Source organism: Geobacillus sp. GHH01 (assembly GCF_000336445.1).
Lineage (GTDB): Bacteria > Bacillota > Bacilli > Bacillales > Anoxybacillaceae > Geobacillus > Geobacillus zalihae.
In genome coordinates this window covers 621550-679220 of record NC_020210.1, presented here as the reverse complement: position 1 = coordinate 679220, position 57671 = coordinate 621550, and the positions used below count along the sequence as shown (strand labels likewise).

At 50.7% G+C, this 57671-nt stretch carries 56 protein-coding genes, 3 pseudogenes and 1 riboswitch (2 of these 60 only partly in view); of the genes and pseudogenes, 23 read left to right on the top strand and 36 right to left on the bottom strand.

What is annotated here, in order from left to right; all coding sequences use genetic code 11:
• A protein-coding gene (locus GHH_RS03460) for a DegV family protein (protein WP_015374101.1) crosses the window boundary here: on the top strand, nt 1-274 show its end. The gene continues 599 nt to the left of window position 1, outside the view; only the last 274 of its 873 coding nucleotides appear in the window; the start codon falls outside the window, past its left edge; the stop codon is at nt 272-274.
• Between the two features lie 75 nt (nt 275-349).
• Here the strand turns inward: GHH_RS03460 and GHH_RS03455 are convergent.
• Together GHH_RS03455 and GHH_RS03450 are read right to left on the bottom strand one after the other, a co-directional pair.
• Nucleotides 350-2018 (bottom strand): annotated as a pseudogene (locus GHH_RS03455) (IS1634 family transposase).
• Nucleotides 2019-2258: 240 nt separating this feature from the next.
• Nucleotides 2259-2666 (bottom strand): annotated as a pseudogene (locus GHH_RS03450) (Fic family protein); the annotation flags it as partial.
• Between the two features lie 304 nt (nt 2667-2970).
• Between GHH_RS03450 and GHH_RS17875 the strand changes: the two are divergent.
• Nucleotides 2971-3102: a DUF3941 domain-containing protein gene (locus tag GHH_RS17875; protein WP_008879040.1), complete on the top strand. Its 132-nt coding sequence runs from the start codon at nt 2971-2973 to the stop codon at nt 3100-3102.
• A 52-nt stretch (nt 3103-3154) separates the two neighbouring features.
• On the opposite strand, the gene GHH_RS03445 is transcribed toward GHH_RS17875, so the two are convergent.
• The 7 genes from GHH_RS03445 to GHH_RS03415 form a co-directional block, all read right to left on the bottom strand.
• Nucleotides 3155-4432 (bottom strand): TRAP transporter large permease, encoded by a 1278-nt coding sequence (locus GHH_RS03445; protein ID WP_015374099.1) that lies wholly within the window; start codon nt 4430-4432, stop codon nt 3155-3157.
• The gene (locus GHH_RS03440; protein ID WP_015374098.1) at nt 4429-4926 is read right to left on the bottom strand and encodes a TRAP transporter small permease; all 498 of its coding nucleotides are present in this window, start codon (nt 4924-4926) and stop codon (nt 4429-4431) included. Before GHH_RS03440 ends, GHH_RS03445 begins: the two co-directional genes overlap by 4 nt.
• A 274-nt stretch (nt 4927-5200) precedes the next feature.
• A complete protein-coding gene (locus GHH_RS03435) occupies nt 5201-6868 on the bottom strand; it encodes an IS1634 family transposase (protein ID WP_015374097.1) in 1668 nt (555 codons plus the stop codon).
• Nucleotides 6869-6997: 129 nt separating this feature from the next.
• Nucleotides 6998-7954 carry a DctP family TRAP transporter solute-binding subunit gene (locus tag GHH_RS03430; protein ID WP_015374096.1) on the bottom strand — a complete coding sequence of 319 codons (957 nt, stop codon included), beginning with the start codon at nt 7952-7954 and terminating at the stop codon, nt 6998-7000.
• Nucleotides 7951-8850, bottom strand: coding sequence for a hydroxymethylglutaryl-CoA lyase (locus GHH_RS03425; protein ID WP_015374095.1), 900 nt, complete (start codon nt 8848-8850; stop codon nt 7951-7953). The genes GHH_RS03430 and GHH_RS03425 overlap by 4 nt, the downstream gene beginning before the upstream one ends.
• A gap of 2 nt (nt 8851-8852) precedes the next feature.
• Nucleotides 8853-10055, bottom strand: coding sequence for a CaiB/BaiF CoA-transferase family protein (locus GHH_RS03420; RefSeq protein WP_015374094.1), 1203 nt, complete (start codon nt 10053-10055; stop codon nt 8853-8855).
• Nucleotides 10056-10062: 7 nt separating this feature from the next.
• Nucleotides 10063-10722 carry a GntR family transcriptional regulator gene (locus tag GHH_RS03415; protein ID WP_015374093.1) on the bottom strand — a complete coding sequence of 220 codons (660 nt, stop codon included), beginning with the start codon at nt 10720-10722 and terminating at the stop codon, nt 10063-10065.
• 288 nt (nt 10723-11010) lie between these two features.
• Here GHH_RS03415 and GHH_RS03410 point away from each other — a divergent pair, with 288 nt between their 5' ends.
• Nucleotides 11011-11502, top strand: coding sequence for a YajQ family cyclic di-GMP-binding protein (locus tag GHH_RS03410; RefSeq protein WP_015374092.1), 492 nt, complete (start codon nt 11011-11013; stop codon nt 11500-11502).
• Between the two features lie 311 nt (nt 11503-11813).
• Nucleotides 11814-12227: a hypothetical protein gene (locus GHH_RS19365; RefSeq protein ID WP_041470411.1), complete on the top strand. Its 414-nt coding sequence runs from the start codon at nt 11814-11816 to the stop codon at nt 12225-12227.
• Between the two features lie 576 nt (nt 12228-12803).
• On the opposite strand, the gene GHH_RS03390 is transcribed toward GHH_RS19365, so the two are convergent.
• The 3 genes from GHH_RS03390 to GHH_RS03380 are packed head-to-tail and all read right to left on the bottom strand — an operon-like array spanning nt 12804 to nt 14810.
• Nucleotides 12804-13514, bottom strand: a complete 711-nt coding sequence (locus GHH_RS03390; RefSeq protein WP_015374089.1) for a B3/4 domain-containing protein — start codon at nt 13512-13514, stop codon at nt 12804-12806.
• A 19-nt stretch (nt 13515-13533) separates the two neighbouring features.
• Complete coding sequence (locus GHH_RS03385) at nt 13534-14175, bottom strand: LysE family translocator (protein WP_015374088.1); 642 nt, start codon at nt 14173-14175, stop codon at nt 13534-13536.
• A 26-nt stretch (nt 14176-14201) separates the two neighbouring features.
• Entirely contained in the window at nt 14202-14810 is a 609-nt protein-coding gene (locus tag GHH_RS03380) for an FMN-binding negative transcriptional regulator (RefSeq protein ID WP_015374087.1), read from the bottom strand.
• A 120-nt stretch (nt 14811-14930) separates the two neighbouring features.
• Here GHH_RS03380 and GHH_RS03375 point away from each other — a divergent pair, with 120 nt between their 5' ends.
• The 4 genes from GHH_RS03375 to GHH_RS03360 all read left to right on the top strand — a co-directional run bounded on the left by GHH_RS03375 (nt 14931) and on the right by GHH_RS03360 (nt 18844).
• The gene (locus GHH_RS03375; protein WP_015374086.1) at nt 14931-16310 is read left to right on the top strand and encodes a PLP-dependent aminotransferase family protein; all 1380 of its coding nucleotides are present in this window, start codon (nt 14931-14933) and stop codon (nt 16308-16310) included.
• A 165-nt stretch (nt 16311-16475) separates the two neighbouring features.
• The gene (locus tag GHH_RS03370) at nt 16476-17201 is read left to right on the top strand and encodes an ABC transporter ATP-binding protein (RefSeq protein ID WP_015374085.1); all 726 of its coding nucleotides are present in this window, start codon (nt 16476-16478) and stop codon (nt 17199-17201) included.
• A gap of 4 nt (nt 17202-17205) precedes the next feature.
• A complete protein-coding gene (locus GHH_RS03365) occupies nt 17206-17985 on the top strand; it encodes an ABC transporter permease (RefSeq protein ID WP_236612584.1) in 780 nt (259 codons plus the stop codon).
• A gap of 355 nt (nt 17986-18340) precedes the next feature.
• Nucleotides 18341-18844 carry a DUF1572 domain-containing protein gene (locus GHH_RS03360; RefSeq protein WP_015374083.1) on the top strand — a complete coding sequence of 168 codons (504 nt, stop codon included), beginning with the start codon at nt 18341-18343 and terminating at the stop codon, nt 18842-18844.
• A gap of 127 nt (nt 18845-18971) precedes the next feature.
• Here GHH_RS03360 and GHH_RS03355 read toward each other — a convergent pair whose 3' ends face one another.
• The 7 genes from GHH_RS03355 to GHH_RS19080 form a co-directional block, all read right to left on the bottom strand.
• Entirely contained in the window at nt 18972-19289 is a 318-nt protein-coding gene (locus GHH_RS03355) for a hypothetical protein (protein ID WP_015374082.1), read from the bottom strand.
• 425 nt (nt 19290-19714) lie between these two features.
• The gene (locus tag GHH_RS03350) at nt 19715-20788 is read right to left on the bottom strand and encodes an ABC transporter substrate-binding protein (RefSeq protein ID WP_015374081.1); all 1074 of its coding nucleotides are present in this window, start codon (nt 20786-20788) and stop codon (nt 19715-19717) included.
• Nucleotides 20789-21592, bottom strand: a complete 804-nt coding sequence (locus GHH_RS03345) for an ABC transporter permease (protein WP_015374080.1) — start codon at nt 21590-21592, stop codon at nt 20789-20791. It abuts the gene before it with no gap.
• Entirely contained in the window at nt 21589-22398 is an 810-nt protein-coding gene (locus tag GHH_RS03340) for an ABC transporter permease (RefSeq protein ID WP_011230227.1), read from the bottom strand. The genes GHH_RS03345 and GHH_RS03340 overlap by 4 nt, the downstream gene beginning before the upstream one ends.
• Nucleotides 22395-23456 (bottom strand): ABC transporter ATP-binding protein, encoded by a 1062-nt coding sequence (locus tag GHH_RS03335; protein ID WP_041470407.1) that lies wholly within the window; start codon nt 23454-23456, stop codon nt 22395-22397. The genes GHH_RS03340 and GHH_RS03335 overlap by 4 nt, the downstream gene beginning before the upstream one ends.
• A gap of 122 nt (nt 23457-23578) precedes the next feature.
• Nucleotides 23579-24229 (bottom strand): ABC transporter ATP-binding protein, encoded by a 651-nt coding sequence (locus GHH_RS03330; protein WP_011230225.1) that lies wholly within the window; start codon nt 24227-24229, stop codon nt 23579-23581.
• A 191-nt stretch (nt 24230-24420) separates the two neighbouring features.
• Complete coding sequence (locus GHH_RS19080) at nt 24421-24591, bottom strand: hypothetical protein (RefSeq protein ID WP_015374078.1); 171 nt, start codon at nt 24589-24591, stop codon at nt 24421-24423.
• 308 nt (nt 24592-24899) lie between these two features.
• Nucleotides 24900-25002, top strand: a riboswitch (SAM riboswitch).
• 71 nt (nt 25003-25073) lie between these two features.
• Between GHH_RS19080 and GHH_RS03325 the strand changes: the two genes are divergently transcribed.
• Complete coding sequence (locus tag GHH_RS03325) at nt 25074-26921, top strand: bifunctional homocysteine S-methyltransferase/methylenetetrahydrofolate reductase (RefSeq protein ID WP_015374077.1); 1848 nt, start codon at nt 25074-25076, stop codon at nt 26919-26921.
• The gene (metH, locus tag GHH_RS03320) at nt 26914-30324 is read left to right on the top strand and encodes a methionine synthase (protein WP_015374076.1); all 3411 of its coding nucleotides are present in this window, start codon (nt 26914-26916) and stop codon (nt 30322-30324) included. The genes GHH_RS03325 and metH overlap by 8 nt, the downstream gene beginning before the upstream one ends.
• A gap of 162 nt (nt 30325-30486) precedes the next feature.
• Here metH and GHH_RS03315 read toward each other — a convergent pair whose 3' ends face one another.
• Both GHH_RS03315 and GHH_RS03310 read right to left on the bottom strand, forming a co-directional pair.
• A complete protein-coding gene (locus GHH_RS03315) occupies nt 30487-30906 on the bottom strand; it encodes a PIN domain-containing protein (RefSeq protein WP_015374075.1) in 420 nt (139 codons plus the stop codon).
• A gap of 24 nt (nt 30907-30930) precedes the next feature.
• Nucleotides 30931-31224, bottom strand: a complete 294-nt coding sequence (locus tag GHH_RS03310; RefSeq protein ID WP_013523104.1) for an AbrB/MazE/SpoVT family DNA-binding domain-containing protein — start codon at nt 31222-31224, stop codon at nt 30931-30933.
• A 230-nt stretch (nt 31225-31454) separates the two neighbouring features.
• Between GHH_RS03310 and GHH_RS03305 the strand changes: the two genes are divergently transcribed.
• Nucleotides 31455-32318 (top strand): SDR family oxidoreductase, encoded by an 864-nt coding sequence (locus GHH_RS03305; protein WP_015374074.1) that lies wholly within the window; start codon nt 31455-31457, stop codon nt 32316-32318.
• Between the two features lie 372 nt (nt 32319-32690).
• Here the strand turns inward: GHH_RS03305 and GHH_RS03300 are convergent.
• Nucleotides 32691-32972: pseudogene (locus tag GHH_RS03300) on the bottom strand (RNA-guided endonuclease TnpB family protein); the annotation flags it as partial.
• Between the two features lie 33 nt (nt 32973-33005).
• On the opposite strand from GHH_RS03300, the gene GHH_RS03295 reads away from it, so the two are divergent.
• Nucleotides 33006-33284, top strand: coding sequence for an ATP-binding protein (locus GHH_RS03295; protein ID WP_033011693.1), 279 nt, complete (start codon nt 33006-33008; stop codon nt 33282-33284).
• 155 nt (nt 33285-33439) lie between these two features.
• Here the strand turns inward: GHH_RS03295 and GHH_RS03290 are convergent, their stop codons facing one another.
• The 5 genes from GHH_RS03290 to GHH_RS03270 all read right to left on the bottom strand — a co-directional run bounded on the left by GHH_RS03290 (nt 33440) and on the right by GHH_RS03270 (nt 39552).
• Nucleotides 33440-34459 (bottom strand): LacI family DNA-binding transcriptional regulator, encoded by a 1020-nt coding sequence (locus tag GHH_RS03290; protein WP_015374072.1) that lies wholly within the window; start codon nt 34457-34459, stop codon nt 33440-33442.
• 18 nt (nt 34460-34477) lie between these two features.
• Complete coding sequence (locus tag GHH_RS03285) at nt 34478-36013, bottom strand: alpha-amylase family glycosyl hydrolase (protein ID WP_015374071.1); 1536 nt, start codon at nt 36011-36013, stop codon at nt 34478-34480.
• A gap of 72 nt (nt 36014-36085) precedes the next feature.
• Nucleotides 36086-36928: a sugar ABC transporter permease gene (locus GHH_RS03280; protein ID WP_015374070.1), complete on the bottom strand. Its 843-nt coding sequence runs from the start codon at nt 36926-36928 to the stop codon at nt 36086-36088.
• Nucleotides 36928-38208, bottom strand: coding sequence for a sugar ABC transporter permease (locus GHH_RS03275; RefSeq protein WP_015374069.1), 1281 nt, complete (start codon nt 38206-38208; stop codon nt 36928-36930). The genes GHH_RS03280 and GHH_RS03275 overlap by 1 nt, the downstream gene beginning before the upstream one ends.
• A 69-nt stretch (nt 38209-38277) precedes the next feature.
• Entirely contained in the window at nt 38278-39552 is a 1275-nt protein-coding gene (locus GHH_RS03270) for an extracellular solute-binding protein (protein ID WP_015374068.1), read from the bottom strand.
• Between the two features lie 245 nt (nt 39553-39797).
• Here GHH_RS03270 and GHH_RS03265 point away from each other — a divergent pair, with 245 nt between their 5' ends.
• A complete protein-coding gene (locus tag GHH_RS03265) occupies nt 39798-41564 on the top strand; it encodes an alpha-glycosidase (RefSeq protein WP_015374067.1) in 1767 nt (588 codons plus the stop codon).
• 115 nt (nt 41565-41679) lie between these two features.
• Here GHH_RS03265 and GHH_RS03260 read toward each other — a convergent pair whose 3' ends face one another.
• The gene (locus tag GHH_RS03260; RefSeq protein ID WP_015374066.1) at nt 41680-42540 is read right to left on the bottom strand and encodes an AraC family transcriptional regulator; all 861 of its coding nucleotides are present in this window, start codon (nt 42538-42540) and stop codon (nt 41680-41682) included.
• Nucleotides 42541-42666: 126 nt separating this feature from the next.
• Here GHH_RS03260 and GHH_RS03255 point away from each other — a divergent pair, with 126 nt between their 5' ends.
• Nucleotides 42667-44019, top strand: coding sequence for an MATE family efflux transporter (locus GHH_RS03255; RefSeq protein WP_015374065.1), 1353 nt, complete (start codon nt 42667-42669; stop codon nt 44017-44019).
• A gap of 40 nt (nt 44020-44059) precedes the next feature.
• Here GHH_RS03255 and asnB read toward each other — a convergent pair whose 3' ends face one another.
• Entirely contained in the window at nt 44060-45907 is a 1848-nt protein-coding gene (asnB, locus tag GHH_RS03250) for an asparagine synthase (glutamine-hydrolyzing) (RefSeq protein WP_015374064.1), read from the bottom strand.
• Between the two features lie 242 nt (nt 45908-46149).
• Between asnB and GHH_RS03245 the strand changes: the two genes are divergently transcribed.
• Nucleotides 46150-46698: a DUF2777 domain-containing protein gene (locus GHH_RS03245; protein WP_015374063.1), complete on the top strand. Its 549-nt coding sequence runs from the start codon at nt 46150-46152 to the stop codon at nt 46696-46698.
• Between the two features lie 153 nt (nt 46699-46851).
• On the opposite strand, the gene GHH_RS03240 is transcribed toward GHH_RS03245, so the two are convergent.
• From GHH_RS03240 to GHH_RS03230, 3 genes are all read right to left on the bottom strand, one after another.
• Nucleotides 46852-49695, bottom strand: a complete 2844-nt coding sequence (locus GHH_RS03240) for an EAL domain-containing protein (RefSeq protein ID WP_015374062.1) — start codon at nt 49693-49695, stop codon at nt 46852-46854.
• A gap of 124 nt (nt 49696-49819) precedes the next feature.
• Nucleotides 49820-50173 carry a YisL family protein gene (locus tag GHH_RS03235; RefSeq protein WP_041470644.1) on the bottom strand — a complete coding sequence of 118 codons (354 nt, stop codon included), beginning with the start codon at nt 50171-50173 and terminating at the stop codon, nt 49820-49822.
• Between the two features lie 144 nt (nt 50174-50317).
• A complete protein-coding gene (locus tag GHH_RS03230; protein WP_015374060.1) occupies nt 50318-51220 on the bottom strand; it encodes a fumarylacetoacetate hydrolase family protein in 903 nt (300 codons plus the stop codon).
• Nucleotides 51221-51533: 313 nt separating this feature from the next.
• Between GHH_RS03230 and GHH_RS03225 the strand changes: the two genes are divergently transcribed.
• Nucleotides 51534-51704, top strand: coding sequence for an aspartyl-phosphate phosphatase Spo0E family protein (locus tag GHH_RS03225; RefSeq protein ID WP_011230198.1), 171 nt, complete (start codon nt 51534-51536; stop codon nt 51702-51704).
• A 10-nt stretch (nt 51705-51714) separates the two neighbouring features.
• On the opposite strand, the gene GHH_RS03220 is transcribed toward GHH_RS03225, so the two are convergent.
• The 3 genes from GHH_RS03220 to GHH_RS03210 form a co-directional block, all read right to left on the bottom strand.
• Entirely contained in the window at nt 51715-52881 is a 1167-nt protein-coding gene (locus GHH_RS03220) for a DUF418 domain-containing protein (protein ID WP_015374059.1), read from the bottom strand.
• A gap of 137 nt (nt 52882-53018) precedes the next feature.
• On the bottom strand, nt 53019-54614 hold the full coding sequence (locus GHH_RS03215; RefSeq protein WP_015374058.1) for a fatty acid--CoA ligase: 1596 nt from the start codon (nt 54612-54614) through the stop codon (nt 53019-53021).
• Between the two features lie 212 nt (nt 54615-54826).
• The gene (locus tag GHH_RS03210) at nt 54827-55051 is read right to left on the bottom strand and encodes a spore germination protein (protein ID WP_011230195.1); all 225 of its coding nucleotides are present in this window, start codon (nt 55049-55051) and stop codon (nt 54827-54829) included.
• A 150-nt stretch (nt 55052-55201) separates the two neighbouring features.
• Here GHH_RS03210 and GHH_RS03205 point away from each other — a divergent pair, with 150 nt between their 5' ends.
• The 7 genes from GHH_RS03205 (at nt 55202) to GHH_RS03180 (ending at nt 57436) form a co-directional block, all read left to right on the top strand.
• The gene (locus tag GHH_RS03205) at nt 55202-55426 is read left to right on the top strand and encodes a spore germination protein (RefSeq protein ID WP_011230194.1); all 225 of its coding nucleotides are present in this window, start codon (nt 55202-55204) and stop codon (nt 55424-55426) included.
• Nucleotides 55427-55496: 70 nt separating this feature from the next.
• The gene (locus GHH_RS03200) at nt 55497-55718 is read left to right on the top strand and encodes a spore germination protein (RefSeq protein ID WP_011230193.1); all 222 of its coding nucleotides are present in this window, start codon (nt 55497-55499) and stop codon (nt 55716-55718) included.
• A gap of 15 nt (nt 55719-55733) precedes the next feature.
• Nucleotides 55734-55946, top strand: coding sequence for a spore germination protein GerPB (locus tag GHH_RS17855; RefSeq protein ID WP_011230192.1), 213 nt, complete (start codon nt 55734-55736; stop codon nt 55944-55946).
• 83 nt (nt 55947-56029) lie between these two features.
• Complete coding sequence (locus tag GHH_RS03195) at nt 56030-56626, top strand: spore germination protein GerPC (protein ID WP_015374057.1); 597 nt, start codon at nt 56030-56032, stop codon at nt 56624-56626.
• Nucleotides 56627-56628: 2 nt separating this feature from the next.
• Nucleotides 56629-56820, top strand: a complete 192-nt coding sequence (locus GHH_RS03190; protein ID WP_013146202.1) for a hypothetical protein — start codon at nt 56629-56631, stop codon at nt 56818-56820.
• Nucleotides 56817-57215: a spore germination protein GerPE gene (locus tag GHH_RS03185; RefSeq protein ID WP_015374056.1), complete on the top strand. Its 399-nt coding sequence runs from the start codon at nt 56817-56819 to the stop codon at nt 57213-57215. The genes GHH_RS03190 and GHH_RS03185 overlap by 4 nt, the downstream gene beginning before the upstream one ends.
• Nucleotides 57215-57436 (top strand): spore germination protein, encoded by a 222-nt coding sequence (locus tag GHH_RS03180; RefSeq protein WP_011230188.1) that lies wholly within the window; start codon nt 57215-57217, stop codon nt 57434-57436. The genes GHH_RS03185 and GHH_RS03180 overlap by 1 nt, the downstream gene beginning before the upstream one ends.
• A gap of 232 nt (nt 57437-57668) precedes the next feature.
• On the opposite strand, the gene GHH_RS03175 is transcribed toward GHH_RS03180, so the two are convergent.
• On the bottom strand, nt 57669-57671 hold the 3' end of the coding sequence (locus GHH_RS03175) for an AAA family ATPase (protein ID WP_015374055.1). It continues 3342 nt past the right edge of the window; only the last 3 of its 3345 coding nucleotides appear in the window; the start codon falls outside the window, past its right edge; its stop codon occupies nt 57669-57671.

Sequence of the window (57671 nt, the reverse complement as noted above, 5' to 3'; positions counted from 1 at the left end):
CCCGCTTGAGAAGCTGCGCGGGCGGAAAAAAGTGTTGAAACGAATGGTCGAGTTGATGGGCGAGCGCGGCGATGACCTGCAAAAGCAAACGATCGGCATCAGCCACGCGGATGATGAAGAAACGGCGCTTGAGCTGAAGCGGATGATCGAAGAAACACACGGCTGCACGCGCTTTTTCCTCTCCGACATCGGCAGCGCCATCGGCGCCCACGCCGGACCGGGGACGATTGCCCTCTTTTTTCTGAACAAATATATTGCCCGAGTTCGACAGTGACTAGGCAAACAAAATGCCTCTCGCCCCTTGATACAAAAGGGACGAGAGACATTTGGGCACACTTCGGGCGTGTATCTAGGCGCGAGGATGGATGCCTAGGATCTTCGGAGGAGGCTCCAGCCCTAGAGCCGTAAAGAGTTGCGCTTGTTTGGCCGTCAGCTCGGTTCGTTGATAAAGGTCGCCGTTTTTGGAAGAAAAATGTCCAAGCATAAGACGCTCACATTCATCCCTTACTTTCGGCCACGATTCATGAGTCCGGATCTCTACGATCCGAACTAACAAGAGAGCCAGCCAACTGAGCAGCACATGCGCCCGGATGCGGTCTTCCAAGCGATGATACATGGGACGCAGCTCAAGTGTCGATTTCAACGTCCGAAAGGCCTGCTCGATATCCACCAGCTGCTTATACCCGATGGCGACATCTTCCGCAGACAAGGTATCGTCGGATGTTCGGATGAGATATTTGCCGTCATACTTTTCCGCTTCACGAACCGCCTGCTTGTCGATGCGAAGCGTTCCATCCTTCAACTGGCGCAAGTATTTTCCGTAGGGACGGATGGGAACGCAACCGGCAGGTGGCCTTATGATGAGCTTCATTGGGGAGTTGGCGAAGCCCCTCCAACTCCTCTTTCAGCGATTCGAGCAGCGTTTCCCGTTCCTTGCGTTGGCGTTCGGCTTCGCTGGGATTGTACACGAGAACATAGCGCTGACGCGCTTCTCCGTCGCCCACGATGATTTCTTTGATATGCAAGTTCTCGCGAACTTGTTGGTAGCGCCCGCGACGGCTTAGGGCCTCTTCGACGGCGGCTTTGCCGGATCGCATTTTTTCGCCGACAATGTAGTGTCCCCCGGCCTGTTGCAAGATTCGCAAATTCTCTTCAGAGGAAAAGCCGCGGTCCATGACGCTGATCACACGTCCAAGCTTCCAGCCAATCAAGTCTTGTTTCACCTGTTTGATGACCGTCATGTCCATGGTATTGCCAGGCCATACCCAAGCGCGAATCGGGATTCCTTCCCGGGTGACAGCCAGCCCAATGACGATTTGAACCAAATCAGGACGCTTATCTTTGGAAAACCCCTGCTTTCGAAGCGATTCTCCTTCCGGTGTTTCAGAGGGATCCACTTCGAAGTACGACGAAGTCGTATCAAAGTAAATCAAATCGACTTCCAGGTTCAATAAATCGGCCACGGCATGGAACACTTGGCGTTCCAATTCCGGCTGCACAGCCAGCAGCTCATCCATCGCCCGGTATAACTGGTGGCTGGCGACTTGGGGAAGATGAGGGATATGCACGTCCTTCTCCACCCACTCCTCCATCGCCAACTTGCTTGACGGATGAAGGGCACGATTCGCCACCATGGCAAAAATGAGCCGTTCCAACGGAATCTGATGATGTCGGGAGGCAAACAAGGAGTGGAGAATCTCTCCCAATCCCAGTTGTCTCCAGAGCTGATCCAAAAGCCAAGCGCCACCAAGGCGTTTGCTTGATTGAAACTGAAAGTCATCCGATACTTCTCCTGTCAACGTCTCGATTTCCCAAGCCTGCTCAGGAGAAAGGAATCGCGAAATGCTTTTGGCCAGACGCTCCAAGACAGCGCGATCCACCTCGTCTTCGCGCCCAAACGAATAAATCACCTTCGCTTTCGCATATTTGGCCTTCGGATCCCATTCGTTGTGAGCAAGCTGAAGATACGCAACAGTCGTTCCATCTTTGTTTTTGCGTGTGACTCTCCGTATGTACATGCCTATATTATAAACGATATTCGGCTATTTTAAAAGGTTAAATTATCAAATGCGTGTGCCAGTATGAAATTCAGCGTTTTTTTCTAGGATCCGCATCGTGAAATCCTTGATATTACAGCATTTTGACCATTTTCATTTGCCTAAAATGGCCTCAAAACTGTCGAACTCGGGTATTGAGATCTGACGCCTTTTCCGCCGGACAAAACAAAGGCGCCTGCCCAACACAGGCGCCTGCCCTCATCACCGAAGTTGATCAAGAAGGTTGTAGTAGTAGTACGTTTTGGACCGCATCCGTCCATCCGAGAAAATGAGTTGCTGCTCCTCAAACCGATTCAAATAGCGCCGAACCGTTGCTTCCGGCAAACCGGTCAACGCCGCCATCATGTTCGCAGTGAAAATTGGATGCTGGAACATGACATGGACAACGGTTCGAATATGATGGCTGTTCACAAGCGCACTTGCCCTTTCCAAATCTTCTTCATACAAATCGTTTACTTTTTGGACCAAGCGAACATTTTGTTTCGCCTGCAAATGGACACATTGCAGGAAAAATTGAATCCATTGCGTCCAGTCTCCTGTGTAGCGGGTATCATTCAAGTAGCGGTAATACTTGTGCTTATCCCGTTCCAGCACATCGCTGACAAAAAAGAAAACGCATTTGATTCACGACATCTTCGCTAAGCGGAAGCTTGAAGGGGACAAACGGGTTTCGTTTCATTTTCTATTGCCCTTTATGAACATTTTTATTAAAAAATGATCGTTAAATATCTATATTTACCCAATTACGTACATTTATCTCTATTTTTGCACTTAATTATACTCTGTGGCGAACCATTTGTGAAGAAAAATTCTCCATTTTCTTTCCACAAACTACCTTCCCCTATTTCCATATAGTTCATTTCCATTTGCCGCATACTAATGATGGACGATCAAAGCAAAGGGAGGACGACCGATGCCAAACACAAGCGACAATGACAAAAAAGCGCGCGACAACCAAGCGAAGCGCCATGAGAAAAACATGATGCGCGAAAAAAACCGCGAAGCCGGGAAGTTCGCGTATTCGAAGAAGACGGATCATTTATAAATCACAACAAAAGCTGCCTATCTTTAAATGTAGGCAGCTTCAGCTATTTTGCCTATTTCACACGGTCTATCAGGATCGTTGTCAATTCCGGAAAAATGGCCAGCACAACGATAAACAGCATCATAATGAGAGCGTAAGGCACTACGCCTTTTACGATCTCGGCAATCGTATTCGTTTTGTCCAGTCCTTTCAAAACAAACAAGTTCAGCCCTACCGGCGGTGTAATAAGGGCTAATTCCATATTGACGACCATAACGACCGCAAACCAAATGGGGTCAAACCCTAAAGCTGTGATGATAGGATACAAAATAGGCAGTGTAATCACAAGGATTGATATAGTTTCAAGAAAACAGCCTAAAATAAGCAGCACAATATTCACTAAAACGAAAATGGCCCAAGGAGATACTTGTTGTGAAGTGGCAAATTGCGTAATGGTCTGCGGAATTTGCAATATAGTCATGATGTACCCAAGAAGCATAGCTCCGACAATAATCATTAAAATCATTGCATTCGTTTTGACAGTTGATAAGACAATTGTTTTAATATTAGAAGTCGTGAAGTTTTTATATACGAAAATGGAAATCAAAATACTGGCCATAGCCCCAATGGCAGCAGCTTCCGTAGGGGTAAAGATTCCTGTATAGATTCCTCCTATGACAATGATGGGCAGTATAAGTCCCCATATGGCCTTTTTCGACGCTTCGAATCTCTCTACCCATGTCGCTGGCTTTTCCTTTATGTGGCACGTCTTCCATGAAGCATAGATCATGAATATTATCGTTAATAATATTCCTGGGATAATTCCGGCAACAAACAGTTTCCCAATCGATTCTCCTGTCACGGAACCGTATATAATCATCGGCACGCTTGGAGGAATGAGAATGCCTAATGTTCCCCCGGCAGCCAACAGGCCAAGAACTGTTCTTTTATCATATCCCCGCTTCGTCATTTCCGGAAGCGCGACCGCCCCAACAGTCACAGCAGTGGCAACACTCGAACCGGAAATCGCCGCAAAAATAGCACAGCAGAACAATGTGGCAATTGCTAGTCCTCCAGGAAGATGCCGAAACCATTTACTTGCCATTTCATATAAATCGCGCCCAACGCCGCTCACTACTAAAACTTGGCTCATCAAAACGTACATGGGCAAGGCGGTCAATGTAAAATCATCCAATGATTTGTAAGAAATGATCGGAATTTGTGAAAAAGAAAACGTCCCGCCATTGAACAGATACATGCCGCCAACTGCCAATAAGCCGAGCGCAAACGCGACAGGCAGTCCGATCAATAGCAGTACAGCCATTCCACCAAGGAAAAACGCCGCATTCATAAATGCCCATCCCCCTTTTGCGCTTCTCCGTCTACGATTTGCAATATAAAAGCAATACAAAGAAGTAAACCGCCAATCGGGAGAAACATTTCTGGAAGATACATAGGAATCCTCAATAATGATGATGAAGTTGTCCCTAGTTGATATGTGTTGACAACATGTTCGACACTGTAAATCGTAAAAATAAGACTGAAAATGAATCCACATACATTCGAGGCATACGCCAATATTTTTTGCACCTTGCTCGGCACAAGATTGATTAGTAAATCAACTGTAATATGGGAATATGTTCTCAACGTATAGGCAGAACCGAGAAAACAGCTCCCAATAATGGCGTATATGCATAATTCCGTAGCCCAAGTAGTCGGACGGTTAAACACCGACCTAGCGATAACGTCAAACGTTGTCATGCCTGTGGTTAATATGATCAATATTCCCGCTATCGCCCCGCCTGCTTGGATCAAACGATCTAAGAAATGATATAACCTCCTCATCCTTGACCTCCTTAACCAATAAGGGAGGGAGCCTTCCCTCCCCGTCTTCCCTACTCACTGGATGTTTTCCACTATATCGAGCAACTCTTTGCCTAAATCCCCAGCTCGCTCGATATACACTTCCCTTGCTGGTTGGGCGGCCTTTTTCCATTTTGGAAGATCCGATTCGGGAACAACGTACACCCGAGTTCGACAGTGACTAGGCAAACAAAATGCCTCTCGCCCCTTGATACAAAAGGGACGAGAGACATTTGGGCACACTTCGGGCGTGTATCTAGGCGCGAGGATGGATGCCTAGGATCTTCGGAGGAGGCTCCAGCCCTAGAGCCGTAAAGAGTTGCGCTTGTTTGGCCGTCAGCTCGGTTCGTTGATAAAGGTCGCCGTTTTTGGAAGAAAAATGTCCAAGCATAAGACGCTCACATTCATCCCTTACTTTCGGCCACGATTCATGAGTCCGGATCTCTACGATCCGAACTAACAAGAGAGCCAGCCAACTGAGCAGCACATGCGCCCGGATGCGGTCTTCCAAGCGATGATACATGGGACGCAGCTCAAGTGTCGATTTCAACGTCCGAAAGGCCTGCTCGATATCCACCAGCTGCTTATACCCGATGGCGACATCTTCCGCAGACAAGGTATCGTCGGATGTTCGGATGAGATATTTGCCGTCATACTTTTCCGCTTCACGAACCGCCTGCTTGTCGATGCGAAGCGTTCCATCCTTCAACTGGCGCAAGTATTTTCCGTAGGACGGATGGGAACGCAACCGGCAGGTGGCCTTATGATGAGCTTCATTGGGGAGTTGGCGAAGCCCCTCCAACTCCTCTTTCAGCGATTCGAGCAGCGTTTCCCGTTCCTTGCGTTGGCGTTCGGCTTCGCTGGGATTGTACACGAGAACATAGCGCTGACGCGCTTCTCCGTCGCCCACGATGATTTCTTTGATATGCAAGTTCTCGCGAACTTGTTGGTAGCGCCCGCGACGGCTTAGGGCCTCTTCGACGGCGGCTTTGCCGGATCGCATTTTTTCGCCGACAATGTAGTGTCCCCCGGCCTGTTGCAAGATTCGCAAATTCTCTTCAGAGGAAAAGCCGCGGTCCATGACGCTGATCACACGTCCAAGCTTCCAGCCAATCAAGTCTTGTTTCACCTGTTTGATGACCGTCATGTCCATGGTATTGCCAGGCCATACCCAAGCGCGAATCGGGATTCCTTCCCGGGTGACAGCCAGCCCAATGACGATTTGAACCAAATCAGGACGCTTATCTTTGGAAAACCCCTGCTTTCGAAGCGATTCTCCTTCCGGTGTTTCAGAGGGATCCACTTCGAAGTACGACGAAGTCGTATCAAAGTAAATCAAATCGACTTCCAGGTTCAATAAATCGGCCACGGCATGGAACACTTGGCGTTCCAATTCCGGCTGCACAGCCAGCAGCTCATCCATCGCCCGGTATAACTGGTGGCTGGCGACTTGGGGAAGATGAGGGATATGCACGTCCTTCTCCACCCACTCCTCCATCGCCAACTTGCTTGACGGATGAAGGGCACGATTCGCCACCATGGCAAAAATGAGCCGTTCCAACGGAATCTGATGATGTCGGGAGGCAAACAAGGAGTGGAGAATCTCTCCCAATCCCAGTTGTCTCCAGAGCTGATCCAAAAGCCAAGCGCCACCAAGGCGTTTGCTTGATTGAAACTGAAAGTCATCCGATACTTCTCCTGTCAACGTCTCGATTTCCCAAGCCTGCTCAGGAGAAAGGAATCGCGAAATGCTTTTGGCCAGACGCTCCAAGACAGCGCGATCCACCTCGTCTTCGCGCCCAAACGAATAAATCACCTTCGCTTTCGCATATTTGGCCTTCGGATCCCATTCGTTGTGAGCAAGCTGAAGATACGCAACAGTCGTTCCATCTTTGTTTTTGCGTGTGACTCTCCGTATGTACATGCCTATATTATAAACGATATTCGGCTATTTTAAAAGGTTAAATTATCAAATCGTGTGCCTATGAAATTCAGCGTTTTTTTCTAGGATCCGCATCGTGAAATCCTTGATATTACAGCATTTTGACCATTTTCATTTGCCTAAAATGGCCTCAAAACTGTCGAACTCGGGGTACACTTCCATCCCTTTTTCTGCTAATTCTTTGGCCGTTCGTTCATCTTCCTCTTTCGCTTTCGCCCTAATCCATTGCTCCGTTTGCTGTGCAGTCTCCGTTAAGAGATGTTTCGTTTTTTCAGGAAGCCGATCCCAAAAGTTTTTATTGACCGCAAGGATGAACTCCAAGTAGGAATAATTGTTTATCGTTAAATACTTAGCGACCTCATCGTAATGCCGTTGAAGCATCGCTGTCGTCCCTGATGTCGCTCCATCAATTGTTTTTCTTTGCAGCGCTGTATAGACTTCCCCTGCTCCCAAAAATACCGGCGATGCCCCATAAGCTTTGATCATTTCCGATGGAATGTCGCCAATGCTACGTATTTTCAATCCTTTAAAGTCTTCAGGTGACTTAAGCGGTCTGACGTTGTTGGCAAATTGTGCATAGCCATAATCGGCATACATGAGAACTTTTACCCCTTTTTCCTCCATCGCCTTGTTCAACTTTTCTCTCAACTCTCCAGACAGCGCTTTGCCAGCTGTTTCATGGTTAGGAAAAGCGTACGGGACATCAAAAATCCCCATTGCTGGAACTGTAGAAGCCCACAGTGTTGAGGAGTTGACCCCCATCTCCACCCCGCCGGTTAGTATGGCTTGGTTCATCTCTTTATCACTCAACAATTGCCCAGCAGGATATACTTGAATCTTCACCTTGCCTCCTGATTTTTCTGTCACCGTTTTGGCGAAATTTTCGACGCCAATGGAAATATGATGATCTTGCGGAAGATTGTAAGCCAGCCTGATGGTGACAGGTTCATATCCATTTTCCTCACCTTTATTCGGTTGTGGTTCCGCTGTGGAAGAACTTTTGCCGCATGCGCTTAACAGAATGGAAGCAGTCAATAAAGCTCCCACAAACAACGCTCGTTTTCTCACTTGCACTTCCCCCTTTTTTCTACTTGTCTTATTCTCCCTAATGGTTGATTGGATGTAAGACTAGCAGCGAAGTCAGCCGCCGCCAGCAATTTTTCAAAATCAATGTCTGTTCTAACCCCCATTCGTTCAAGCATATAAACCAAATCTTCGGTTGCTAAATTGCCCGCCGCTCCTGGGGCGAAAGGACATCCCCCTATGCCGCTGACAGACGTTTCAAATATGTTCACACCCGCTTCCAATGCCGCATAAGCATTGGCCAATCCCAGCCCCCTTGTATCATGGAGATGAATCGCAATAGGAATGGATGGCACCACCTGCATCACTTCAGCGAGCAGTTGTTTAACTTGTTTAGGAGTTGCGATTCCAATAGTATCGGCGATCCCAATCCGATCAACCCCGACTTCCGCCGCGCGTTCCACCAAGGATATAACTTTTGCTGGAGCTACTTCTCCCTCATAAGGACAACCAAAACTTACCGCTATGGAAAAACAGATTTTTATATTCAATGCCTTGCTTTCTTGAACAATCGTTTTGAACTGCCCGAAATTTTCGTCGATGCTCATCCCAATGTTTTTGCAATTGAATGTTTCGGTGGCGGCTGTTACCCAGTTCACCTCAGACACGTTTGTTTGTTTCGCCCGCTCGAATCCTTTTTGATTTGGAATCAATGCCACAAACTCAATTTCACCAAACGTTTCACATTGCTTTATGACTTGCTCAGCATCGGCCATTTGCGGAACTTTTCGGGGATGAACAAAAGAGGTGGCTTCAATTTTCTTCACATTGGAGTCAACAAGCATTTCAATCAGCCTTTTCTTTTTCTCAGTGGGAACGATAGCCGGTTCGTTTTGCAATCCGTCCCTAGGACTTACATCAATAATCTGGACGTCCGCCAAATTTAAATCACCCCTTCCTTTTTCAATTGTGTGAGTTGGTCATGAGAATAACCGAGCATCCTTACATACACTTCTTCATTGTGCTCTCCCAGCTTCGGTCCGACCCACTTCATTTGCCCTGGAGTGTCAGACAATTTTGGAACAATGCCGGGGAACAGGCACTCCGTCCCGTCCTCTAGTTTTACCGGCAATAACATGCCTCTCTCTTTATACTGAATATCATTCACAATATCTCGAATACTATAAATAGGTCCTGCCGGAACGGATGCTTCATCGAGGGCGTTTAGCACTTCTTCCAACGTGTGCTGTTTCGTCCATGCTTCTATTGCTTGATCAATCAACTCAGCATGTTCTGCTCTTCCTTGGTTGTTAGCGTATTGAGGATGATCAGCAAGGTCACGACGCCCAATTGTTTTCATGAGACGCTGGAATATATTATCGCTGTTTCCCCCGATAACAACATGCTTTCCGTCTTTGCATTCATACGTATTCGATGGCGCCACACCCGGGAGAGTGCTGCCCGTCCTCTCCCTTACAACACCGCTTAACACATACTCTGGCAATGCGCCTTCCAATAGACTGAACACTGATTCGTAAAGGGCGACATCAATCAGCTGACCTTTTCTTTCTTTATCTTCTTGTCTGACACGCAACGCCATTAACGTTCCGATCACGGCATACAACCCTGCAACGAGGTCTCCAATCGCGATTCCCACCCTTACCGGGGGACGGTCTGGATAACCCGTCAAATATCGCAATCCTCCTATCGCCTCAGCCACACTTCCAAATCCGGCCTTATCCCGGTAAGGTCCAGTTTGGCCATACCCGGATATCCTTGTCATAATGATAGACGGGTTTATTTTCTTTAACTCTTCATAACCCAACCCCCATTTTTCGAGCGTTCCCGGTTTAAAGTTTTCCAGCACGACATCAACTTTCGGGATGAGCTCTCTAATGATCTGTTGGCCTTCCGTTTTCCTTAAATTCACTGTAATCGATTTTTTATTTCTGGCTTGTACATACCACCAAATCGAAGAGTGGCCGTACATAATCCGCCAGCTTCTCAGCGGATCTCCCGATACCGGTTCTTCAACTTTAATCACTTCTGCGCCAAATTCAGCCATGATTTTCCCCGCAAACGGCGCCGCTACAAAATTCCCCATTTCCAATACTGTTATGCCTTCTAGAGGCAATGTCTTGGACACCCTTTTTTCACTTCCTCCCTTGGTAAATGCTTATATAATACTTGTAATCGCTTTCAATATGTTTTTCCATGCATTCCCTTGCTTTGTCTGCATCTCCTCTTTCAATGGCTTCGAATATTTGAATATGTTCTTGAATAGCTGATTTCATCCGCAACATATTTTGTTTTAAGATAGCAACTCTGTACAAACTGTTTATGCCGCGGATTTGTTCGATCATCCTAATTAAAAACGGATTTCGACTAGCTTCTACGATCCCCTCATGGAATTTTGTATTCATCTCGAGAATTTCTTTTAGCCCCAACGGTTGTGCATCTATGCCAATGAGCTGTCTCCTAAGATCTTCAATTTGGTTTTTCGTTATTCTCTGTGCAGCATAGTAGGCGGCAAGTGGTTCAAGCACCACCCTGCATTCATAAAGATACTGGAAGTTTTCAATATCAGGGCTGAATACCGCCACCCCTCCCCCCTTATTCACGGTGACAAGCCCCTCTTTTTCGAGCATGCGGATCGCTTCGCGAATAGGACTTCGGCTTACTTGAATTTGTTTCGCTATTTTTTCCTCTACGAGTCTTTCCCCTGGGGCAAATCCTCCTGTAATAATTTCCTCACGTAAATATTCATACACTTGCTTTTTCAACGTTTCTTTTTTCACTATTTGCTGTTTCAACGTTAACCACCTTCATTTTCGTCGACTGTATACAGGACATGCTCAATGTTGAGCCGATTGGCTCTGTTGTCATCATATTTATGAAACAAGGGAAAAAATTATGACATTGATTTTTATAACGAAAAAGACCATAACTCAGATATACTGCTTCATCCGACACATAAGTAAAACCGCCCATTGCTTCGAACTTCTGCTTAAAGGGGAGTCTGCCTTCTCCCTTGCTTATAGTTGCCTTCCCACCCACCTTTTTCTATAATGAAAGTACATCACACGCCCGGGAGGTTGCTTATGTCCAAAGAAAGTTCGTTCGATATCGTATCGAAAGTCGATTTGGCGGAAGTGGCGAACGCCATCAACATCGCCATGAAAGAAATCAAGACGCGCTATGACTTCAAAGGAAGCAAAAGCGACATTTCGCTCGAGAAAGACGAACTCGTTCTCATCTCCGACGACGAGTTTAAGCTTGAGCAGCTGAAAGATGTGCTCATCGGCAAGCTCATTAAGCGCGGAGTGGCGACGAAAAACATCCAATACGGCAAAATCGAGCCGGCCGCAGGCGGCACGGTGCGCCAGCGCGCCAAGCTCGTCCAAGGGATCGACAAAGAGAATGCGAAAAAGATCAACACGATCATCAAAAACACCGGCTTGAAAGTGAAAAGCCAAGTGCAAGACGACCAAATCCGCGTCAGCGGAAAAAGCAAAGACGACTTGCAAAAGGTGATCGCCGCCATTCGCGAAGCCGATTTGCCGATTGACGTGCAGTTTGTGAACTACCGCTGAAACAGGCAGAAGCGCGCTGCCTGTTTTTTCATCATATAGAAGAGTGATGTTTATAGGGGAGGAAGCAAGTGTGTCTGATTGGGGGATGGTTGTTTCGTTTCTTCTCGGCTTTTCCCTTCAATGGGCGTCCAAAAAATTGGAAAGATGGAACGCAGCCTTATACGTCCGGCTATTCGCTGCATTGATTGGAGCGGTTTGGGCATGGTGCGGTTTTGTTCAAGGCGGATTGCTGCAGTCTGTTGCGATGTTCGGCGCGTTTTGGCTCAGTTGTGAAGTCATCCCGCTGCCAAAACGAAACCGCGTGCCAACATATGACATCATGGCCGAACTGCAAGCGAAAGGAGCAAAAGAAAATTCTTGTTCCGCGCGAAAAAACGCGAGCGTTGCTTGATATCGGCTTCTCGGCCTTATTCATCGGCATCGCCATTCCGTATTTTTGGATTGGCTCTCCATCTCCCGTTGTGGAGCTGTTTCTCTTATACGGCTTTTTATCGATGGCGGCGGGACTTTTCAAACGGATGGCGCTTTTTCGTTCGCTCCGCCTGTTTTATGACCAACACGACCATGCGCTCTATCTCATCTCTTCCGTTGAGGTGAAGCGATATCCATTGGATCAGTGCGTTGACATCCAAATGCATACAGCCCCGGATATTTTGCAGCTATTCCATCTGTTTCACTTGTTCTCCCCTCATGCCGACTATACCGTCAACATAGGAAAAACGTAGAAACTGTCGTTTCCAGGGGAGCGAGTGTATCTCAATCCTGGATCGCTGGCATCAATGAACATTCTTCCAAAACCGTTGTCTTCACAGAAAGTGATTCGCATCCAGCCGTTTTATCATCCAAGCAATTGGAAGCGGCTGCTTGGAAAAGTGTATTTCTCCGCGGGCCGATGTATTGGCGCATTCATTCGCTCCGCACAACCGAAATCGGATGGAGCACTAAAAAACTTCGATTATGGTGGCGCGACTGTTGGCGCGAATCACTTCCTGATTTTGTGAAAAAGTGGCTGCATATATAGATGCAACGAAATCGTTTCACATATCTTTGACGGAAGACCGAACAACAACCTGGAAACAGCGTTGTTCGGTCACCCGACAGCCGGGTGCAATGACCGGCAAAAGCGATAAATGTTAAACAGACAACCATCATCAGACGCCAACCATTCTTCCGACCAGAACATCGGCAACAGTGATCACCAGCGCCGCTCCGACAATCGGCCTCACAAGGCGCATCGCCTCCCCTTCCCCGCCGGGGCGGCCGATGCAGAAGCAACCAGAGCAAAGCGGCTGAAGCGATCCTTAATCTATTATCGGTATTTCCGAATGACGGGCATCCAATAGGTGCTTCTTCACTGTACCGCCAAGATGGCGTTGTATTAAACAGGCCAGTTCCTCTAACGCTTGATGAAGCGCTTCATGCCTTGTGTCATCTATTGATTCCATGCAAAGAAAGGCGCGCTTCGTCTGTTCGGTGAGCATCGTCCGTTGGGCTTCCCGCCAATTCCAGCAGCGGCATATGACTCCCATGTCATCTTTATACACGATTTCCCCTTCATACGGTGGGTCGTTTTCCTCTCCTTCCAACGGGATGAATGGTTCATTGCCATCCGCCAGCGCCAGCCGGATGTCGCCGACAAATGTGTCGATATCCTCTCCACCACATGGAAGCCCGTAGCGCAATGAAATACAGTTATAGATATCCACAAGCGGGTTGATCGTTGGAATGTGATGGCCGTTTTTCACTCTTTTCAACAGCGCTTCAACCGAACAACGCGCCCCTTTTTTTGTTCTGAATCGTCGAAATGCCTCTCGCCAAACACTGATGACGGGGTTGCGGCTCAACTCTTCAAACTCTAGGAATTTCCGTGCCTCTTTCTCCGCCTCCCGCAGCATTTGTTCGTAAACACTGGCATTCTTGATGCTGTTGTCAATCCCTTGGGCAACGACCACACCGATTTTGGCATGGGGAAATATGGCCCAAACATCGTCTTCAACAACAAAACGTGTCATCATTCACTCCTCCATTTCCTTACGGTTTCGAAGGGTTCGCCAATGCGGAGAATAGTCCTAACAAGATATAACAACAGCCCGCCACCCGGTTCATCACCTTCACACTTCCTTTCTTGGCAGCCAGCCGTTTGCGGATGCCCGCGGCCAACATGGCATACAAGCTGTCATTCAGCAAGGCGAGAACAACAAATATCGCCCCCAAAAGCAAAAATTGACCAGCCACCGATCCAGCAGAAGGCGAAATAAATTGGGGAAAAAAGGCAAGAAAAAAGAGCGCTGTTTTTGGATTGGTCACTTCGACAAATAGAGATTCGTAAAACACTTGCGCCAATGTTTTCTCCTTGGCCTTCGTGTTCGGGATTTCCTCATCCTTGGTGGAAGCAAAAAATAACGTTTTGCCTCCCAAATAGATAAGATAAACGGCTCCTAAATATTTGATCATCGTAAAGGCAGCCGCCGATGTCATCAAAATCGCGGAAACGCCCACGGCTCCAAGGATAACATAGACAGCGCCCCCAAAAGCTACGCCGAGCACCGATACAACCCCTGCTTTCGTTCCTTGGCTCATGCTCCTAGCCATGATGTACAATACTGCCGGTCCGGGGACGATGAGCAGCGCCGTGGCTGCCACTATAAACACACCGATCGCCGCAAGATCCATCACATCTCACTCCTTCATTTTCTATTTCACTGCTGTTGCTTTTTCATCAGGAAAGCGATTTGCTTTTCGTTTTCAAATGGCATTTGCTCGAGCTGCTTGATGATCCGTTCTTGTCGGTGTGCAGGATGGTTTTGGCTCAACTTGGCTTTTCCTTCGATTCGTTTGATGATGATTTTGAAAGCTTGAATTCCTTTGTTCATGCCGGACAGCATCCTAGAATCGACCTCTGACAGCTGGTAACGGCTGCCCGGTGCTTCGTATTTTTCTACCATATCGTGCAGCGACTGCATGATTTCTTCTTCATCGTCGATCAACTCCACGTTCCCATACACATGGACGGCCACATAATTCCATGTTGGCACCGCCTGGTTCGTTTCATACCAAGAAGGAGAAATATAACAATGCGGACCGTGGAAAATCGCCAAGACCGTCTGATGTTGAATGTCGTTCCATTGCGGATTCGAACGGGCAAAATGGCCGTACAAACACGTTTTCTCTCGATCGAGCAACAGCGGCAAATGGGTGGCAAACAGCTCCCCTTGATGCATCGACACCAAGGTGGCAAAACTGTTCTCCTCGATCACCTCATAGACGACAGACATATCGTTGATGACAAAATGCTTCGGAATATACATCAGTCCTCTCCCCCCATCTTTTCAATTACAGCATTCCATTGTTCACAATGTATAATATAATCAAAACTGACATAAAAAAAGTGACAATAACAAAAAAATAAACATGTCAGAAGGATGAACATGAAGACGATCATTTTTGACTTGAAGGACGGCTCGCCTAAATACAAGCAAATCTACGAAAAATTGAAATCATTGATTGAACAAGGCGACATTCGAGCTAATGAGCCGCTTCCTTCCATTCGCCAACTCGCCGAATCATTAAATGTCAGCCGGAACACAACTTTAATGGCTTACGAACAGCTAGTAGCGGAAGGATATATTCGCGCGGAAAAACGAAAAGGGTATTTTGCCAATGAAGTGGAACCTCTTTTCATTCCAAAAGCCCGCATTTCTGCACGCCAATCGGCAAGGGAAGCAGCAACGTCCGTTGTTGTCGATTTTCGCGCCGATACCGTCGATGCCGATCATTTCCCCGTTAAAGCATGGAGAAGAATTTCCAATCAAGTATTGGCGGCCAAAGGATGTTTTCGCTATGGGGATCCGTTTGGGGAATTATGCTTGCGCAAACAAATCTCCATCTATCTTCTCGAATCCCGCGGGGTGATCACAGAGCCAAACGCCATCATCATTGGAAGCAGCACACAGCAAATGCTTCTCTCCCTTGGCCATATTCTAAAAGATGAGTTCAACAGCGTGATCGTCGAAGACCCTGGCTATGACGGCGCCAGAGAAGCGTTTTTGTTTCACCGCTTTCAGCTGGAAACGGTGCCTGTTTCCGAAACCGGCATCGATCTTTCGCCGCTCGAGAACAGGCGATCGCGGCTCATCTATGTCACCCCTTCGCATCAAAGCCCCATGGGAGTCAGCATGCCGATCCAGCAGCGGCACAGGCTCATTCAATGGGTGAACAACGTCGATGGCTATATTATCGAGGACGATTACGACAGCGAATTCCGTTACACGCAAAAGCCGTTTCCTGCTCTTTCCTCCATTGATTCGTCAAGAGTCATTTATCTGGGCAATTTCTCAAAATCGTTTCTGCCTGGGATTCGCTTAAGTTACATGGTGTTGCCGCCGTCGCTTTTGGACCGTTATCAGCAGCGGTTTCGCCTTTTCGAAAGCACTGCGTCCATCCTCAGCCAATTGGCGATGGCCAAATTTATGGAGGAGGGGGAATGGGGCCGCCATATTAAACGCATGCGCCTCGTGTATAGACGAAAAATGGAGCACTTAACATCACTGCTGCGAAAAGCATTTGGAGATATGATCTCCATTATTGGCGAACAGTCCGGTTTATACGTGTTAATCAAAGTTCAGTCGGATTGTACAGAAGAACAGTTGCTTCAGCGCGCCCTATCGTGTGGGGTAAAAGTGTATCCCACTTCGCGCTATTTTGTGAACCAACAGCCGGACCAACCCATGATCAAGATCGGTTTTAGCGGCTTGTCGCTCGAGGATATTGAGCTTGGAGTCCAACTGCTCAAAAAAGCGTGGTGTTGACGACGACTTCAAGGAAAACGACCCTCTTTTTACACAAGCTCCCGGAGTCCCTGTCTTGGCGTGTATTTTTGATCGGTTTCTAATGTCACGTTAATTTTAAATATTTACTTTTTTTCTTTTTTTGTATAATGCAATTAAATACAGGAAAAGAAAGGGTAGAAAAAAATGATCACCGTGCAAGACGTAAACAAAATCTATCCGCCAAACCGCCAAGTATTACATGATGTCTCTCTCGAACTGGTTGAAGGGGATCGGCTTATTCTGTTAGGGCCGAATGGAGCCGGAAAAACTACTTTAATAAGGTGCATCATCGGGCTTACCGCACCAGACAGCGGCAGCATCTATGTCAATGGAGTGGATGTTGTCCGCCATCCAGATGAAGCACGCGAGTCGATTGCGGTCGTATTTGAAGAAGCTGACAACTCCTATTCCTATTTAACTGTTTTGGAAAATCTCTTATACTTCGGCTTGCTGAACAAATGGAGTCGTGCTGAAGCAAAACGAAGAGCCGAACGAATGATGGCCGTGTTGAATCTAACCCCATACGCTGAGCGTCTTACCCAAACCCTTTCACGTGGGATGAAACAAAAACTGGCATTTGCGATCGCCTTAATGAAAGGAGCGCCGTTTTTGTTCCTTGATGAGCCGACTCTTGGCCTTGATGTGGAGTCGCAGCATCATATCCGCACCATGTTAACGGAAGAAAACCAATGGTGGAAAGCCGTTCTCATCACCACCCATGACATTCCTTTTGCCCACGCCGTTGGAAATAAGTTTGTCTTTATCCAAGACGGAAAAATCGTTTGGAGCGGCACAAAAGAACATTTTTCAACTCCAGCCGACCTTGAAACTCATTTTTTGGCCGCTGTTCGTTCCAACCTATCCGCCTAAGGAGGTGAGTCGGTTGTCCCCGCAAATTTTGAATGTAGTATTGGCTTCCTTTTTGAAAAAAAGGGCAGAGTATCGTCGGTATTGGTTCGATTTTACCGTTGGACTTATCATTAAATTTGTCTTTTTTCTCGGTACGCTGTACGCAAGCCCAATACAGACCGGAAAAGAAGCGACGGTCAAACTGTTCGGTTTCAGCCTTTGGTACTTAAGTGCTCATTTGATCTCGAAGCTCGGCAACACGGTGATCGAAGAAGCGTATCTCGGCACCGCCGAGCAAGTGCTTTCCACCAAGACTGCTCCATGGAAAATTTTGATCAGCGTAGTGATCGCTGAAATCGCGTTATCGTCCATGTGGGTGACGCTCTTTTTCGTTTGTGCGGCTTTGATGATCGGATTTTCCGAAATTCTCTCGGGAATCGCATCCATGATAACGGAGATCGTCATCTTTGGCGGCGTCAGCCTCATCGGGATGACGGGAATCGGCGTGTTCATTTTAGGGCTGTCCCTTCGCTTAAAGCAAGTGGGAGCCGTTACCGAGGTGCTGCTTTATTATTTATTGATCTTCTCAGGATTTTTTCTATCTTCGAATGTATTGCCGACAGCGTTTCATATTCTCAACTGCTTTTCTCCTCTTTCTTGGGCCGTGCAAGGAGTGAATGAAGGATGGCCCGTATTCTTTCCTGCTCTCGGTATCTCGCTATTCTGGCTGGCCATGGGCTCATTGGTCTTGAAGCAACAATGGCATTGGGCGAGAAAAAATGGAAAAATCGGAAGCTACGTCTAAAAGAGTGGACGTTATCCCTCACCTTTTGCACCCTTTCGGCGAAAATCGAGAGGATGTTTTCGCGACCATGCCGAATGAATCCTCGGCACTCAGGGAAAGCAAAGGAGTTTTCATAACACGGACATCTTGCGCGAAGAGAGCTCTCTTTATTCCGACGCCGGCTGCGAACATCAGTTGATCAACACGGGCAAAGAAGCGTGCCGCTATGATCAGATTATTCACTCGCCTGCTTCGAAAACATGACCCATAGTCATGTCCGCCCAAGGCGTTGCTTTTTTTTTGCCGTCACATAGAAAGAAATCACCGCATCGACGGCGAATAAAAGAGATGGCATTTCTTTGACGGAGGTGTGTGAATGAACATCGGCCAAGAATATTTGCGAGTGGTGCGCGCGCGCTTTCTCGACATGAAAAAGACCGCCGAACAGGCTATGGACCAATGTTCGGAGGAACAGCTGTTCCATTGCTTTCATGAGGAGACAAACAGCATCGCCATCATTGTCAAACATATGAGCGGAAATATGGTGTCGCGCTGGACAGACTTTTTGTCATCGGATGGGGAAAAACCGGACCGAAACCGCGATGATGAGTTTATTAACGACTTCCATACGCGCAAAGAAGTCATGGATTGCTGGGAAAAGGGGTGGTCTGCTTTCTTTCAGACGCTGAACGAACTGCAAGAAACGGATTTGTTGCGGACGGTCACGATCCGCGGCGAACCCCATTCCGTCATCGAAGCCATTGAGCGGCAAATGTACCATTATTCGTATCATATCGGGCAAATCGTCTATATCGCGAAACAGCTGAACGCAAACAACTGGAAAACACTGACCATACCAAGAAATCGAAAAACAACATAGGCAACTCCTTACTCGAATCATCTTGCAAACGCCATCCACCCCTCGGAACCGTCAGCCGATAAAGGTGGATGGCTTCTTTTTGTTGCTTGTTGTTCCTTCCCAATCCTATCGCTTATCGGGATCACGGTCAGCGCCTTGAAAGTTTCACAATACCGACCAACAAACAAACCATCCCCGCTCCCCACGCCATCCCCGCCTTGCCAAGAAGGAGGGAGATTTCTTCGGATGCCTGCGCATGGGTAAGATCAAAGGAAATCGCCTTCAGCGCAAATGAAACAGCCAGAGACAGCAACAAGAAATGGGCCAATATCCACAGAAACACTCGCCCTTCTCGATTCCTTCGCCAAAGAAAAACGATTGTCACAACCGCGATCAACATCACAACCGAAAAGCCGCCGATGAGCATATCCATCACATTTTCTTCCATAGGCAAATGATTGGGCAACGTTCCCACCTCCTCTTTTTCATCATATCATGTCTTTCTATTCTTCTTCCCTGCGTCCGATCCCTTCTTGTATGTGAAGCCGCCCATGGGCTTCTTCGTTCCCGCGTGCTAGGGAAGCGGCGCAACCCTTTACGCAAACGACAAGCAGGCGCCCATCTCCCTATTACAGAGGGCGGCGCCTGCTCTGATTGTATAGATGCAATGTAAAGCTTTAACTTTACCGGTCATTGCATCCGATTGTCGAGTGACCGAACAACGCCGCTTAAAGACCCAGGAATGGGTCTGTGAAGCGAGTCGTTGTTCGGTCTTCCGTCACGCTAAAGCGTGACGGAGGCAAGCCTGTGGCTTGTGCCTTCGACAGTCAAAAATGGATAAGCCACTTTTTCGTCAAGGATATGTGAAACGATTTCGTTGCATCTATATGGTTACTTTTGCTGCATCTTAAACTCCAAAAACAGCTCGTTGTAGTAGGCGAGCATGTGTTTTCCTAAGTTTTCGTACACTTCGAGATGCCCTGCTGAATCCAAATCGGGGTAAAAGCGCCGATCGCCCGCGATGTCTTTTGGCAAATAGCGAAGCGCCTTTTTATTCGGCGTCGAATAGCCGACATACTCGGCGTTTTGCGCCGCGTGTTTCGGGTCGAGCATAAAGTTGATGAACGCGTGCGCTCCTTCGATGTTTTTCGCTGTTTTCGGAATGACCATGTTGTCAAACCATAAGTTGGAGCCTTCTTTCGGCACGACATAGTCGAGCTTGTCGTTTTCGGCAATGATTTCGGCCGCGTCGCCTGACCAGACGACGCCGATGGCCGCTTCCTCGTCGGCGAGAAGCAGCTTGATTTCATCGCCGACAATCGCCTTCACGTTCGGCATAAGCCGGTCGAGCTTCCGCTTCGCTTCTTGCAAATGGGCTTTGTTCGTGTCATTCAGCGAATAGCCGAGGCTGTTCAACGCCATCCCCATCACTTCCCGCGCCCCGTCGACAAGCAAAATTTGATTGCGCAAGCTTGGATCCCATAAGTCGTTCCAGCTCGTCATTCTTTTGCCGCCAAGCATCTCGCGGTTGTAGACGATGCCGACCGTTCCCCAAAAATACGGCACTGAATACCGGTTGTGCGGGTCAAACGGCAAGTTGAGAAACCGCGGTTCGATATATTGCAAATTGGGAAGCTTTCGGTGATCAAGCGGCAGAAGCAGCTTTTCCTCGATCATTTTGCTGATGGCGTAATCGGACGGAACGGCGACATCAAACGTCGCCCCGCCTTGGGCGATTTTCGCCATCATCGCCTCGTTGGAATCGAACGTTTGGTAAATCACTTTCCACCCTGTCTCTTTTTCAAACTCTCGAATGAGCGCAGGGTCGATGTAATCGCCCCAGTTGTAAACGGTCACCGTTTTGCCTCCGCCGTACCCTTCCGCTTCGTTCAACCGGTGGGTGATGAACATGAGGACGAACGCCGCGATAAACACGGCCGCAAACCCTTGGACAAGCCGTTTCACCTACTTTCGCCCCCCTATCCCGTACATTCGGCCGCCTTTTTGGCTGAGCACATAATAACCGATGACAAGCAGCATCGTAAATAAAAATAACAGCGTCGACAGGGCGTTAATGGACAGCGAAATGCCTTGGCGCGCCCGCGAATAAATTTCCACCGACAGCGTCGAGAATCCATTTCCCGTGACAAAAAACGTCACGGCGAAGTCATCGAGCGAATACGTAAGCGCCATGAAAAAGCCCGCCCATATGCTTGGCGCCAAAAACGGCAGCACGACGCTTGACAGCACTTGCCAAGGCCCTGCTCCTAAATCTCTAGCCGCATCAATCAGCGTCGGGCTCATTTCCTCGAGTTTCGGCAGCACCATCAACACGACAATCGGCACGCTAAAAGCGATATGGGACAACAGCACAGATGTAAACCCTAGTTGAATGCCAGCGATCGTAAACAACAGCAAAAACGAAGCGCCGATGATGACGTCTGGGCTGACGATCAGCACGTTGTTGAGAGCGAGAAGAGCGTTTTTCGTTCGCTGCCGCTTGACATAGTAAATGGCGAGCGCCCCGATGACCCCAAGTATGGTCGCGACCGCCGCCGACAGCAGCGCGATGACGATTGTATTCAAAACGATGATGAGCAAGCGGTCGTCGGACAGCACGTCGCGGTACCACTTCAACGTGAACGATTGAAAATCGTGCATCGTCCCGCCGCTGTTGAACGAATAATACATCAAATACACAATCGGCGTATACATCACGGCAAACACGGCTAACAGGTACACACGTCCCCACCAATGCGTCCGTTTCATCGGCTTCCCTCTTTTCTTCCACTTCCTGTCAGGCCGACGATGACCGCCATCGCGATCATTAACACAACAGCGATCGTCGCCCCCATTCCCCAGTTTTGGGTGACAAGAAAATGCTGTTCAATGGCGGTGCCGAGCGTAATGACGCGGTTGCCAGCGACAAGGCGCGTAATCATAAACAACGACAACGACGGGATGAACACCGCTTGGCAGCCGGCCTTCACCCCACTAAGCGTGAGCGGGAAAACGACGCGGCGGAACGTCGTCCACGCTGAAGCGCCTAAATCGCGGGCGGCATCGACAAGCGATGGCGGCAGCTCCTCCAGCGCGTTGAAAATCGGCAGCACCATAAACGGAATAAAAATGTACACCGACACAAACACAAAACTGAAATCGGTAAACAACAGCTGCCGCGCTCCAATGCCAAGCGTCTGCAACAGGGCGTTGGCCAGCCCGTACGTGCCGAGCAGCCCTAAAAACGCATACACCTTCAGCAGCAAATTCACCCACATCGGCAAGATGAGCAACAACAGCCATAACTGCTTGTGCCTCGTCTTTGTCAGCCAATAGGCGGTCGGATAGCCAATCAACAGCGACACAAGAGTAATCAAAAACGCGTACCAAAACGAATACGCCATCATTTTTAAATAAATGGGCGTCAACACGTTTTCATAATTCGCCACCGTCCAATGTCCGTCTATATCCAAAAACGATTCATATAATAAAAAGACGATCGGAGCGATGACAAACAACACCAACCAAATGCCATAAGGGATTAAATACCAGTTTCGCCACGCCCGTTCCGTCATGCGCCCTCATCCTCCCTTTCGACTCGCATGACGTGAATCGCTTCCGGTTCAAAACGGAGGCCGACCGTTTCCCCGACTTCCGCCTTTTTCGTCGAATGGACAAGCCATTCGTTGCCGTTTTCATCATAGCCGCAAATTTCGTAATGGACGCCGCGGAATAAGAGCGAATCGACGCGGATGACGATCTGCCCGTCTTCCGGCGCTGCGAGTTCCAAATCTTCCGGGCGGATGACGACATCAACCGGTTCGTTCGGGGCAAAGCCGCGGTCAACGCAAACAAACCGCTTGCCCGCGAATTCGACGAGGAAATCGTCGATCATGCGCCCCGACAAAATGTTCGATTCCCCGATGAAATCGGCGACGAATCGGTTGATGGGCTCGTCGTAAATGTCTTTCGGCGTCCCGAACTGCTGAATTTTCCCTTTATTCAGAACAAAAATGTAATCGGACATCGCCAGCGCTTCTTCTTGGTCATGCGTGACAAAAATAAACGTAATGCCCAATCGACGTTGGAGCTCACGCAATTCATACTGCATTTCCGTGCGCAATTTCAAATCCAAGGCTGACAGCGGTTCATCCAAGAGCAACACCTCAGGTTCATTGACAATCGCCCGGGCAATGGCGACGCGCTGGCGTTGGCCGCCGGACATCTCTTGAATGCGGCGGCGCTCATAGCCTTCCAAGTTGACAAACCGGAGCGCTTCGCTCACTTTTTGGCGGATGTCCGCTTCTTTCATCTTTTTCACGCGCAAGCCAAATGCCACGTTTTCAAACACATCGAGGTGAGGAAACAACGCATAGTCTTGAAAGACAGTGTTGACTTGCCGTTTGTTCGGCGGGACGTTTTGAATCGGCTTCCCGTGGAAATAAATCGTTCCTTCCGTCGGTTCGATAAACCCGGCAATCAGCCGCAAAATCGTCGTCTTCCCGCACCCTGACGGGCCAAGCAGCGTATAAAACTTCCCGCGCTCCATCGCAAAACTGACGTCATCCAATACGACCGTTCCGTCGTATTCCTTCGTCACTCGCTCGAAGCGGATGATCTCTTCCCCGTTCACTTCCAGCCCCCCGTCTTCTTGATGTTCACTATTCCTAATTAGAACATAGGAGAGTGGAAAGTGCAACGGAAAAATCCTTGATCACACGTATGAAAACTGAATTTTTCCTGAAGATCCCGCCGTCATTTTTCTATTTTATCTTCATTGTTTGGACGTGTAAGCGAGATTATGCGGGAGCCAGGGAAGCGCTCTTGATGAACGTGAGAAGCAATGAGATAAGCATGTTGACGGTCGCCTTGAATCCACTCCGCCAACCGATCGCGACTTAGCCTATCAAGGGAATTGAACGGTTCATCCATCAAATACAATTCGACCGGGCGGGCTAAAGCAATCGCAATATGCAGTTTTTGTTTTGTTCCTAATGAATACTGATCCACCGGGAGCGGGAGCATCTCCTCCATTCCAAGCAGACTGCATAATTCGTTCGCTTTGCGGACGTACTGTTGATCCAGCTTCCATAAAAGCCGGAAACATTCGATATTTTCATAACCCGTCAATTTTGAAAACATGACAGTCTCGGATGTCACATAAGACAAATGAGCGCGCATGTCGGGAAGCTGAATCGGATTGCCTTTATAAAAGGCTTGATAATGCAGCTCTCCTTTATCGAGCAATCCCGAAATAATATGCAAAAGAGTCGTTTTCCCCACTCCATTGGGGCCGGTGAGAAGCACGGTCTCCCCTGAAAAAATGGAAAATGAGAATTGCTGAAAAATCGTGGCTCCCCCATCATAGCGATACGTCAAGTTTTGCAATGAAAATAACGGTTCCATCTATTTCTTCCCCTTTTCCTGCTTGGCTCTTCACCAAAAGTTGTACTTGATTTTTTCTGAACTCTATTTACGCTTGTAAGGGAAAATCAACAAATCAGTGATTTTTTCAAATCTTTGTGCAGGAAGCTGTATTGCTTGTCAAGTACATGTTGTGGTGAAGAGCCAAAACTTTTTTCAAAAACATTCTGTGTCTATCTCATCCTTCGCACTAAACGAGAATAAACCCCGCCGTAAAGCAGCACCAATACAATAAATCCTATTTTGATGGGCATGCTGGCCGCTTTTAGGCGAAAAGCAACTCCAATCAACACAACAAGCGGCAGGCTAATCAGAATAAAATACGGCCACGACCATTGTTTCACCCACTTCACTCCTGTCTGCGATGCGGTTTCTAGTAAATTCCTTGTTAATATCATCCATTTTAATCATACACCTTGACTCTAAAAAAAAAGAGAAATCGTTCGACAATTTTGTCTTTTTTTACATATTTCGACATATTTCATGCTATTGAAATGAAACAGAGATGCTTTTAAGAGCTTGGTACAAGGTAAGCGTTGATCCAAGAAATTCTTTTTGAAATTTCCTTGCTTCACCGTATTGAATAATTTCGAAAAATACATTAAATTATATAGTAATCATCAAAACGTCACCGCACAATTGCATACGGACATTCTTATCAAGAGAGGGGGAGGGACTGGCCCGGTGAACCCTCAGCAACCTGGCCCGCGGCCAAGGTGCTAAATCCAGACAGGCGGAAGCCTGGAAGATAAGAAGAAGCGAATGAAAAGTCTTCTTCTTATAGAAGGCTTTTTTCTTTTACTACGGAGAAACGGGGGAATCGAACGTGGGATTGCTGGATGAGTTGAAAGAGCGCATTCTCATCGCCGACGGGGCGATGGGAACGCTTTTATATTCGCACGGCATTGACCGTTGTTTTGAAGAATTGAATCTATCCAATCCAGATGAAATCGTCCATATTCATGAAGCGTATATCGCCGCGGGCGCCGACGTCATTCAGACGAATACATACGGCGCCAACTATGTGAAACTCGCCCGCTACGGCCTTGAAGATGAGGTGCCGGCCATCAACCGCGCGGCGGTGCGGCTCGCCAGGCAAGCGGCGAACGGGCGGGCGTACGTGCTCGGGACGATCGGGGGGCTGCGCACGTTAAACAAAAGCGTCGTCACGCTCGAAGAAGTGAAACGGACGTTTCGCGAGCAGCTGTTTGTCCTGCTGGCTGAAGGGGTTGATGGCGTGCTGCTCGAGACGTATTACGATTTGGAAGAGTTGGAGACGGTGCTTGCCATCGCCCGCAAAGAAACGGATTTGCCGATCATCGCCCATGTGTCGCTCCATGAAGTCGGCGTCTTGCAAGATGGCACGCCGCTCGCGGACGCCCTTGCTCGCCTAGAGGCGCTCGGGGCCGATGTCGTCGGACTGAACTGTCGTCTCGGTCCATATCATATGCTTCGGTCGCTCGAGGAAGTGCCGCTGCCGAAGCAGGCGTTTTTGTCGGCGTATCCGAACGCCAGCCTCCCGGATTACCGCGATGGCCGGCTTGTCTATGAGACGAACGCTGAATATTTCGAGGAAACAGCCAAAGCGTTCCGCGACCAAGGGGTGCGCTTGATCGGCGGGTGCTGCGGCACGACGCCGAAGCATATCGCAGCGATGGCAAAAGCGCTCTCCGACCGAACGCCGGTGACGGAAAAAACGGTGAAACGGCGCGCCGTGTCTGTATCAGTGCAAGCGGATCGGCCCGCCCCATCTCCCCTTCCCGAGCTTGCCCGCACGCGCCGCTCGGTCATTGTGGAGCTGGATCCGCCGAAAAAATTGGGGATTGACAAGTTTCTTGCTGGGGCGAAAGCGCTCCATGACGCCGGCATCGATGCGCTGACGTTGGCCGACAACTCGCTCGCCACGCCGCGCATCAGCAACGCCGCTGTCGCCACGATCATCAAGGAGCGGCTCGGCGTCCGCCCGCTTGTGCATATTACATGCCGCGATCGCAATTTGATCGGCTTGCAGTCGCATTTGATGGGCTTGCATACGCTCGGCATCACCGATGTGCTCGCCATTACCGGCGACCCGTCGAAAATCGGCGACTTCCCAGGAGCAACGTCGGTGTATGATTTATCATCGTTCGATTTGATCCGCTTGATCCGCCAGTTTAACGAAGGGCTGTCGTACTCGGGCAAACCGCTTGGGCAAAAAACGAACTTCTCGATCGGCGCTGCGTTCAACCCGAACGTCCGCCATTTGGATAAAGCAGTTGAGCGAATGGAGAAAAAAATTCAATGCGGCGCCCACTATTTCTTGACCCAGCCGATTTACTCGGAAGAGAAAATCGTTGAAGTGCACGAAGCGACCAAGCATCTTGACACACCGATTTACATCGGCATTATGCCGCTTGTGAGCGCGCGCAACGCCGACTTTTTGCATCATGAAGTGCCGGGCATTACGCTCTCTGACGAGATTCGCGCCCGCATGGCCGCCTGCAGCGGTGACCCGGTGCAAGCAGCCAAGGAAGGCATCGCTATCGCCAAATCGCTCATTGACGCTGCGTTTGATTTGTTTAACGGCATTTATTTGATCACGCCGTTCTTGCGCTACGACATGACGGTCGAGCTCGTCCGCTACATTCACGAAAAAGAAGCGGCCGCCAAAGAAAGGAAGGTTGTTCATGGCTAACGTCACCTTAGAACAGCAACTGCAAAGAAAAATTCTTGTCATCGATGGCGCCATGGGCACGATGATCCAAAGCGCCAACCTATCGGCCGCCGACTTTGGCGGCGAGGCGTATGAAGGGTGCAACGAATATTTGACCCTCACCGCCCCGCATGTCATCCGCCGCATTCATGAAGCGTACCTAGAAGCCGGTGCTGATATCATTGAAACGAACACGTTCGGAGCGACACGCATCGTGCTTGACGAATATGGCCTCGGTCATTTGGCGCTTGAGCTGAACATCGAAGCGGCCAAACTCGCCAAACAAACGGCTGAGTCGTTCTCCACCCCGGACTGGCCGCGCTTTGTCGCTGGTTCGATGGGGCCGACGACGAAAACGTTGTCGGTGACAGGCGGCGCAACGTTTGAAGAACTCGTCGCCGCCTACGAAGAACAAGCGCGCGGACTGCTCTTAGGAGGCGTCGACCTTCTCCTACTCGAGACGTGCCAAGATACGCTGAATGTCAAAGCCGGTTTTCTCGGCATTTCGAAGGCGTTTGAAGCGGTCAGCCGCCGCGTGCCGCTCATGATTTCCGGCACGATCGAACCGATGGGCACGACGCTCGCCGGGCAGGCGATCGATGCGTTTTTCATCTCGGTGCGCCATATGAAGCCGATCGCCGTCGGCTTAAACTGCGCAACCGGTCCGGAGTTTATGACCGACCATTTGCGCACGCTCGCCTCGCTCGCTGACACGGCGGTCAGCTGCTACCCGAACGCCGGTCTGCCGGATGAGGAAGGCCGCTATCATGAAACGCCGGAGATGTTGGCAGAGAAAATCCGCCGCTTTGCCGAAAAGGGATGGATCAACATCGTCGGCGGGTGTTGCGGCACGACGCCGGATCATATCCGCGCCATTGCCGAAGCGGTGCGTGATCTCCCGCCGCGGGCGATTCCGTCTTCGTTTGATGTCCACGCCGTTTCCGGCATCGAGGCGCTCATCTATGATGAAACGATGCGTCCGCTCTTTGTCGGCGAGCGGACAAACGTGATCGGCTCGCGCAAATTCAAGCGCCTCATCGCCGAAGGGAAATACGAAGAAGCGGCGGAAATCGCCCGCGCCCAAGTGAAAAACGGCGCCCATGTCATCGACATTTGCCTCGCCGACCCAGACCGCGACGAACTCCATGACATGGAGCAGTTCGTCCGCGAAGTCGTGAAAAAAGTGAAAGTGCCGCTTGTCATCGATTCGACCGACGAGCGCGTCATTGAACGCGCTCTCACCTATTCGCAAGGAAAAGCGATCATTAACTCGATCAACTTGGAAGACGGCGAGGAGCGGTTTGCAAAAGTCGTGCCGCTGCTTCATCAATACGGCGCCGCCGTCGTCGTCGGCACGATCGATGAACAGGGAATGGCCGTCACCGCTGAGCGAAAACTTGAAATCGCCTTGCGTTCGTATGACTTGCTGGTGAACCGCTACGGCGTCCCCGAGCGCGACATCATTTTCGACCCGCTCGTCTTCCCGGTCGGCACCGGCGATGAGCAATACATCGGCGCGGCGAAAGAAACCATTGAGGGCATCCGCCTCATTAAAGAGCGGCTGCCTCATTGCTTGACGATGCTTGGCATCAGCAACGTCTCGTTCGGCTTGCCGCCGGCCGGACGCGAAGTGCTCAACTCCGTCTTTTTGTACCATTGCACGCAAGCCGGGCTCGATTACGCCATCGTCAACACCGAGAAATTGGAGCGGTTCGCCTCGATTCCGGAAGAGGAAGTGCGAATGGCTGAGGCGCTTCTTTTTGACACAAACGACGAAACATTAAACGCCTTTATCGAATTTTACCGAAGCAAAATCACCGCCGCCAAACCGGCGCAGACGAACTTGAGCTTGGAAGAGCGGCTCGCCCGCTACGTTATTGAAGGGTCGAAAGACGGGCTCATTCCCGATTTGGAAAAGGCGCTTGAGACCTACTCCGATCCGCTGTCCATCATCAACGGTCCGCTCATGGCCGGCATGGATGAAGTCGGGCGGCTGTTCAACAACAACCAGCTTATCGTCGCTGAAGTATTGCAAAGCGCGGAAGTGATGAAAGCAGCGGTCGCCTTTTTAGAGCCGTATATGGAAAAGAAAGAAGGAAGCACAAAAGGAAAAGTCATTCTCGCCACCGTCAAAGGCGATGTGCATGACATCGGCAAAAACTTGGTCGACATCATTTTAAGCAACAACGGCTACGAGGTGATCGACCTCGGCATTAAAGTCGCTCCGCAGCAACTCATTGAAGCGGTGCGCGAACATCAGCCGGACATCATCGGGTTGTCGGGCTTGCTTGTGAAATCGGCTCAACAGATGGTCGTCACCGCCCAAGACTTGCGCCAAGCGGGCATCTCGACCCCGATTTTAGTCGGCGGCGCCGCCTTGACGCGCAAATTTACCGAAAACAAAATCGCGCCCGAATACGACGGCATCGTCTTGTACGCAAAAGACGCCATGGACGGGCTCGCCCTTGCCAACCAAATCCAGCAGGGCGAGATTGACTACAAGAAAAAAGAAACGGCCGAAAGCGAGCCAACGCGGCAAACGACGGTGGTCACAGCGGTCAAATCGAACGTCTCGACCGACGTTCCCGTCTACATCCCAGCCGATCTCGAGCGCCACGTGCTGCGAAACGTGCCGCTTGACCACATTTTGCCGTACGTCAACTGGCAAATGGTGCTCGGCCACCACCTCGGCTTGAAAGGAAAAGTGAAACGGTTGCTTGAAGAGAAAGACGAAAAAGCGTTGGCGTTAAAAGCGGTCATCGACGAACTCGTCCACGAAGCGAAAGAGCGCCGCTGGATTCAGCCTGCCGGCGTCTACCGCTTCTTCCCGGCGCAAAGCGACGGCAACCGGGTTTACATTTACGATCCGACTGACGGCAAAACAGTGCTCGAGATGTTCGACTTTCCGCGCCAGCCGCGGGCGCCGCATCTTTGCCTCGCCGATTATTTGAAATCGAAAGAAAGCGGCGAAATGGATTACGTCGGTTTGTTCGCCGTCACCGCCGGGCATGGCGTCCGCGAACTCGCCCAGCGCTGGAAGGAAGAAGGCGAATTTTTGAAAAGCCATGCCATCCAAGCGTTGGCGCTCGAGATTGCCGAAGGGTTCGCCGAACGAGTCCATCAAATTATGCGCGACCGCTGGGGCTTCCCGGACGACCCGGATTTCACGATGGAAGAGCGCTTCGCCGCCAAATACCAAGGCCAGCGCTACTCGTTCGGCTACCCGGCCTGTCCGAACTTGGAAGACCAGGAGAAACTGTTCCGTCTGCTTCATCCAGAAGACATCGGCATCCGTCTCACCGACGGCTATATGATGGAACCCGAAGCATCGGTTTCCGCGATCGTCTTCGCCCATCCGGAAGCGCGGTATTTCAATGTGTTATAAGCGGGGAACGAGAAACGAGCTGGACTATGTGAGCCAGCTCGTTTGCTTTTTACGCACCAACCCTTGGCCGCGGAGATGTTTCCCGTTTTTTAGCAAAAAAAGACGAGGAATTGGCGATCTAGGAAAATCGCGATGTTTGTTCAAGTGTCAACCATCATTGATTCAAATGATGGATTCAGGCATATAGCATTCCACGCCAAGCCGACGAAAATCTTTTTCGTTCCAGGTGATGATCCCTTGGATGGATGAAGTGTGCTGCGCCAGCGCCGAAAGATACGCGTCAGCAAAATCGACACTGCAACGGGCGTAATCGTCCAATGCCTTTCCAACAACTTCTTTGTCTATCGTCTTAATACAAGAAGCCTCCATGATTTGCTTCAGCTTACTTGCGATTTCTCCTTTCGTATACCCGTACCGTTTCGACTCGAGCACCCAGCAGCATTCCGCCACGACAAGAGGATGCAATAGGAACGCAAATTCACCGTTGACCGCCTTTTCAAATACCCGATAGGCAACCAAAGATTGTTCTTCATCGTCATTGGTTAAAAAACGAATGATGATGTTCGTATCTAAAATATACACCTTTCATCCTCTTCTCCCTATCATCTACTCCTCGTTCTTTTCCCTCTTGGACATCCGTTCCTCTTTCGCCTGTTTGCGAATATCCTCCCATGTCATCGGACGACTGTCCCCCCTAGGCGGCATGGTGCCGAACAAAGATAGCAACGCATCTTTCTTTTTCACCTTTAACGTCACCTCTTGATTTTCCCCATAAACAAACGCGACTTGGTCTCCCGGTTCTGCCCCAAGCACTTCTCTGATCTTCATTGGAATCGTCACTTGATGTTTCGAAGAAAGTGTGGAGTAATACGTATACGTTTCATGTGAGGATGGCTTCATCACAAATCCTCCTTCCCTCTTTGCTAATCATTTTATCTTTGCTTAATCAAAAAGTAAAGATTGTCTAATCCCCCAAGACTTCTATGGCAAGAAACGAAAAAACAGAAGAGAAAAACATGTTTCCCAAATTTCCAGATCTATTGAACAGCACGGTCCATCCCCTCTTCACACATAATTCCCCTCCTCCGTCCCATACTAACGATGACAATACATGCTAAGGAGGAACAAACATGGTCACAAAGCAACAAACGACGCTGCCCCCGCAGCACCAGACGCGCCAGCCCGGCCTGCAAACGGAGATGAACCCGCAGCCGGTCACCATCAAAGACACCTATAAAGGAAGCGGCAAGCTCGAAAACAGAGTCGCCATCATCAGCGGCGGCGACAGCGGCATCGGCCGGGCGGTCGCGGTCCATTTTGCCAAGGAAGGAGCCGATGTGGCGATCATCTATCTCAACGAACATGAAGACGCCGAAGAAACGAAACGGCTTGTCGAACAGGAAGGAAGACGGTGCCTGGCGATGGCGGGAGACATCGGGGATGAAGCGTTTTGCAAAGAAGCGGTGAAACAGACGATCGAAGCGTTCGGCAAGCTCGATATCGTCGTCAATAACGCCGCTGAACAGCACCCGCAGCCGAACTTTCTCAACATCACCGCCGCGCAGCTGGAAAAAACGTTTCGCACGAACGTATTCGGCTGCTTTTTCCTAACGAAAGCGGCGCTCCCGCACTTAAAGAACGGAAGCGCCATTATCAACACCGCTTCGGTCACCGCCTACGAAGGAAACGAACAGCTCATCGACTACTCGGCGACAAAAGGGGCGATCGTCGCCTTCACCCGCTCGCTCGCCAAAGCGCTCGTCGGCCAAGGCATTCGCGTCAATGGCGTCGCCCCAGGCCCGATTTGGACGCCGCTCATCCCGTCGACGTTCAAAAGCGAGCAAGTCGCCACATTCGGCGCCAACACCCCGATGAAACGTCCCGGCCAACCGTGCGAAGTCGCCCCGTGCTACGTCTTTTTGGCGAGCGACGAATCGTCGTACATGACCGGGCAAATGCTTCATGTAAATGGCGGCAAGTTCATCAGCGATTGACCGCAGCCACCGCTGTTGCCAATCATTTTTAACAAAATCGCGTTACCTTTTCTCACAAAAATATGGCGTGATTGTAAAAAAACGAGTACGATAAAACTACGATGTTCCTCTACTTCTTTACAAGGTGCCCCTCTTCTCTCCGTCCACTCCGGAATGGGGTGGATTTTTTTTTCACGTTAAAGGTTCACTAAAGGTAGATCGTTTATCATCATAACTGTAAGGCGGCCGCTTACAACCATAATCTCAAGGAGGTATCACCATGCTCAACAAAGTATTATCTATGAAGACAGCCAAAACGAAAGCCGTCGCGATCACGCTCGGCACAGCACTTGTCACCTCGTTAGGAGCGGTAACAGGCTTTGCTGCAAATTCAATGAACACTTTTCCTGTTTTGGTTTTCGTGATCGTACAAGCCTTGATGATATGGTGGGCAGGAATCTCCCGGTGTTGCTTGAACTTGATCCATTTCAGTTTGGGCAGCTTGATATAGCCATCTGAAAGCTTGATGTTGCCATTCACCATATTTGTGGTGTACGACTGTTTCGCCTTGCGGTTTTTGAACTTAGGAAATCTAGCGCGGCCAGAAAAGAAGTGTTGAAACGCTTTCTGCAAATTCAATTGGGCGTTTGCCAGCGCAAGGCTGTCCACTTCTTTTTAAGCAACGCGATTCATGATGTGATATTGTCCATGGAAGCTGCCGTGACTGACAAACATATTCAGCTCACGTGTTCCATTGAACCTGACGTCATGATAAAAAGTGATCCAGAAAGAATCAAACAGGTGATCGCCATTTTATTTGAGAATGCCATCAAATATACAAATGAAAACGGGAAGATCGATCTATCTCTCATGAAATCAAAACGTCATATTGTATTTTCCATAAAAAACACCGGGAAAGGGATCGGGAAACAAGACTTGCCAAGTCAAATAAGCATCGACACTCCGATTATCCAAAGGGTTGCTTAATTTTCCCTTAATTTTTTCGTTTCTTCCTTCCAAACCTGAACATACGCTGTCCACAATACTTTTGCATGGTGACCAAAATGAAAATATGATCATGCTCGAAAACAAAAAAACGCCCGCCAATACGACGGACGTCTCTTTGCCAACACCGCTTCTTTCTAACGCTGTGCACACGACCCCCGCTCCACGAGCCGGTGCGGGATGATGATGCGTTTGATCGGTTCATTCGGGTTGGTGATTTTCTCAATTAAACTTTTCGCCGCTTCGTAGCCGAGCTGAAAAATGCCGATGTCAACCGACGTGAGCGGCGGACGCGACATTTCGGCGAGCAGCGTGTTGTTGAAGCTGACGATCGAAACATCTTCCGGGACGCCAAGCCCCATTTCATCAAGCGTTTTCAAGATGCCGAGCGCCATGAGATCATCGGCGACGACAAGCCCGGTCGGCGGCTCAGGCAACGAAAGAAGCTCCTTCATCGCCTCTTGGCCGCCTTCCTGCAAAAATTCTGCATGGACGACGTATTCCGGCCGGTACGGAAGCCCCGCCTCCTGCAAGGCCGCGGCGTAGCCGGTTTGGCGGTCGACGGTCACCAAATATTGCGGATTGCCGCCGACAAACGCGATGCGTTCGTGCCCGCGAGCGATCAACCAGTTTGCCGCATCTTTCCCCGCCTGGACGTTGTCGTTGTCGACATGGGTCACTTGTTCCGCTTTTTGGTGCGGTTTGCCGATGACGACGAACGGAAAGCCATGCTTTAACAAGTACTTCATGAGCTTATCGTTTTGCCGCGAGTAAAGCAAAATAACGCCGTCGACGCGCCGTCCTTGCAGCATCTCCACGACTCGCTCGTAAATGTCGTTCTCTTTCTCTCCGGTCGACATTTGCAAAGCATATCGCTTTTCATGGGCGGCTTTGCTGATGCCGCGGATGACTTCCGGGAAAAACGGGTTTTGCAGCGCTTGGTCGGCGGAGCTCGGCATGACGATGCCGATCACTTGCGTCATTTGGCTCGCGAGGCTGCGAGCAATAAAGTTCGGATGATAGCCGAGCTCTTTCATCACTTCGCGCACCCGCTGCTTCGTCTTCTCGCTGATGCGCGGGCTGTCGGCGATGACGCGCGACACGGTCGACGGCGCGACATTGGCCCTTTTCGCCACATCTTTAATCGTAACGGTCATAAGGTCCCTCCTTTCCCTCTATTCCGGCATCCGCTTCGCCCGTTTTTTCACCAAATACAAAAACAAAAGAAACAACACGTAAACCGATACGATGGCGGCGATAAACGGAACGTTGATCCCTGTTTTTTCCCGCAGTTTGTACACTTCCGCCGTTTCGCGGTCGAGCACAAGATCGTATCCGTCGCCATCGCCGCGGACGAGATCGTCCAATAAAAAGCCGCGCAGTTCCTTGTTTTTTGGCAGCTGGTCGTTCGTTAGGTGAACGTGCTGCGTTTCGCCCGTGTTGTTGATGGCGATAACCGTTGTTTCATCTTCATATTGCCGTTTCCACACCGCCATGCCGTCTTTTTCATACAGGAGCGTAAAATCGCCGCGCCGCAAAGACGGCAGCTGTTGGCGGAGCGGGCCGATTTTTTTCAAGTAATCGATGATCTCCGGATCAGCGCGGAAATCCATCAGACGGCGGTTGTCCGGGTCTTCGCCGCCGTTCATGGCGATTTCCGTTCCGTAATACATGATCGGGATGCCGGGGGCGGTGAACAAATACGTCATCGCCAGCTTGATGCGTGAAATCGGATTGTTGCGGTTGTCAATCGAAAGTTTCGTAAACCGCACGGTATCGTGATTGTCCAAAAACGTCCCGAGCAAGTACGGGCGGTCGTAAAACGTTTTGTTGTATTCCCAGACGTCATACAGCGGGCGCAGTGACGCATCGCGCCTAGCAAGCGACTGCTTCACCGCGCCATACAGCGGATAATCGACAAAACCGTCGATGCCGTATTGGCCGTACTCGGCAATATAGCGCGGATCGTCGCTCCACACTTCGCCAAGAAGGAAAAAGTCTTGTTTCACCGATTTCACTTCTTTGGCGAACTCCTGCCAAAATGATTTTGGCACATGGCGCACCGTATCGAGGCGATAGCCGTCAATGTCCGTTTCTTTGATCCACCATTTGGCCGCATCGATTAAATATTTCTTGACTTCTGGATTTTCCTGCGCTAAATCCGGCAGCCCATACACCCATCCGTTTTCTAGTTGTGTTTGATCATTCCAGTCGAAAATCTCTTTTTTCGGATGGAACCAATCTTTTTTCGCCGGGTCGCGAAGCCATGGATGGTCGTAGCCGACATGGTTGGCGACAAAATCCAAAATGACTTTCATGTCGCGCTTGTGCGCTTCTTTGACGAGTGTTTTCAAATCGCCCAGCGTGCCAAAGTGCGGATCGACTTGATAAAAATCTTCAATCCAATAGCCATGATAACCGCCCGGCATGTTTTTAAAAATCGGCGTCAGCCAAATGGCCGTAAATCCCATCTCCTTGATGTAATCGAGTTTCGCCGTCACCCCTTTCAAGTCGCCGCCGAAATACCCTTTCGGATCGTTCACATTCACGTTCTGGTCGTTTGTCGGATCCATATTGTTAAACCGGTCGACCATAATGAAATAAATGGCTTCATCTTGCCACGTCCGTTCTTCTTTCTCCGCCGCCGCAGCCGGCATGGCATAAAAAAGAAGGAACGGAAGGACGAGCAGCATAAAGAGCCGGTTCCCCATTTCCATTCCTCCCTTCCCGATTCATTTGCTCGTTCGGAAACGGGTAAGCCCCCTATTCTATGATAGCGGTTCTTACCCTTTTGTGCCACCAGCCGTTAAGCCAGAAATCAAATACCGCTGCAGGAACAAAAAGACGACGGCAATCGGGGCGGCGATCAAAATCGAGCCGGCGGCAAAGCGGGTGAAGTTGTTCGCGAACCGGTCGCTGATAAAGTTGAACAGCCCGACCGCCAGCGTAAATTTGTCCGGATCGCGCAAGACGATCGACGGCAGCAAAAAGTCGGTGAACGGCGCCATAAAGTTGAACAACGCGACAACGGCCAAAATCGGCTTGGCCAAAGGCAGCATAATGCGGAAAAAGACGCCGAAATGCCCGGCGCCGTCGATGCGCGCCGCCTCATCCAGCTCGCGCGGAATCGTATCAAAGTAGCCTTTGACCAGCCAGGCGTTAAACGGAATTTGTCCGCCTACATAAATGAGAATGAGCCCCCACAGCGAATCGAGCAAATGGAGCATATTGAGCAAAATATAGATCGCCACCATCGCCATGAGCGACGGAAACATTTGCAACACTAAAAACAAATACAGCCCCGTTTTCCGCCCGACGAATTTGTAGCGCGAAAACGCATAGGCGATGAGCGCCGTAAACAAGACGGACAACGCCGCATTGGCCGCCGCGACAAACAAGCTGTTTTTATACCAAAGCAAATAATCGCTGTTCGGACTGGTAAACAACCACTTATAGTGCTCAAACGACCACTTCTCCGGGATGAGCGACGCCGAATACAGGCTCGTTCCTGGATTGAGCGACATACTGATCGTCCAAAGGAGCGGATAGGCGATGACGACAAACATGAAGGAGATAAACAAATAAATAAGCGCTACTTCCACGCGCGATTTCCATTTGCGGTTCATCAAATGTTCCCCTCCTCTTTAAAGGAACGGGTGCGCCGGAACTGGTAAATGGCAAACCCGCTGACGATCAAGCCGATGATGAGCGAAATCGCCGCCGCCATGTTGTAGTTGTTCGTCGTGAACGTCAAATCGTACACCCATGAAATGAGGATGTCCGTTCCACCGGCGTTTTGTCCGCGCACGGCCGGTCCGCCGTCGTTGAACAAATAGATGATGTTAAAGTTGTTGAAATTGCCGGCGTATTGCATAATCAACAGCGGTGCGGTCGCATACAGGACGTGCGGCAGCGTGATCGATTTGAACTTTTGCCAGCGCGTCGCCCCGTCGATGTCGGCCGCTTCGTACCAGTCGCGGGAAATGCTTTGCAAAACGCCGGTAAACAACGCAAAGACGAACGGGAAGCCAAGCCACGTTTGAATCAAAATAAGCGCCACTTTCGTCCAAAACGGATCGGTCATCCACGGGATCGACACCCCAAACAAACTCAACACTTCGCGGTTGATGGCTCCGAATTTGTCGTTGAACATCGCCGCAAACACCAAAATCGTGACAAACGCTGGCACGGCCCACGGCAAAATCAACACCGTGCGGATGAACCGCTTGAACTTGATGCGCGGGTCGTTGACAAGGAGCGCCAAAAACAGGCCAAGGGCGATTTGCGCCGTTGTCGCCACCACGGTCCAAACGATCGTCCAGGCGAGAACGCTAAAAAACGTGCTTTTCCAAATCGGAATCGACACTAAGTTTTTGAAGTTTTCCAATCCAACCCAATTCAGCAAATGCCGTGGCGGCGAGTGGTACAAGTTGTAGTCGGTAAATGCGAGCGACACCATAAACAACAGCGGCAGCACCACGATAAACAACAGCATCACAAGCCCGGGCGTCACAAAGATGTACGGAAACCCCCGATCCCACGCATGACGGCACGATTCGATCAGCGATGGGAACGGCTCGCCGCGCTGCCGACGGCGGGCGTCGTTGCGCGCATCAATGATGTTCGCAATATGCAGGGCGGCCGCAAACACGATGATGATGACCGAAACCAATCCTTGAATCAAGAGAAAAATCGAATGATCCAACATTGGGATTTCGCCAAGCGTGACGAGCCCCCACAGCCCGATGTTCAAAAAGTTATAAAACGTCAGCAAAAACGAAGCTTCAATGATGATGAACAAGATGCCTTTGACATACCGGCGGTTGTACAATTGCCCAAGGCCGGCAAACAACAGCGACAGCGCCATCGCCACCGCCGGCCGATGGCGGACGTTTGCTTCCGGCATTCCAATCCCCCCTATCGTATGGATAAGAATGGTGGATAGGGCTGATCCTATCCACCACGATATCACGCGTTATTTTCCAGCGCCGCTGGCGGCGATTTTATCTTGAATCGTTTTGACCGCCTCACTCAGCACCGCTTTCGGGTTGTCGCCTTTCGCGATAAATTGCAAGGCATTGCCCATCGGCTCCCACACTTGCGACATTTCCGGCACGTTCGGCATCGGCTCGCCGTATTGGATTTGCTCCGCAAAGCCGGCGATCAGCGGGTCGTTCGTAATTTTCTCATTTGTCAACGCTTTTTCATTCGCCGGCATTTCACCTGCCACTTCATAGTAATGGAGCGAATTTTCTTCGTTCGTCACAAATTTCATGAAATCGACCGCCCATTCTTTGTTTTGTGAATAGGCTGATAACATCCATGTTTTCACGCCGACGAACGATTTCGGATGCTCGCCGTTGTCTAAGACCGGCAACGGTGCGGTCGCTAATTTGTCGCCCAACGCTTCTTTATACGACGCGATGTTCCATGGTCCGGTGATGGCAACCGCCACATTTCCTTTCGTAAACAGCCCGTTCATAATATCGCCGGTGATTTCTTTCGGAATGTAGCCGTTTTTAAACCACGATTGGACGAGCTCGGCTCCTTTGACGGCTCCATCATTCGCGAGCCCAATGTCGCTTATGTCGTATTTGCCGTTTTCATTTTTAAACACATAGCCGCCGTATCCGGCGAAGAACGGATAGACAAAATAGAAGTTGGCTGCTTCCATTAAAAAGCCATATTGGTCTTTCGCTGCATTCGTTTTTTCCTTGGCGATCTTCATCAAGTCTTCCATCGTTTTCGGCGCTTCTGAAACTAAGTTTTTATTGTAGAACACGCCGTACGTTTCGACGACCATCGGCACGCCGTACGTTTTCCCGTCATAGGTGACCGCGTTGATGGCTGTCGGACTGTACTCGCCTTTCGCATCGCCAAGGTCGACTGGATCGGCCAATCCTTGCAGCACAATGTCGCCGATGCGGTCATGCGGCTGGTAGAACACATCCGGCCCTTTGCCAGCCGGTCCGTCGAGCGCTAGTTTTTTCGTTTGATCGAGCATGTTGACCCCAACCATCTCGATTTTGATTCCGGTTTTTTCTGTGTACTTTTGAAAAATATCCTTTAACGCTTGTTTTTGTTTTTCATCATCGTTCACCCACACGACGAGTTTCTCTGGCTTTTTGTCCTGTTCTGCCGTCTTTTGGTCGTTTCCTTTCGGCTGCTGGACATCGCGCTTGGGACCGCAGGCACCCAGCACGCCAATCAACAACACGGCCATGAGAAAGAAAGATAACGCTTTTCTCATAATCCCCCTCCTGTCATCATGACGGAATCTTAGCGGTACAATCATAAGGAAAACGTTTGCGCAAATAAGTTTTAATCCTTTCTATGAAAACGATTGCACCACTCATCTCCATTATAACGCTTATTTTTCATTTTACAAGCCTTTTTTCTATAAAATTTGACTTTTCTTTTCTCTTAACGTACTTTTTATTATAGCTGAGCATTAATGCAAACGGTTGCTTCAGATAACAAAGGAGGAAAAAGAAAATGAGGAAAGAAGCCATCCACCACCGCTCAACCGACCATTTCGCTTATGCTTATGACAGCGAGACGCTCCATCTCCGGCTTCAAACAAAGAAACATGATGTCGACCACGTCGAGCTGCTTTTTGGCGACCCGTACGAATGGCACGATGGCGCCTGGCAGTTTCAAACGATGCCGATGCGGAAAACGGGAAGCGACGGGTTGTTTGACTATTGGCTCGCCGAAGTCAAACCGCCATATCGACGGCTGCGCTATGGGTTTGTGCTTCGAGCTGGGGGCGAACAACTGGTCTATACGGAAAAAGGATTTTACCATGAAGCTCCGAGCGACGACACCGCTTACTACTTTTGCTTCCCCTTTCTTCATCGGGTCGACCTATTCCAAGCGCCGGACTGGGTAAAAGACACCGTATGGTATCAAATTTTCCCCGAGCGGTTCGCCAACGGCAACCCGGCCATCAGTCCGAAAGGGGCGCGGCCGTGGGGAAGCGAGGACCCGACGCCGACGAGCTTTTTCGGCGGCGACTTGCAAGGAATCATCGATCACCTTGACTATTTGGCTGATCTCGGCATCACCGGCATTTACTTGACGCCGATTTTCCGCGCGCCGTCGAATCATAAATACGACACCGCTGATTATTTTGAAATCGACCCGCACTTTGGGGACAAAGAGACGTTGAAAACACTTGTCAAGCGCTGCCATGAAAAAGGGATCCGCGTCATGCTCGATGCAGTCTTCAATCATTGCGGCTATGAGTTTGCCCCGTTTCAAGATGTGTTAAAAAACGGTGCAGCGTCTAGGTATAAAGATTGGTTCCATATTCGCGAGTTTCCGCTCCAAACGGAGCCGCGCCCGAATTACGACACATTTGCGTTCGTGCCGCAAATGCCCAAACTCAATACCGCCCATCCGGAAGTGAAGCGCTACTTGCTTGATGTCGCGACGTACTGGATTCGCGAGTTTGATATTGACGGCTGGCGGCTCGATGTGGCAAACGAAATCGATCACCAATTTTGGCGCGAATTCCGTCAGGCGGTGAAGGCGCTAAAGCCCGATGTGTACATTCTCGGCGAGATTTGGCATGACGCCATGCCGTGGCTGCGCGGCGACCAATTTGACGCCGTCATGAACTACCCGTTCACGGACGGAGCGCTTCGCTTTTTCGCGAAAGAGGAAATCAGCGCCCGCCAGTTTGCCGATATCATGGTCCGGTTGCTTCATTCGTATCCGAAACATGTGAACGAAGCGGCGTTTAACTTGCTTGGCAGCCATGATACACCAAGGCTGCTTACGGTTTGCGGCGGCGACGTCCGCAAAGCGAAGTTGTTGTTTTTGTTCCAGCTCACGTTCACTGGTTCGCCGTGTATTTACTATGGCGATGAGATCGGCATGACGGGGGGAAACGATCCGGAATGCCGGAAATGTATGGTGTGGGATCCAGAGAAGCAAAACAAAGAACTGTATGAACATGTCAAGCAACTGATCGCTCTTCGCAAGCAATATCGGGCGCTTCGACGCGGCGATGTCGCTTTTCTCGCCGCCGATGATGAAGCGAACCATCTTGTTTATGAAAAAACGGATGGCAATGAAACGGTCATGATCATCATCAACCGGAGCAACGAAGCAGCAGAAATTCCCATGCCGATCGATGCGCGTGGAAAATGGCTGGTCAACCTTCTGACAGGGGAGCGATTCGCTGCAGAGGCGGAAACACTTTGCGTCTCCTTGCCGCCGTACGGGTTTGTGCTTTACGCGGTCGAAAGCTGGTAAGGCGACTGAGCGGGCGGTTACGGACAAACATATCGGTTGCCGGTGCAGAGGACAAGCTGCACCGGTTTGATCTTTTGCTGACCGTCCCCATCTATACCACCGGCATAGAAGAAGGTCAATTACGCCGCGCCATGCGCCGATATTCGGTCGGCGTGATTCCTTCCACCTTTTTAAACAGGCGCGAAAAGTAGGCGCCATCGTCAATGCCAACCCGCTTGGCGATCGCCTCAATCGTCTCGTTCGTCTCCGCCAACCATTGCTTTGCCTTTGACAACCGATAATGCGCCAAGTAGCGGCTAAATCCCATGCCCATCGTTTTTTGCATGCAGCGGGTGATGTAGTCCGGGTGGAATCGGAGCTCCTGCGCGAGCATGTCCAGTGTAATCGGCTCGCTGAAATGTTTCTCGATATACGCAACCACCGCGGCGCTGATCTGTTCAGACGCACTCGGGACGGAAAGCTCTTGTTTTTGCAAGTGCCAAAGGAATTCGATGAACAACAGCAGCTGCCGGAGTGGCTGATCGATATCCCGCCGAATGTTTTGTTCCACGATTTGACTTAGCAGCTGTTCCACCCGCTCGCGCTGCTTGACTTCGCCATATTGACGGATGGAGAGCCGGTATTGGATCGGCTCGGTGTATGTCGCCTCCTTTTCGATCACGATCTGCCGGCTGACACCGCAATCGGAAACGACCGCAAAGTCTGGCAGCAAAAAATGAAGCCAAACCAGCTCCGTCCGTTCTTCGCATGGGCGGTGTCCGTAATGTTCCCTTCCCGGAATCAACAACAAATAGTGTCCACTGCCAACCGCAAACTCGCGCCCGTTTTCTGTCATATACAAACAGCCTCGTTTCACGTAAAGCAAATCAAAGACGGAAAATGTGCGGCGGAAATGCTTCTTTCCTTCCAGAAATACACTTTCCGCCCCTTTGATGAACACCGGCAGCGGCGGCATGGAAAATGTGACCGTATCCATCGGCCTCTCCCCTCTTTTGTCGGAAATGTGCAAGCAAAATCGCTTCTTTCTCTTTCCATTATGCAACAAACTAGCTAAACTGAATATATCGTTCAAGTCGGAATAAGAAAAAGGAGTTGTCTCAACATGCGCCATGAGGCCAAAACGCGGTCACTGTTTTCCTTGACGTGGCCAATTTTTATTGAAACGCTGCTCTATATGGTGATGGGCAACGCCGATACACTGATGCTCAGCCAGTATTCAGATCACGCGGTTGCTGCCGTCGGGGTGGCGAACCAAATCATCGCTTTAACGATCGTGCTGTTCAACTTCGTCGCTTTAGCGACAGCAGTGCTTGTTGCTCAATATTTAGGCGCCCGCCGAGAGCAAGAAGCCGTTGACGTATCGCTTGTATCCCTCGTGGCCAATTTGTTGTTCGGATTGTTGTTAAGCGCCATTCTCGCCGCATTCAGCGAGCCGATTTTGCGAATGATGGATTTGCCCGCCGAGCTGCTCGATGAAGGAACCCATTATTTGGCGATTGTCGGTGGATTTTTGTTCATCCAAGCGCTGATGATGACGGTCGGCGCCATTTTGAAAAGCTATGGCTTCACCCGTGACACGATGTATGTGGCGGTTGGCATGAACGTTTTGCACGTCATCAGCAACGCGGTCCTCATTTTTGGCTTGTTTGGCCTGCCCGCCCTCGGCATCCAAGGGGCTGCTATATCGACCGCCGCCAGCCGTGGCATGGCCTTTCTCGCACTTCTTGCTTTGTTGCGCAAACGAACAAACATTCCGCTCGCACCAAGGGCGTTTCGCCGCCTTCCGTTTCACTATTTGCGCTCACTGCTGAAAATCGGTGTTCCGGCAGCCGGGGAACATCTTTCGTACAATACGGCGCAAATGGTCATTACGTATTTCATTACATGGCTTGGCGCTGAGGCATTGACCGTCCGTGTATACACGCAAAACATTATGATGTTTGTGTTTTTATTCGGCATCGCCGTCAGCCAAGGAACGCAAATTCTCGTCGGCCACTTCGTCGGGGCCGGGCGATACGAGGAAGCCTACGCCCGCTGCTTGAAAAGTTTGTACAGCGCCATCGCCATCTCAGTGTTGCTGGCCGCAGCCGCCTATTGGTTTGCCGAGCCGTTGCTGTCGCTCTTTACCGATGACCGCTCAATGATTGTTCTTGGCCGCAAACTGTTGCTGTTAACGATTATCCTTGAACCGGGGCGCTCATTTAATTTAGTGATTATCAGCTCGCTTCGTGCCGCTGGCGATGTGCAATTCCCTGTCTATATGGGCATTTTGTCGATGTGGGGCGTCGGCGTGACCATTGCTTACGTATTTGGCATCGCCCTCGGATTTGGCCTCGTCGGCATTTGGCTGTCGTTCATCGCCGACGAATGGCTGCGCGGACTGTTGATGCTTTGGCGCTGGCGGTCGCGCGTCTGGATGAAAAAAACGATGGTGCCACAAGCAAAAATGGCGTAGCGCCGCCAAATCGAATAAGAGCTGCGCGTAGGCGCAGCTCTTATTCTTTAATGCGAATGCCGTAATGATCAAACCAAACGTGCACTTGGCCAAGGTAAGCGAGCAGCTGCGGACCGGTCATGAGCTGCCCAAACCACGGCACTTGGAACGACTTCCCTTCTGTTTCAATGAGCGCCAACAATTTTTCCCGGTCGAAAAACTCGTGCAAAACCGAAGAGCGGTCATGGAGCAACTGCTCAAGCCATTGCTTGACAAGTTTCGTATATAGAGGATGGTGCGTTTTCGGATAGGGGCTTTTTTTCCGGTAGAGCACCTCTTCGGGAAGCAATCCCTCGAGCGCTTTTCGCAAAAGGCCTTTTTCTCGTCCTCCATACATTTTCATATCCCACGGAATGTTCCAAACGTATTCGACAATGCGATGGTCAGCGAACGGCACACGCACTTCCAAGCTTGCTCCCATGCTCATCCGGTCTTTTCGGTCAAGCAGTGTCGTCATAAACCAAATCATATTTAAGTAAAACAGCTCACGCCGCTTCGCCTCCTCGGCGCTTTCCCCCTCGAGACGCGGCACTTCAGCAAGCGTTTGTTCATAACGCATTTGCACATAGTCGTCAAGGCGAAGCTTTTGCCGCCATTCTTCCTTTAACAACCCGATGCGCGCCTCAATCGAGCGCATCCATGGGAATCCTTTCCGCGCCAAATCGTCCGGCCGATGAAACCATGGATAGCCGCCGAAAATTTCATCGGCGCACTCCCCTGATAAGCTGACGACAAACCGTTCGCGAATTTGTTTGCAAAACCAAAGAAGCGAAGAATCGACATCGGCCATGCCCGGAACGTCGCGGACGATGACGGCTTCATGCAAATGGCGGAACAGTTCCTCTTGCGTGATCACACAGCGATGATGAACCGTTTGAAATTGGTTTGACACCTGTTCGATAAAGGGCGCATCCGTGTTTGGTTGAAAATCGTTGGCTTTGAAATACTGGTCGTTCCCTTCATAATCGATCGAGTAGGTGTGCAGCGGCCCTTTTCCAGCTGCCGCGAAGGCATTGGCAGCAATCGCCGTAATGGCGCTCGAGTCGACCCCACCAGAAAGGAAGGTGCAAACCGGTACATCGGAAACGAGTTGGCGCGTGACCGCATCCGTCAATAGAAAGCGCAGCTTTTCGACCGTTTCCTCGAATGAATCGCGATGGACGTCGCTTTCGACATTCCAATACCGCCAAATGCGAAGCCCGCTGCGAGAGAAAGTCAACGCGTGCGCTGGACGCAGCTCCTGAACACCACAAAACACGCCGTGCCCCGGTGTGCGCGACGGTCCGAGGCCGAACACTTCGGCGAGTCCTTCATAATTGACTTCTGCCTTTACATCGGGATGGGCCAAAATGGCTTTCGCTTCCGAGCCGAACAGCAGCCCCTCGCCATCTTCTCGATAAAACAAAGGTTTTACTCCGAGCCGGTCGCGCGCCATAAATAACAGCTCGCGCTCCTCGTCCCAAACGGCGAAGGCAAAAATGCCGTTGAGCCAATCGACGCATTTCTCCTTCCATTCCATATATGCGGCAAGCAACACTTCTGTATCGGAATGACCATCAAATCGATAGCCTTGGCGCAACAGTTCCTTGCGAATGTCTTCCGTATTATACAGCTCGCCGTTATAGACGATCGTATAACGATGTCCGTTTTTTTGCCGCACCATCGGTTGTTTGCCGCCAGCCGGATCCACGACGACAAGCCGTTTATGGCCGAAGGCGACATGAGTGTCCAGCCACGTATTTGTATCATCCGGTCCACGTTTGGCGAGCGTCTCTGTCATGCTGTCAATGACCGTCCGCTCGCGGCGCAAATTGCGCCCGAAATGGACCCAGCCAGTAATGCCACACATACAAACCAATCCTTTCTTTTTATCAAAGATGGCAAGTTCTCACCCGTTTCCATCATTTCGTCCGTTCTTTTTCACGATCGTTTCCAGCGATCGCTCCTTTGATTCACGATGGTTCTCCACGTCGGCATGATTCCATTTTATGCACCCCCCGTCATTTCGATGAATTGTCCGACGTCGGTCGCCGCACGAATAAATCAGCAAAAAAATGGAAAAACAGAGGAGTACAAGGAGGATGAGAGACATTGAACATCGAGGAACGACTGCAATGCATTGTGGAACAGCCGCGGGCTTATGTGTATGGAACAGTGGAGTTCGTCAACGATGAATGGATCTTCTTCGACGAAGAAGAAGAGGAAGCCTCTTTAGTAGAAGAAATGGCCGAGCAAGGCATCGAATGGTTTCACTGCGGGCATTGGCTGTCCGGGCAATGGCAGGATCAGGGCGCGGTCGCCACGGATCTTGGCGTCTTTCCCCTCGAAAACGGAGATCGCATCCGTTTCCGCAAACGGCTGACTTATGCCTATCAACAATGGCTCGCCGCGCTTCCTGATTCAACCTTTTTCCAGTTTGTTCAATGGCTGAACAGCCTCGGATTTTCGCTGTATGACTGCTTATATTGCTACAACGGCCTATTGTTTGCCAAATCGTCTGGCGTGAATTTCATCATTTACGACAACACCGAACAAATTGGCAGCATCCACCATTATTACGAGCGCGGACGGGCGTCAAGCGACCGTTTTGAAATCACATTAAACAGCGGTGAGCGAGCCATTTGCGCCCAAATCGGCTGAATCGCCTGTTGATCCTCACGTCGTCGAAGTCCAACGGTGATCTGTCAATGTTTTTTTACCGGCCATCCTTCCGCCCGAAGCGAAGCCTAGCAGCCGTTTTGCTTCAGGCGGAGTGCCGACGGACGACAGCTGTCAACCGACGCGGGCGGGGGATCACTTTTGCTTTTCCGTCACATACCGCATCACTTCTTCAGCGAGAAGCGGCGGACAAAACACGTATCCTTGCGCATACGTGCATTGCAAATCGCGAAGCCGGTTGAGCTGTTCCGGCGTTTCCACCCCTTCGGCGATCGTCTCAAGCCCCAACCCGTGTCCCATCGTAATCATCGCCTTGACAATGGCCTCATCGGAAGCGTTGGCATGCAATTGTTCAATAAAGGCACGGTCAATTTTCAATATTGTCGCTGGCAACCGCTTTAAATAATGGAACGAGGAATATCCGCTGCCGAAATCATCGACGGCGATGCCGACGCCAAGCTTCCTCAACTCGTCCATTGTCCGCATCGTGCTGGACAGATAACGGAGCATCGAATGTTCGGTCAATTCGAGATGCAAACAGGACGGAGACAAGCGTGACTGCTTAAGCGCTTGTTTTACATTGTCTACAAACCGCTCGTGTTGAAACTGGACAGGGGAGACGTTAACAAAAATGGAAAGCTGGTTATTTCCTGTAATTTCCTGCCATTGTTTCGTCTGTCTGCAGGCGGTTTTCAGCACCCAGCGCCCAATCTCATGAATCAACCCGGTCTCTTCCGCCAAAGGGATGAATTCATCCGGCCGCACAAGCCCAAGCTTCGGATGGCGCCAGCGAATCAGCGCCTCCGTCGCCTTCACCGCACCCGTATGTACGTCGACAATTGGTTGGTAGCAAAGAAATAATTCATTCTCTTCGATCGCCCTGCGCAAATGTCCGCCCATTTCCAATCGGTGCATTGCTTCTTCGTTCATTTGCGCGCAGTAGCGCTCCACCCGGTTGCCGCCGCCTTTTTTCGCCATATTGACCGCCATATCGGCGTGCCTAAGGAGCGCATGTTCGTCCTCTCCGTCATCTGGAAACATCGCTAGACCAACGCTTGCTGTAACGAAAAATTCCTTTCCGTCGTACACAATCGGCCGCGCCACTTCGCGCACGATGCGGAGCGCCGCTTCCGTCGCCGCCTGGGCCTCTGTTTTGAGCGGAAAAAGCAAGCAAAACTTGTCGCCATGAAATCGGCCAAGCTCCGCACTAGGCGGCAAGGCGCGGCGAATGCGCTCGACAAGCTGGCGCAAAATGTCATCTCCGGCGTAATGGCCGACGCTGTCGTTAATCCATTTAAACCGGTCCAAATCGATCAAAGCAACCGCCATCTTTCGTCGCTTCTGCTTGGCTTTATCCAGCTGTTCGGAAAACAATTCCATCCACTTTGTCCGGTTGGGCAAGTTCGTATCGATGTCGTAATATGCTAAATAAGAGATTTTCTCTTCCGCCTTTTTTTGCTCGGTAATGTTGCGTCCGATTCCGTAAATGCCGACCTTTTTGCCATCCACAATGATGGGAATGTTTTTCATTTGAAACAAAAGCCGTTCTCCCGATTTCGCCGGAATTTCCAAGTTATACGTTTGGATATTCCCCCGCAGCGCTCGGTAAAAATAGCGGGTGACGCGGGGAATATCATTCGGATGAATATACTTGAGCGAATTCGTATACAAAATCTCTTCTTTCTTGTAACCGAGCACTTGCTCAAAAGCGGGGTTGACGCTTGTCAAACGGCCGTGCAAATCTGTGGAATAGACAATGTCCGTGTTATGCTCAAACAACGATTTGTAGCGTTGCTCCGACATTTGCAGGCGGACGTGCAGCCGCTCCATGTCGCGGGACGATGTTGACATGAGCTGCGCCAATGTCATCATCCCTTCTGGCGGCGATGACCACGGTGACAGTAGGCCGCTCTCCGCCGAGGCCGCTGTTTCCGCCAGCGAAATGGCCGCAAATGCGGCCGGCCGCACCGCCGTATACGCATCTTTCACCAACACCTCGACGGCCGGAAACAGCGCTGCCTGTCCAAACGCCGCAGCCACGCCGTCAAACAGCGGGCGCGTATACCCACCGAGCGCCGCACTGTAGTAAAGCAGCATTCCTTCTGCTGGTTGCTTGGCCGTTTGCATCGCCACATCACGCGCGCTCCAGTAAAGGGACGCGGCATGAATATAAGCAAATCGCACCTTTTCTCCGTTATGGACATGGCCCCTTACTGCAACCGAGCCATCCTGGTTGACAGCGACAATCGGCAGGCAGACATCGCGTCCGTTCCGTTCGATAAGAAACGGAAATTCCATCCCAGAAAACGGAAGGCGTTCGATAAACTCTTTTCCTAAATACCGTTCCAAATAGCTCGACGCTTTTTGCCCGTTTAGCTCGTCAATCTGCTGATCGCGGCTTTTCGTGATGGAAAACGCCAAGCCAATCGGCTCCCATAAAAACGGTGCGGCACAGTGGCCGCGAAGCGCTGTTCCACTGAAAGAGACGGCGATTCCTCCGCGCTCAAGCCGACCGTCGTGCGAAAATAACACGCTGCCCTCGGGAAGCGCGCAGCCGATGATAACCATTCGTTCGTTTGCAAGCGGCAAATGGCGAAGCAAAGGCGGCAAAGCCGAGCGGTGATTCGTAAACAACAAAAGCAACGTCGTATCGTGACGAACGACCGCCTCCGCGATCAACGCCGCCAATCCATCCGGGCGGTCAAACTCATCAGCTGGCAGCGCCAACGACGAAACGGTTGAAGACGTCATCGACGCGACGCCAACAGCGAGATTCGCCTCCCCGGCCATTGGCAGCGGCCCTGCCATCCCAACCATATGGGCGTGCGGCCAACGACGGGCTAACGCGGCGGCCGCATGGTGCACTGCTTCCTCATCATTGCCCGCGATTTGGACAAACAACGGCTCATCCAAGGAAGAACTATGCTCCCTGAGCAAATGATCCAGCTCCTCGACGCGGCGGCAGCAGAACCAATGCATAAACGATCATGCCCCCTCCCGCTGACCAACGAGGTCGAAAAATTCAAAAAACATTGTTTGTTTTACCATATCATATTTTCGCCTTCGACAAAAGCGGCAACCAATAGAAGGCTGCCGCTTCGCTTTAGAATAAGTCAAAACCAAGCGGCAGCAGCAAACCAAGAAACAGCGTCACCGCAAGGGCAATGACCCATTGCGTCCATCTTGCCGCCGCGCTTTTCCCTTTTTTTTCAGCTGCTAAAACCATTTCCATCGCTCCGATCACCCACAGCCCGGCAAGCGCCTTTAGCCAATAAAGCGCAGATATCGAAGCAATGCTATGCAGCAAAAGCCCCCCCGTCGCGATCGTGAGAATGTAAAACAGCCGCAACACCATTTGCACGATCTTGGCTTTGCCCGCCCCTTGCCGCTCCATCGACACCGCAAGGAAAAACAAAACAATCGTGATGAGCCAGCTCGTAATATGGGCATGCGTCAACATCCATCCCTCCAACCATTCCTTGTTCCTTCCCATCATAGCACGGCGGGCTTACGGTTGACAAACTTCACGAAAACGAAAGACGCCCTTTCTTTCAAGAGGACGCCTTTTGAGCATCAATGGGGGCTTCCTCACTTTCGCCGTTTACTCTCCCACTTTGTTGCGCAACATGCCGATGCCTTCCACCGTCACCTCAATGACATCACCCGTCTGCAAAAAACGCGGCGGGTTCATCCCTTTGCCGACTCCAGCCGGAGTTCCTGTCGCAATGATGTCGCCCGGCTCAAGCGTAATGCCTTTGGAGATCGTCTCGATGATCGATTCAATGGAAAAAATCAACTGTTTCGTGCTCGCGTGCTGGCGCACTTCGTCGTTGACCCGTGTCTCGATGGACAAGTCATGGGGATTCGGGACAAAACGGCGCGGCACGATCCATGGCCCCATCGGGCAAAATGTATCCAAACTTTTGCCTAGAAAATATTGTTGGTGCCGCTCCTGCAAATCTCTCGCTGTCACATCGTTGATGATCGTGTATCCAAATACGTAATCAAGCGCGTCTTCGCGGCGGATCGCCCGCCCTTGTTTGCCGATGACCACCGCCAACTCCCCTTCATAGTCCATTTCATCCGTGACATCGGCATGGCGCAAAATCGTTTCCTCATGGCCGATGACCGTTGTCGGCGCTTTCGTGAAGACGATCAAATGCTCCGGCACATCGGCGCCACCGAGCTCCAGTGCGTGATCAACATAGTTTTTGCCGATGCAAAAAATGTTTTTCGCCGGCCGTGGGATCGGGGCCAAAAGACGGACATCGTCGAGGCGATAAACGTACTCCGGCGTCGGATGGCCTAGCGCCCAGTCAACCACTTTTTGCGCCCGTACGAGAAACCCCTCCCCTTGGGCAATCGCTTCAAGCATCGTCGTCGGCATCGTCTCCGTTCCATCCATCGCCCGTTCGGCGCGGCGCAAATGAACCGCCCGGTCGTCCCCTTGCGGCACGGCTCCGACAAACGTTTCTCCATCGAAAAGTGCGGTGATCAGTTTCATCGTGTCTCTCTCCCTTTCTTTGTTATGCAGCGGATGCTTCGTGAACTCTTCTCTTCCACCCGCCTTCGCCATTTTGGCGCGTTGAGGATGATATTCGCCATCGAGGCGAAAAAGTCCTGTTTTTGTAGAATTTTGTCTAAATTAGGAAATTTATCACTTATTTTCCCGAATCACTTTCTTTTTTCGTCGTGATATGTATAATAATGTTTAGTTTCCACTAGGGCGTCGATTGCGACTTTCGTCATGCAACAAACGTCTTGCATCGACGCGGCATGCCTCAACCAACATTTCAAACGAATTGATGGTGAAGGAAATGGTTCTGTTGCAAATTGAAGAAAAACGACAACAAATGATCGAATTGGCGCTCACTTATGGGTTCACGGCCAAAGAGACGATCGAATGCAGCCAAGAGCTTGACCAATTGATCAATCAATATTTGCAGCAAACGAGGATTTTTGAATCGCCTTCCCCGTCCGTTCAGTAAGCGGGGGTTTTTATTGCCCCGGCCGGCGGCGAAACGGCGGCCGCGTTCCGTATGTCCCCCACCTCCACATCCACTCAACCGGGCCATAATGAAAACGCGCAAACCAAAAGCGGCTTATCCACACTTGAGTTGCATACAAGGCAAACGCAATCAACATCTCCTGCCATGCGCTTGTGCGTCCGTACCACCCAAGCCCATAACCGTAAAACAGCGACGTGCAAACGAGCGATTGCGCGAGGTAATGGGTGAGCGACATTTTCCCGACGTCTTGCCACCACCGCCAAGCGCGCTGCCAACTTGGTTTCCCGCAGATAAACACGGCTGCCGCCGCGTAGAACACCGCCAAAGCGGCGCCTCCGAAGCTGTCTTGGATGTACATTGTCAAGTCGTTGGCCGCAGCCCAATACGGAATTGTTTTCAGTGCTAAACCAAAACATAGCGCCCACCTCATCAGGCGGCGCAGCTTCGCAGGCGAGTGACGGTCGGCTTCAAGCCAACGTTGGTCGGCGGCATAGCCGCCAAGCAAACAAAACGGCAGCACGGTCAACACCGTAAGCAAAAGCCCTCCATCGCCGTTGATATACATCCAGTCGTTCCACCGTTGCCAAAACACGTCACGAAACGTTCCGTTTCGATAATGGCGAACCGCCGCGGCCGCCGCGGTCTCGTGGCCGCCGGCTGTCTCCATTTCTCCGGTCAATACATTGAGAGTTAACAACAGCGCCATGAGGCCGTGAAAAAGAAAAAAGACGGCAACAGCCGCCGTCCGCCACCAACGAGGCGGGGCGGCGAAAAAGAAAAGCATGATGAACCCGACGAGGGCGTAGGGGATTAAAATATCGCCAAACCAAAGGCCAAACGCATGAGCAATGCCGATCCCAAGCAAAAGAAAGAAGCGGCGCAACAGAATCGGAATCGGCCGCTCCCCGCGGCTTTGGAGCCGGTGGAACATCATCACGGCGCCAAAGCCGAATAAAAAGGCAAACAGCGGATACGCGCTCGCTTCAAACAACACATCCACGACGGCAACGAAAACTCGGTCAAAATCACTGCCCTTGACGCCGTCGTCGTATAACGCCGGCGAGGAAACATAACGCATGTTGACAAGCAAAATGCCGAGCAAGGCGAATCCACGCAACACATCCGCTGCGGCGATTCGCTCGGTCGATCTGATCATCGCTTTCTCCCTTCTTTCTACCGCCTAGCCGTCTGCGCAATCGGCGACGCCTTACCGCCTTGCCGGCACGCCCGCCGCCTTATCCATTTCATTCGATGCGCTCTCCTCTGCCCGTCTGAAGGCGCATGCCTGTATCATCAGTTGACATAGCGGCCCGATTTTCCAATTGCATCCCAATATTGGCGGCGCAAGTGTACTTTCTGAATTTTTCCGGAGGCTGTTTTCGGCAGCTCATCGACAAACGTAACGCCTGTAATGGCTTTGAAATGAGCCAGTTTTTCCCGAGAAAAGGCGATCAGCTCTTCCTCTGTCACATTGTGCCCTGGGCGGACGACGACAAACGCATGCGGCGTTTCTCCCCATTTTTCGTGCGGCGCGGCAATGACGGCTGCCTCAAGCACAGCAGGGTGTTCATAAAGCGCACCTTCGACTTCAATCGACGAAATATTTTCCCCTCCGCTAATAATAATATCCTTTTTCCGGTCAACGATATCAATATGCCCGTATTCATCGACGGTCGCCATATCGCCGGTATACAGCCAGCCGTCGCGGATCGTTGCGGCGGTTGCTTCTTCGTTTTTCCAATATCCTTTCATGACGCCATGGCTGCGGACGATCACCTCGCCGATCGTCCGGCCATTATGAGGCACTTCGTCGCCGTTTTCATCGACCACTTTCACTTCACAGCCGATCATCGGATAGCCGGCTTTTGCCTTGATCCGCTGCTTTTGCTCCACAGGCAGTCCGTCAAGCTGCGGACGAATGAGCGAAATCGTGCTGAGCGGAGATGATTCGGTCATGCCGTACACCTGGATAAACTCCCAGCCGAGCTTTTCCTCAACGCGTGCGACAAATGCCGGCGGCGGCGCAGAACCGGCGATGACGACCCGCACGCCTTCCGGGACATCTGGTTGATATTGCTCATAATATTGCAGCAACATATTGAGCACAGTCGGAGCCATATGCATAACCGTCACCTGATGTTCCTTGACAAGATCAAAAATGACTTTCGGATCGACTTTACGCAAACCGATTTGCGTTGCCCCGTTGGCGGTGTAATAAAACGGAGCCCCCCAGCCGTTGACGTGGAACATCGGCAACACATGCAAATACGTATCGCGGTCGGACACACGCAAATGGTGCATCGTCACAAGCGCATGCAAATAGTTGTTCCGATGCGTCAGCATGACTCCTTTTGGGTTGCCTGTCGTCCCGCTTGTATATAGCAAGCTGCATATATCGTTCTCATCGATCATCGGGCGCGGAACCGGCGCTGACGACTGGGCGGCGAGCCATTCGTCGTAAGCGGTTTCATCAATCGCCGCCTCTGTTTTATGGTGGACAATGATCTCCTCGACCGTTTCAAGCTTGTTTTTGACCGGTGCAATCAGCCCGTACAGCTCCTGATCCACAAACAACACTTTCGTTTCGCTGTGATTCAAAATAAAAACGTAATCATCCGGTTTCAGCCGCGTATTCAGCGGCACCATCACCCCTCCCACTTCAAACACACCGTAAAACCCTTCGAGCATCTCGAGCGTGTTGGGCGCCAAGTACGCCACGCGGTCGCCTTTGCGAACGCCAAGCCCCCGCAGCCCGTTGGCAAGCCTCGACACTCGTTCGCCAAGCTCACGATACGTCACCGTCCGCCCCGAACAAATCATGGCTGTCTTGTCCCCATAGAGAGCCACGGCGCGATCGAAAAAGTGATGGAGCACGAGCGGCGCATTCATTCTCCCATCCCCCCTGTTTTATGTTTTAGAAAATTCACAATTGTATTATATAACAAAGATGGCATAAAGAAAAAGAGGGCCGTCCCAAAAGTCGTAAAATGACTTTTGAAGTCAGCCCTCTTTCTTGGATAGTCCACTCCATTGCGCCAAAAAAGAACCTGGTTTCTTCTTTTTTCCAAAAACGAACGCTAGGGGAGTCGTCTCGACAATAGCTAGTTATTTCCTTTCACCCCGGCGTCCAAGACATCCGGATCGACCGTATTCGTGACGCTGCAAAACGTATTCGTTTGCAAGAAATCGCCAGTATTGCCGCCGCCGGCACCTGAGTTTGACTTCGTGGTGCTTTTCGGAGCGATTTGCAGCACATCGCCCATGTTGACAGTGCCATTGCCGCTTACGTTCGTCACTTTGATCCCACCAATGACGATTGCTGGCATCCCCTTTCCCCTTCCTTTCTGCCCGTTCCCTTTCTTTATCATACGCGGGAGTTGCTTTCCTCAATTGGACTCTCACCCCGCATTGAACCGTTTTTTCTCCGTTTTCATACAATAACGATAGCGACACGACGAAAAAGGAGGGGGCTCTTCATGCCTTCATTTATCAGCGGTCCAATTAAAATCACCCATGTCAGCGGCGACGGCACGGTGAATTTCGGCGACGTCTTGCAAATCACACCAAAGAGCACGTTGAAATCCAATACCGGCTCAGGCGGCGGCAACAACGGGGACTTCCTGCAGACGAATACGTTCGTCAGCTTTACAAACACCGGCGATCCGGATGTGTTCGACTCAAATAATGCCGCCAACAATTAAAGCGAACGTTTCGCAGCTTGCGCCCATACACTAGTATCAACGAAGAAAACAAGGAAGGGAGCATGCCCACATGCCGGCTTTTGTCGGAGTCGTCAAACTGAACAGCATCGGAAGCAGCGGCGTGTTCCATATTGGCGATGTGTTTGCGATTTCCCCGCAAAGCGTGACGAAAACGTTCGCTGGCGCCGGTTCGTTTAACACCGGCGACGGGCTTCATATCTATAACTATTACAGCAATACCAATACGAATGACGCCGATGTCGCCGATGAAAATGTCGTCGGAAACGTTTGAAGGAGGAGAAGGAGGGTGCACGTTTACATCAGCCAAAGCATCTGCATCCACCAGTTGCGGATCGGCTCGGTCACCAATTCATCTGTTTTGCAAATCGGCAGCGCCGGAAGCATTCAAGCGCTCTCAACGCTTGCCAACACCGGCGGATTCACCGGTTCGGCCCCACAGGCGACCGTGCCGCCCGGTGCATCCGCTCCTCTCGTTCCTCTCCATTCAGCCACCCGCTAAATTCAGCGAAAAAAAGTGATGAGAGCGAAAGGCCGTCCATATATTGAAGTAAGAGGGCTCTTTGGAGAGGATGATGGTGCACAATGAGCATTTACGAGTATTTCGTCAAGCTGCACCGCTATTTATTATGGCAAACAAAAAAAATACGGGATCTGGAACGCCGGCTCCACGCACTCGAAGCCCGGCTTCGGGAAATGGAGGCTCAGCCGCGCACATCGATCGAACGAATTGAATATAAATTTGACCAGCTCAAAGTGGAAACGCTCGAAGGAACGCTAAACATCGGGATCGCTCCGCCCGGAGCCGGCGGTACAATTGAAGACTTTGCCGTCGAACCGGTCAAAACCGTAATTCCAAAGCCGGAACCGGTGCTGTTGCGCCCGATTCAAGAAAAAGTGGCCGCCTATCTCAACGGGGAAGCGTCGGAAACGTTAAAACGCCTTGAGCAGCAATACGGCCGCCGCCTCGACGATACGTACCGCCAGTTCATTTTGCAAGACATCGCCCGGCAAACAGACGAACGCATCCGCTTCTATTTGCAAGAGAAAGCCAACCATGGCTACGTTCCGTCCGGCGACCGCGATGAAGCAGTCGAAAATGAAATTTTTCAAAAAGTGAAAGCCGATATCGAACAATCGCTCGATGCGTTTTTGAAACATTTGCCTTCAAAGGAGGGATAGACGTGAATTATACAGTGATCAATCGTCATCTGCATGTTGGCGACATCCGCCTCGTGGCCGTCGCCAGTGCCTCGCTGTTTTTAATCGGCGACGCCGATGCGATTCACTTGTCATCAGCGTTTGACACACCGCCTGAATCACTTATCATCGGCCCGTTCGTCCCGCTTGTGCCGGCCCGAGGGGATACGCCGTGAAACGAACGTCAGTAGTGCAGGCATTTCATGCGGAAACGCTGATCATTGGCTCCGTACTGCAAATCGGCGACTCAGAGCGAATTTCCGCCCGCACGCGCGCCTTTGCCGTTCAGCGGCAATATGAACTGTTTTTTGGCCCAGAAGGAGAACAAATATTCCCTGTTTTTGCGAAGCCGATCCCGCGCTGGATTTCTCCACCGCCGGCAGCCGCACGCCAAACGCTCCATGAGTCCCCGGTCATTTCCGTTCAGTCTGTGCGCGTGCTCGCCATTTCTTCGTCCGCCATCGTCCATATCGGCTCGACCTCGACAGCGGAGGCAGAGGCAAGAATTAAACATATCCGCCAGCTGGCCGGCTCTGAGTCGAGCGCGCCAACAAGAGGGAGGGATTTATAATGCCTTCGTTTGTCGGCCCGATTAAAATCAACAACGTCAGCAGCGGAGCTGTCGTCCAAATGGGCGACTGTCTGTACATCGCGCCGAAAGTCGCCACGAAAACGCAAGCCGGATCCGGCGGGTTCAACACCGGCGATTTTGTGATGACGAACAACGCGATCAGCTTTACAAACGCGTTTGATCCAGATGTATCCGACCAAAACGTGGCCGCCAACAACTGAACGTTGCAGAAAACGAATCCCCTCACCTTTCACTTGCCAACATCAACCTTATCAGCCGAACGCTGCCGAAACCAAAAAGAGAAGGTGTCCCAAAAGGATCCGGACACCTTTGCTTATTTACCTCTATATCTAAAAAACCATACATTGTGCTTGATCGAAAGGAAACCAACCTTTTGCGACCGCCTCTCTCCATTATTCCCCAAAAGCCCGTTCAGCTCAACGGGCGAGCCATTCA

Excerpts from the sequence above, each read along its gene's own strand:
- GHH_RS03260 (WP_015374066.1), bottom strand. The coding sequence starts at position 42,540 with ATGGATACGGTCACATTTTCCATGCCGCCGCTGCCGGTGTTCATCAAA.
- GHH_RS03375 (WP_015374086.1), top strand. The coding sequence starts at position 14,931 with ATGAAGACGATCATTTTTGACTTGAAGGACGGCTCGCCTAAATACAAG.
- GHH_RS03380 (WP_015374087.1), bottom strand. The coding sequence starts at position 14,810 with ATGTATATTCCGAAGCATTTTGTCATCAACGATATGTCTGTCGTCTAT.
- GHH_RS03280 (WP_015374070.1), bottom strand. The coding sequence starts at position 36,928 with ATGAACCGCAAATGGAAATCGCGCGTGGAAGTAGCGCTTATTTATTTG.
- GHH_RS03255 (WP_015374065.1), top strand. The coding sequence starts at position 42,667 with ATGCGCCATGAGGCCAAAACGCGGTCACTGTTTTCCTTGACGTGGCCA.
- GHH_RS03285 (WP_015374071.1), bottom strand. The coding sequence starts at position 36,013 with ATGGGGAACCGGCTCTTTATGCTGCTCGTCCTTCCGTTCCTTCTTTTT.
- GHH_RS03195 (WP_015374057.1), top strand. The coding sequence starts at position 56,030 with ATGAGCATTTACGAGTATTTCGTCAAGCTGCACCGCTATTTATTATGG.
- GHH_RS03410 (WP_015374092.1), top strand. The coding sequence starts at position 11,011 with ATGTCCAAAGAAAGTTCGTTCGATATCGTATCGAAAGTCGATTTGGCG.
- GHH_RS03305 (WP_015374074.1), top strand. The coding sequence starts at position 31,455 with ATGGTCACAAAGCAACAAACGACGCTGCCCCCGCAGCACCAGACGCGC.
- GHH_RS03240 (WP_015374062.1), bottom strand. The coding sequence starts at position 49,695 with ATGCATTGGTTCTGCTGCCGCCGCGTCGAGGAGCTGGATCATTTGCTC.
- GHH_RS03270 (WP_015374068.1), bottom strand. The coding sequence starts at position 39,552 with ATGAGAAAAGCGTTATCTTTCTTTCTCATGGCCGTGTTGTTGATTGGC.
- GHH_RS03230 (WP_015374060.1), bottom strand. The coding sequence starts at position 51,220 with ATGAAACTGATCACCGCACTTTTCGATGGAGAAACGTTTGTCGGAGCC.
- GHH_RS03290 (WP_015374072.1), bottom strand. The coding sequence starts at position 34,459 with ATGACCGTTACGATTAAAGATGTGGCGAAAAGGGCCAATGTCGCGCCG.
- GHH_RS03385 (WP_015374088.1), bottom strand. The coding sequence starts at position 14,175 with ATGGATCTTGCGGCGATCGGTGTGTTTATAGTGGCAGCCACGGCGCTG.
- GHH_RS03310 (WP_013523104.1), bottom strand. The coding sequence starts at position 31,224 with ATGAAGCCATCCTCACATGAAACGTATACGTATTACTCCACACTTTCT.
- GHH_RS03180 (WP_011230188.1), top strand. The coding sequence starts at position 57,215 with ATGCCTTCGTTTGTCGGCCCGATTAAAATCAACAACGTCAGCAGCGGA.
- GHH_RS03435 (WP_015374097.1), bottom strand. The coding sequence starts at position 6,868 with ATGTACATACGGAGAGTCACACGCAAAAACAAAGATGGAACGACTGTT.
- GHH_RS03220 (WP_015374059.1), bottom strand. The coding sequence starts at position 52,881 with ATGATCAGATCGACCGAGCGAATCGCCGCAGCGGATGTGTTGCGTGGA.
- GHH_RS03445 (WP_015374099.1), bottom strand. The coding sequence starts at position 4,432 with ATGAATGCGGCGTTTTTCCTTGGTGGAATGGCTGTACTGCTATTGATC.
- GHH_RS03440 (WP_015374098.1), bottom strand. The coding sequence starts at position 4,926 with ATGAGGAGGTTATATCATTTCTTAGATCGTTTGATCCAAGCAGGCGGG.
- GHH_RS03370 (WP_015374085.1), top strand. The coding sequence starts at position 16,476 with ATGATCACCGTGCAAGACGTAAACAAAATCTATCCGCCAAACCGCCAA.
- GHH_RS03330 (WP_011230225.1), bottom strand. The coding sequence starts at position 24,229 with ATGGAACCGTTATTTTCATTGCAAAACTTGACGTATCGCTATGATGGG.
- GHH_RS03215 (WP_015374058.1), bottom strand. The coding sequence starts at position 54,614 with ATGAATGCGCCGCTCGTGCTCCATCACTTTTTCGATCGCGCCGTGGCT.
- GHH_RS03275 (WP_015374069.1), bottom strand. The coding sequence starts at position 38,208 with ATGCCGGAAGCAAACGTCCGCCATCGGCCGGCGGTGGCGATGGCGCTG.
- GHH_RS03225 (WP_011230198.1), top strand. The coding sequence starts at position 51,534 with ATGGTTCTGTTGCAAATTGAAGAAAAACGACAACAAATGATCGAATTG.
- GHH_RS03200 (WP_011230193.1), top strand. The coding sequence starts at position 55,497 with ATGCCGGCTTTTGTCGGAGTCGTCAAACTGAACAGCATCGGAAGCAGC.
- GHH_RS03210 (WP_011230195.1), bottom strand. The coding sequence starts at position 55,051 with ATGCCAGCAATCGTCATTGGTGGGATCAAAGTGACGAACGTAAGCGGC.
- GHH_RS03345 (WP_015374080.1), bottom strand. The coding sequence starts at position 21,592 with ATGAAACGGACGCATTGGTGGGGACGTGTGTACCTGTTAGCCGTGTTT.
- GHH_RS03340 (WP_011230227.1), bottom strand. The coding sequence starts at position 22,398 with ATGACGGAACGGGCGTGGCGAAACTGGTATTTAATCCCTTATGGCATT.
- GHH_RS03360 (WP_015374083.1), top strand. The coding sequence starts at position 18,341 with ATGAACATCGGCCAAGAATATTTGCGAGTGGTGCGCGCGCGCTTTCTC.
- GHH_RS03265 (WP_015374067.1), top strand. The coding sequence starts at position 39,798 with ATGAGGAAAGAAGCCATCCACCACCGCTCAACCGACCATTTCGCTTAT.
- GHH_RS03205 (WP_011230194.1), top strand. The coding sequence starts at position 55,202 with ATGCCTTCATTTATCAGCGGTCCAATTAAAATCACCCATGTCAGCGGC.
- asnB (WP_015374064.1), bottom strand. The coding sequence starts at position 45,907 with ATGTGTGGCATTACTGGCTGGGTCCATTTCGGGCGCAATTTGCGCCGC.
- metH (WP_015374076.1), top strand. The coding sequence starts at position 26,914 with ATGGCTAACGTCACCTTAGAACAGCAACTGCAAAGAAAAATTCTTGTC.
- GHH_RS17875 (WP_008879040.1), top strand. The coding sequence starts at position 2,971 with ATGCCAAACACAAGCGACAATGACAAAAAAGCGCGCGACAACCAAGCG.
- GHH_RS03295 (WP_033011693.1), top strand. The coding sequence starts at position 33,006 with ATGGAAGCTGCCGTGACTGACAAACATATTCAGCTCACGTGTTCCATT.
- GHH_RS03390 (WP_015374089.1), bottom strand. The coding sequence starts at position 13,514 with ATGACACGTTTTGTTGTTGAAGACGATGTTTGGGCCATATTTCCCCAT.
- GHH_RS19365 (WP_041470411.1), top strand. The coding sequence starts at position 11,814 with ATGACATCATGGCCGAACTGCAAGCGAAAGGAGCAAAAGAAAATTCTT.